This window comes from Nostoc sp. DSM 114161 (genome assembly GCF_052692665.1).
The window spans coordinates 7,854,151-7,911,821 of record NZ_CP195141.1; the positions used below are offsets into that span (position 1 = coordinate 7,854,151).

The 57,671-nt window shown below is 41.0% G+C and carries 52 protein-coding genes (2 of these 52 only partly in view); 25 read left to right on the forward strand and 27 right to left on the reverse strand.

All coding sequences use genetic code 11. The features are described from left to right. Window positions 1–142, forward strand: partial view of a cation:proton antiporter domain-containing protein gene (locus NSTC745_RS32910; RefSeq protein ID WP_445634780.1) — the 3' portion only. Its footprint begins 1,940 nt before the window's first position; 142 of the gene's 2,082 nt are visible here — the last part of the coding sequence; its start codon lies off the left edge, out of view; its stop codon occupies window positions 140–142. A 205-nt stretch (window positions 143–347) separates the two neighbouring features. After that, window positions 348–1,760 (forward strand): collagen-like protein, encoded by a 1,413-nt coding sequence (locus tag NSTC745_RS32915; protein ID WP_445634781.1) that lies wholly within the window; start codon window positions 348–350, stop codon window positions 1,758–1,760. 61 nt (window positions 1,761–1,821) lie between these two features. On the opposite strand, the gene NSTC745_RS32920 is transcribed toward NSTC745_RS32915, so the two are convergent. The 7 genes from NSTC745_RS32920 to NSTC745_RS32950 all read right to left on the reverse strand — a co-directional run bounded on the left by NSTC745_RS32920 (window position 1,822) and on the right by NSTC745_RS32950 (window position 5,906). Then, a complete protein-coding gene (locus tag NSTC745_RS32920) occupies window positions 1,822–2,958 on the reverse strand; it encodes a protein kinase domain-containing protein (RefSeq protein ID WP_445634782.1) in 1,137 nt (378 codons plus the stop codon). A gap of 65 nt (window positions 2,959–3,023) precedes the next feature. After that, entirely contained in the window at window positions 3,024–3,269 is a 246-nt protein-coding gene (locus tag NSTC745_RS32925; protein WP_445638737.1) for a PIN domain-containing protein, read from the reverse strand. Between the two features lie 154 nt (window positions 3,270–3,423). Further along, complete coding sequence (locus NSTC745_RS32930; protein ID WP_445634783.1) at window positions 3,424–3,678, reverse strand: hypothetical protein; 255 nt, start codon at window positions 3,676–3,678, stop codon at window positions 3,424–3,426. Window positions 3,679–3,794: 116 nt separating this feature from the next. Then, window positions 3,795–4,328 (reverse strand): DUF6334 family protein, encoded by a 534-nt coding sequence (locus NSTC745_RS32935; RefSeq protein WP_445634784.1) that lies wholly within the window; start codon window positions 4,326–4,328, stop codon window positions 3,795–3,797. After that, a complete protein-coding gene (locus NSTC745_RS32940; RefSeq protein WP_445634785.1) occupies window positions 4,315–4,587 on the reverse strand; it encodes a hypothetical protein in 273 nt (90 codons plus the stop codon). The genes NSTC745_RS32935 and NSTC745_RS32940 overlap by 14 nt, the downstream gene beginning before the upstream one ends. After that, entirely contained in the window at window positions 4,584–4,760 is a 177-nt protein-coding gene (locus tag NSTC745_RS32945) for a hypothetical protein (RefSeq protein ID WP_445634786.1), read from the reverse strand. Before NSTC745_RS32945 ends, NSTC745_RS32940 begins: the two co-directional genes overlap by 4 nt. Window positions 4,761–4,859: 99 nt before the next feature. Next, window positions 4,860–5,906: an aromatic ring-hydroxylating dioxygenase subunit alpha gene (locus NSTC745_RS32950; RefSeq protein WP_445634787.1), complete on the reverse strand. Its 1,047-nt coding sequence runs from the start codon at window positions 5,904–5,906 to the stop codon at window positions 4,860–4,862. Window positions 5,907–6,102: 196 nt separating this feature from the next. Between NSTC745_RS32950 and NSTC745_RS32955 the strand changes: the two genes are divergently transcribed. Further along, window positions 6,103–6,582, forward strand: a complete 480-nt coding sequence (locus NSTC745_RS32955) for a YbjN domain-containing protein (protein WP_445634788.1) — start codon at window positions 6,103–6,105, stop codon at window positions 6,580–6,582. A gap of 79 nt (window positions 6,583–6,661) precedes the next feature. On the opposite strand, the gene NSTC745_RS32960 is transcribed toward NSTC745_RS32955, so the two are convergent. From NSTC745_RS32960 to NSTC745_RS32985, 6 genes are all read right to left on the reverse strand, one after another. Next, complete coding sequence (locus tag NSTC745_RS32960; RefSeq protein WP_445634789.1) at window positions 6,662–7,063, reverse strand: response regulator; 402 nt, start codon at window positions 7,061–7,063, stop codon at window positions 6,662–6,664. A 55-nt stretch (window positions 7,064–7,118) separates the two neighbouring features. Continuing rightward, complete coding sequence (locus NSTC745_RS32965; protein WP_445634790.1) at window positions 7,119–8,228, reverse strand: response regulator; 1,110 nt, start codon at window positions 8,226–8,228, stop codon at window positions 7,119–7,121. 1,710 nt (window positions 8,229–9,938) lie between these two features. Continuing rightward, window positions 9,939–10,448 carry a hypothetical protein gene (locus tag NSTC745_RS32970; protein WP_445634791.1) on the reverse strand — a complete coding sequence of 170 codons (510 nt, stop codon included), beginning with the start codon at window positions 10,446–10,448 and terminating at the stop codon, window positions 9,939–9,941. 251 nt (window positions 10,449–10,699) lie between these two features. Next, window positions 10,700–13,285, reverse strand: coding sequence for a GAF domain-containing protein (locus tag NSTC745_RS32975; RefSeq protein WP_445634792.1), 2,586 nt, complete (start codon window positions 13,283–13,285; stop codon window positions 10,700–10,702). A gap of 247 nt (window positions 13,286–13,532) precedes the next feature. Continuing rightward, the gene (locus NSTC745_RS32980; RefSeq protein WP_445634793.1) at window positions 13,533–14,195 is read right to left on the reverse strand and encodes a phosphoribosyltransferase; all 663 of its coding nucleotides are present in this window, start codon (window positions 14,193–14,195) and stop codon (window positions 13,533–13,535) included. Window positions 14,196–14,228: 33 nt separating this feature from the next. Further along, on the reverse strand, window positions 14,229–14,636 hold the full coding sequence (locus NSTC745_RS32985; RefSeq protein ID WP_445634794.1) for a DUF2267 domain-containing protein: 408 nt from the start codon (window positions 14,634–14,636) through the stop codon (window positions 14,229–14,231). 669 nt (window positions 14,637–15,305) lie between these two features. On the opposite strand from NSTC745_RS32985, the gene NSTC745_RS32990 reads away from it, so the two are divergent. The 3 genes from NSTC745_RS32990 to NSTC745_RS33000 all read left to right on the forward strand — a co-directional run bounded on the left by NSTC745_RS32990 (window position 15,306) and on the right by NSTC745_RS33000 (window position 18,987). After that, the gene (locus NSTC745_RS32990) at window positions 15,306–15,809 is read left to right on the forward strand and encodes a hypothetical protein (RefSeq protein WP_445634795.1); all 504 of its coding nucleotides are present in this window, start codon (window positions 15,306–15,308) and stop codon (window positions 15,807–15,809) included. Between the two features lie 632 nt (window positions 15,810–16,441). Continuing rightward, window positions 16,442–17,572, forward strand: a complete 1,131-nt coding sequence (locus tag NSTC745_RS32995; protein WP_445634796.1) for a hypothetical protein — start codon at window positions 16,442–16,444, stop codon at window positions 17,570–17,572. 164 nt (window positions 17,573–17,736) lie between these two features. After that, a complete protein-coding gene (locus NSTC745_RS33000; RefSeq protein WP_445638738.1) occupies window positions 17,737–18,987 on the forward strand; it encodes a glycoside hydrolase family 10 protein in 1,251 nt (416 codons plus the stop codon). A 64-nt stretch (window positions 18,988–19,051) separates the two neighbouring features. On the opposite strand, the gene NSTC745_RS33005 is transcribed toward NSTC745_RS33000, so the two are convergent. Then, on the reverse strand, window positions 19,052–19,792 hold the full coding sequence (locus tag NSTC745_RS33005) for an SDR family oxidoreductase (RefSeq protein ID WP_445634797.1): 741 nt from the start codon (window positions 19,790–19,792) through the stop codon (window positions 19,052–19,054). 216 nt (window positions 19,793–20,008) lie between these two features. Further along, on the reverse strand, window positions 20,009–21,490 hold the full coding sequence (locus tag NSTC745_RS33010) for a site-2 protease family protein (RefSeq protein WP_445634798.1): 1,482 nt from the start codon (window positions 21,488–21,490) through the stop codon (window positions 20,009–20,011). A 460-nt stretch (window positions 21,491–21,950) separates the two neighbouring features. On the opposite strand from NSTC745_RS33010, the gene NSTC745_RS33015 reads away from it, so the two are divergent. After that, window positions 21,951–22,391, forward strand: a complete 441-nt coding sequence (locus tag NSTC745_RS33015; RefSeq protein WP_445634799.1) for a peptidase inhibitor family I36 protein — start codon at window positions 21,951–21,953, stop codon at window positions 22,389–22,391. 383 nt (window positions 22,392–22,774) lie between these two features. Here the strand turns inward: NSTC745_RS33015 and NSTC745_RS33020 are convergent, their stop codons facing one another. Continuing rightward, window positions 22,775–23,131: a hypothetical protein gene (locus tag NSTC745_RS33020; RefSeq protein ID WP_445634800.1), complete on the reverse strand. Its 357-nt coding sequence runs from the start codon at window positions 23,129–23,131 to the stop codon at window positions 22,775–22,777. 354 nt (window positions 23,132–23,485) lie between these two features. Here NSTC745_RS33020 and NSTC745_RS33025 point away from each other — a divergent pair, with 354 nt between their 5' ends. Beyond that, window positions 23,486–23,872: a DUF4280 domain-containing protein gene (locus NSTC745_RS33025; RefSeq protein ID WP_445634801.1), complete on the forward strand. Its 387-nt coding sequence runs from the start codon at window positions 23,486–23,488 to the stop codon at window positions 23,870–23,872. 8 nt (window positions 23,873–23,880) lie between these two features. Here the strand turns inward: NSTC745_RS33025 and NSTC745_RS33030 are convergent, their stop codons facing one another. Further along, the gene (locus tag NSTC745_RS33030; protein WP_445634802.1) at window positions 23,881–24,672 is read right to left on the reverse strand and encodes a lipoate--protein ligase family protein; all 792 of its coding nucleotides are present in this window, start codon (window positions 24,670–24,672) and stop codon (window positions 23,881–23,883) included. Window positions 24,673–24,757: 85 nt separating this feature from the next. Between NSTC745_RS33030 and gcvH the strand changes: the two genes are divergently transcribed. Next, a complete protein-coding gene (gene gcvH / locus NSTC745_RS33035; RefSeq protein WP_445634803.1) occupies window positions 24,758–25,342 on the forward strand; it encodes a glycine cleavage system protein GcvH in 585 nt (194 codons plus the stop codon). A gap of 113 nt (window positions 25,343–25,455) precedes the next feature. On the opposite strand, the gene coaBC is transcribed toward gcvH, so the two are convergent. The 4 genes from coaBC to NSTC745_RS33055 form a co-directional block, all read right to left on the reverse strand. After that, a complete protein-coding gene (coaBC, locus tag NSTC745_RS33040) occupies window positions 25,456–26,667 on the reverse strand; it encodes a bifunctional phosphopantothenoylcysteine decarboxylase/phosphopantothenate--cysteine ligase CoaBC (RefSeq protein WP_445634804.1) in 1,212 nt (403 codons plus the stop codon). 107 nt (window positions 26,668–26,774) lie between these two features. After that, complete coding sequence (gene isiD / locus NSTC745_RS33045) at window positions 26,775–26,987, reverse strand: protein IsiD (RefSeq protein WP_445634805.1); 213 nt, start codon at window positions 26,985–26,987, stop codon at window positions 26,775–26,777. A gap of 155 nt (window positions 26,988–27,142) precedes the next feature. After that, window positions 27,143–27,763, reverse strand: coding sequence for an alpha/beta hydrolase (locus tag NSTC745_RS33050; RefSeq protein WP_445638739.1), 621 nt, complete (start codon window positions 27,761–27,763; stop codon window positions 27,143–27,145). Window positions 27,764–27,856: 93 nt separating this feature from the next. Beyond that, complete coding sequence (locus tag NSTC745_RS33055; RefSeq protein WP_445634806.1) at window positions 27,857–28,609, reverse strand: SDR family oxidoreductase; 753 nt, start codon at window positions 28,607–28,609, stop codon at window positions 27,857–27,859. 540 nt (window positions 28,610–29,149) lie between these two features. On the opposite strand from NSTC745_RS33055, the gene NSTC745_RS33060 reads away from it, so the two are divergent. Further along, window positions 29,150–31,537, forward strand: coding sequence for an ankyrin repeat domain-containing protein (locus NSTC745_RS33060; RefSeq protein WP_445634807.1), 2,388 nt, complete (start codon window positions 29,150–29,152; stop codon window positions 31,535–31,537). 75 nt (window positions 31,538–31,612) lie between these two features. On the opposite strand, the gene NSTC745_RS33065 is transcribed toward NSTC745_RS33060, so the two are convergent. Both NSTC745_RS33065 and NSTC745_RS33070 read right to left on the reverse strand, forming a co-directional pair. Further along, window positions 31,613–32,755 (reverse strand): AAA family ATPase, encoded by a 1,143-nt coding sequence (locus tag NSTC745_RS33065; RefSeq protein WP_445634808.1) that lies wholly within the window; start codon window positions 32,753–32,755, stop codon window positions 31,613–31,615. Between the two features lie 69 nt (window positions 32,756–32,824). Next, on the reverse strand, window positions 32,825–33,610 hold the full coding sequence (locus NSTC745_RS33070) for an RNA ligase family protein (protein WP_445634809.1): 786 nt from the start codon (window positions 33,608–33,610) through the stop codon (window positions 32,825–32,827). A 284-nt stretch (window positions 33,611–33,894) separates the two neighbouring features. On the opposite strand from NSTC745_RS33070, the gene NSTC745_RS33075 reads away from it, so the two are divergent. After that, window positions 33,895–34,206, forward strand: a complete 312-nt coding sequence (locus tag NSTC745_RS33075; protein ID WP_445638740.1) for a transposase — start codon at window positions 33,895–33,897, stop codon at window positions 34,204–34,206. 110 nt (window positions 34,207–34,316) lie between these two features. Here NSTC745_RS33075 and NSTC745_RS33080 read toward each other — a convergent pair whose 3' ends face one another. After that, on the reverse strand, window positions 34,317–38,282 hold the full coding sequence (locus NSTC745_RS33080) for a helicase-related protein (protein ID WP_445634810.1): 3,966 nt from the start codon (window positions 38,280–38,282) through the stop codon (window positions 34,317–34,319). Then, window positions 38,282–41,473: a hypothetical protein gene (locus NSTC745_RS33085; RefSeq protein ID WP_445634811.1), complete on the reverse strand. Its 3,192-nt coding sequence runs from the start codon at window positions 41,471–41,473 to the stop codon at window positions 38,282–38,284. Before NSTC745_RS33085 ends, NSTC745_RS33080 begins: the two co-directional genes overlap by 1 nt. Before the next feature lie 247 nt (window positions 41,474–41,720). Here NSTC745_RS33085 and NSTC745_RS33090 point away from each other — a divergent pair, with 247 nt between their 5' ends. The 5 genes from NSTC745_RS33090 (at window position 41,721) to NSTC745_RS33110 (ending at window position 48,108) form a co-directional block, all read left to right on the forward strand. Then, a complete protein-coding gene (locus NSTC745_RS33090) occupies window positions 41,721–42,491 on the forward strand; it encodes a hypothetical protein (protein ID WP_445634812.1) in 771 nt (256 codons plus the stop codon). Window positions 42,492–42,750: 259 nt separating this feature from the next. Then, the gene (gene purH, locus NSTC745_RS33095) at window positions 42,751–44,271 is read left to right on the forward strand and encodes a bifunctional phosphoribosylaminoimidazolecarboxamide formyltransferase/IMP cyclohydrolase (protein ID WP_445634813.1); all 1,521 of its coding nucleotides are present in this window, start codon (window positions 42,751–42,753) and stop codon (window positions 44,269–44,271) included. A gap of 1,054 nt (window positions 44,272–45,325) precedes the next feature. Then, window positions 45,326–45,823, forward strand: a complete 498-nt coding sequence (locus NSTC745_RS33100; protein WP_445634814.1) for an LptA/OstA family protein — start codon at window positions 45,326–45,328, stop codon at window positions 45,821–45,823. Between the two features lie 27 nt (window positions 45,824–45,850). After that, complete coding sequence (gene lptB, locus NSTC745_RS33105) at window positions 45,851–46,579, forward strand: LPS export ABC transporter ATP-binding protein (protein ID WP_445634815.1); 729 nt, start codon at window positions 45,851–45,853, stop codon at window positions 46,577–46,579. Between the two features lie 413 nt (window positions 46,580–46,992). Then, window positions 46,993–48,108 carry an LptF/LptG family permease gene (locus NSTC745_RS33110; RefSeq protein WP_445638741.1) on the forward strand — a complete coding sequence of 372 codons (1,116 nt, stop codon included), beginning with the start codon at window positions 46,993–46,995 and terminating at the stop codon, window positions 48,106–48,108. Between the two features lie 148 nt (window positions 48,109–48,256). On the opposite strand, the gene NSTC745_RS33115 is transcribed toward NSTC745_RS33110, so the two are convergent. Further along, window positions 48,257–48,877: a CP12 domain-containing protein gene (locus NSTC745_RS33115; RefSeq protein ID WP_445634816.1), complete on the reverse strand. Its 621-nt coding sequence runs from the start codon at window positions 48,875–48,877 to the stop codon at window positions 48,257–48,259. Between the two features lie 273 nt (window positions 48,878–49,150). On the opposite strand from NSTC745_RS33115, the gene bchD reads away from it, so the two are divergent. Further along, window positions 49,151–51,178, forward strand: coding sequence for a magnesium chelatase ATPase subunit D (bchD, locus tag NSTC745_RS33120; protein ID WP_445634817.1), 2,028 nt, complete (start codon window positions 49,151–49,153; stop codon window positions 51,176–51,178). 146 nt (window positions 51,179–51,324) lie between these two features. On the opposite strand, the gene NSTC745_RS33125 is transcribed toward bchD, so the two are convergent. Next, complete coding sequence (locus NSTC745_RS33125; RefSeq protein WP_096537712.1) at window positions 51,325–52,110, reverse strand: RNA polymerase sigma factor SigF; 786 nt, start codon at window positions 52,108–52,110, stop codon at window positions 51,325–51,327. A gap of 592 nt (window positions 52,111–52,702) precedes the next feature. Here NSTC745_RS33125 and NSTC745_RS33130 point away from each other — a divergent pair. The 8 genes from NSTC745_RS33130 to NSTC745_RS33165 form a co-directional block, all read left to right on the forward strand. Next, window positions 52,703–53,431, forward strand: coding sequence for a Bax inhibitor-1/YccA family protein (locus NSTC745_RS33130; RefSeq protein ID WP_445634818.1), 729 nt, complete (start codon window positions 52,703–52,705; stop codon window positions 53,429–53,431). 238 nt (window positions 53,432–53,669) lie between these two features. Next, window positions 53,670–54,140 carry a PCRF domain-containing protein gene (locus tag NSTC745_RS33135; protein WP_445638742.1) on the forward strand — a complete coding sequence of 157 codons (471 nt, stop codon included), beginning with the start codon at window positions 53,670–53,672 and terminating at the stop codon, window positions 54,138–54,140. A 33-nt stretch (window positions 54,141–54,173) separates the two neighbouring features. Next, window positions 54,174–54,686, forward strand: a complete 513-nt coding sequence (locus tag NSTC745_RS33140) for a peptide chain release factor-like protein (RefSeq protein WP_445634819.1) — start codon at window positions 54,174–54,176, stop codon at window positions 54,684–54,686. Between the two features lie 137 nt (window positions 54,687–54,823). After that, window positions 54,824–55,946 (forward strand): peptide chain release factor 2 gene (gene prfB / locus NSTC745_RS33145; protein ID WP_445634820.1). Its coding sequence is split into 2 segments (ribosomal slippage): window positions 54,824–54,895 and window positions 54,897–55,946, totalling 1,122 coding nucleotides; the frame shifts between segments, so codons are not numbered across the junction. Window positions 55,947–56,120: 174 nt separating this feature from the next. Beyond that, window positions 56,121–56,273 carry a DUF3285 domain-containing protein gene (locus NSTC745_RS33150; RefSeq protein WP_096539501.1) on the forward strand — a complete coding sequence of 51 codons (153 nt, stop codon included), beginning with the start codon at window positions 56,121–56,123 and terminating at the stop codon, window positions 56,271–56,273. A gap of 38 nt (window positions 56,274–56,311) precedes the next feature. Beyond that, window positions 56,312–56,839, forward strand: a complete 528-nt coding sequence (gene ybeY / locus NSTC745_RS33155; RefSeq protein ID WP_445638743.1) for an rRNA maturation RNase YbeY — start codon at window positions 56,312–56,314, stop codon at window positions 56,837–56,839. Window positions 56,840–56,989: 150 nt separating this feature from the next. Continuing rightward, window positions 56,990–57,445, forward strand: coding sequence for a diacylglycerol kinase family protein (locus tag NSTC745_RS33160; RefSeq protein WP_445634821.1), 456 nt, complete (start codon window positions 56,990–56,992; stop codon window positions 57,443–57,445). A gap of 203 nt (window positions 57,446–57,648) precedes the next feature. Then, window positions 57,649–57,671, forward strand: partial view of an anthranilate synthase component II gene (locus NSTC745_RS33165; RefSeq protein WP_445638744.1) — the start only. Its footprint extends 577 nt past the window's final position; 23 of the gene's 600 nt are visible here — the first part of the coding sequence; its start codon is at window positions 57,649–57,651; its stop codon lies off the right edge, out of view.

Sequence of the window (57,671 nt, forward strand, 5' to 3'; positions counted from 1 at the left end):
CGAAGCTCAAGCATTTGATTTAGTGGTGTTACGTTCCGTCCGTTATCGCACAGCCGGTGGACTAGCCGTTAGCCAAGTTACAACCCAGATGATTCAAGAATTGAAGTGTTCAATTGTTTTGGTTGGGGAACCTAATTCCTAATAAATTTGGGCATGGGGCATGAGGCATGGGGCATTGGTTATTTCCCCAATTTTCTGGCGATCGCTTTTATTTTATTGTGAGAAATAATGGCGATCGCTTGACTTTTAAGAGGATGTTTTCAAAATATATTTGAAACTTCTCTGTCTGTAGAAAGATGACAAAAATAAGATACACTTAATTTTAGTGAGGTTTTAGGTGTAATCAGATGCACAAAGGTTTGAAAAGTAAGCTGCCACTTCTTTTTACATTTTGCTTATTTACTAACTTTTTACCTGCCTCTGATTCACTTTTATGTCCAGTTTTTGCCTCTGACAAATACTATAAACTAGCCAGAAATTATGGCACAGATGGACGCACGGGAAGTAGTGGGCGTTCTGGTAGAGATGGTTCTAGCGGTCAGAACCAGAGTATTTTTGTCAATGGTTCGCCTGTAAATCTTGACCTGTCTGGGACAGATGGGGAAGATGGGGAAGATGGAGAACCGGGTTATCGGCCTCACTGTAGAAACCAACCTGATAATGTCAGCTACGATATCAATGCACCAGATGGTGGTAGTGGCGGTAATGGTGGCAAAGGAGGGGATGGGGGTAATGGTGGTTCGATAACAGTTTATTACACAAATTTGGCAGACTTGCGAAACATTTTTGTCCGCGCAACTGGCGGCGAAGGGGGACGCGGCGGTAGAGGCGCAAGTGGTACGGACGGTTGTAAATGTCGCCGACGGAAATGGGAAGTGCAAACTTGTGAAGGAACTCCCGGTACTCCTAATTACAAGTGTACTAACAAGGTTTATCGATGCAGTGACGGTAGTGATGGCCGAGATGGTAGCGATGGTAGAGATGGTAGCGATGGAAGCTTAGGAACTTTGAGTATTGTCAACAGCAAAGAACCCTTGGCTGATGATAACCCGACTGTGAAATTAGCAATTTCCGAACTGACAAATAAACCATTTAAACTCTCGAAAAATAAATGGAATATTCGCCCAGGTGCAGTTTCTCTACTTGCGCCTGGTTCGGCGATCGCAGATAATTATCGAGAGTTTGAGGCGCGTTTAGAAGAAGCTTTTCAAATAGTTTGGCAAGAAAGACAACCCATCACTAGCTTTGCCAATGAAGTAGTAACAGTAAATTTAACTGATAGCAAACTAGTAGAAGTTAATTTTTCTGAGGATTTATGGGTTGATGGTAGTAGCAAAAGTGAAGCTAACTTGACAACTTTTACTGTTAACTATGCCATTCCCAAAAAAGATGTTACTCGGTTAGCTGTGGCAGAATTCGCCGATGCAGGACAAAACCTAAATTTAAAAATAGTTGATTTGGCAGCAAAATCTGATGCTATTAATACTCAGTTTCGCGTCAAATTTCGCGCTAAAGATACTTCCTACGGTTTTTCTGACTACAAAACTGAATACGAAGGAGATATTCCCGATGAATTTGTGACTCGTGATTACAACCGTTTTACTCTAGCTTTAGGTAAGCTGAAAATTCCTAACGACGCTTTACGTCCTGGTGTGAATGTTGAAATTGAAGTGATAGCAATTCGTTCTTTGGGAGAACGTTCTGCTAAACAAACTATTCGCTGGCAGGGTGTAGTTCGTAAGCCGAGAAGAGGGGTTTAGTAGTTTTTATTTTCACGCACGAGGCAAGAGAGGCGCGGAGAGTTTTTCAGAGTTTTTTTGATTAGGGGTTGTTATTGCCGAGATATTTAGCTTTTAGTTCTTCTAATTCTCGGTCTATTTGACTTTTATTAGAAGGCTGAGGTGTTGAATTTGGGGGTTGAACTTTATTTTGCTGTGGTTTACCGCCAACGAGAAATTGAGTTTTCATTTCCTCTAACTCTAGATCGATTTGGCTAGGAGATTGGGTGATTACAGGAGGTGTAGAATTAGGTGTAGGTTGAGGAATAGGTTTTACTGTGCCAGCTGGTGTAGCTGGTTGTGAGTGTTGATTTAAGTCTTTTAAAACATCATCTACTGTTTGATAACGCCGCATTGGGATACTTTCTAACATCTTGTTCAAAATGCGACTTAATGCATTGCTAACAGGAGTTTTTAAATATTTCTGCCAAATCCAAGTATCATTATTTGTATCATAGGAATCGAAAGGCGATCGCCTGGTTAATAAGTTAATACAAGTAGCACCCAAACTATAAATATCGCTGGCAAAAATAGCTCTACCTCGCATTTGTTCTGGAGCGACATATTCAGGACTACCAATACTAGTACCGGTTCTATTTAAAGCAGTACTAGTAGCAGATTTAGAAGCACCAAAATCTACTAAAACTAATTTGCGATCGCTGTTACGTAAAATAATATTTTCCGGCTTAATATCGCGGTGAATCACTTGTCTAGCGTGACAAAATTGCAATACTGGTAATAAATCATTGAGTAATTGCCAGATTTCTGCTTCACTAAAAGCACCTTTATGTGCTAATTCTTGAGCTAAATTTTGCCCATCAATAAATTCTTGTACGAGATATTGGCGGTCTTCCTGAGTAAAATATGCTAATAGTTCTGGAATTTGCGGATGTTTGCCCAATTCATCTAATTGTACGGCTTCTTGGTTGAATAACTCCACCGCTTTTTGCACAGTATTAGTGCCTTGGGCTTGGGGATAAAATTGCTTAATTACACAGCGCGGTTTTGATGGTTTATCTTCATCCACAGCTAAAAAAGTTCTGCCAAAACCACCTTGACCTATTGGTTTAATAGCACGGTATCGCTCTTTGAGAAGCAACTTAGCACCGCAAGTCAAGCAAAAATTGACATTACCAGAATTTTCAGGCTTCGGACAACGGGGATTAAGGCAATAACTCATGGAGGATGGCGCCCAGAATCGTTCTTACTTATCTTTATTTTCCACTGTCCTCAGAAAAAGGGCATTTATATTCGCCAATTATCCAGCTTCAAGTTGTAGCCTAATGCTTGAATCCGCTGATAATGGGATAAATTGCCGCTGACTAAAGTTAAGTTTTGTTGGATTGCAATGGCAGCAATAATAGCATCAGCAAGTCCTATCGGTTGTCCCGTGCGTTCCAAATCCGCATAAATGCGTCCCGCCAACTCCGCATCGCTGAGTTCTAGCGTTAATACTTCAGCAACAGCAATTTGGTCAAAAAACTGCTGAATCTTATCTTCTCATCCAAGCTTATGCCAGCCTTTGACAATCTCTAAAACTGTAATAGTACAGATAGTATACTTACCAAAAACGGCTAGATAATCAATAGCCCTAGATACAACACGCTGGTCTCTACGCTTGAGACTCTCGGAAAGAATATCTGTGTCAAGTAGTACTTTGTCCAAAGCGTTGATTTAAGGGGTGTGCAGCCCGATCCTTCATTACTTCTTCTAGCATCTCATCTACTGACTCAGGATCGTCAGCGAATAATCCCAATAAGGGGTACTTTGCCGGTTCTCTCATTGGCAGCTGTTCAATTGCGTATGCAATCAATTCCGACAAGTCACAATGGCGCGACTTTGCCAAAGCGCGTGCTTTCTCAAGGGTTTTTTCGTCAATTTGCAGTTCTATATTTTCCATGTCGCCTCCTGTGAAAGCATCTGTGCTAGGGCGATTCTAGCATTTTGGATGTGTGGTTAATCAGGGGGCGTTAGCGTTCGCGGAGCGTCTCGTAGAGAAGCTCGCCCCAGGCATCGCTACTCAACTATTTTTGATTGATTCGGAGAAGTTTCAGGAACCTGGTTTAAATTCATCGATGCATTTTTCATTTCCATTAACAACTCTTCAGAGGCTTCTATAATTGCTTTTGCGAATTTGTTTTCTTTCTTGTATACTTGCTCATGCATAAATACTTTAATAACTGAACCCTCAGCAAGAAACGTAATGGTGGGATGTAAAGTTTCAAAAGCAAAAATTACCTGATCTTGATAACCTTGAACATTTTCACACACCCAAACCGACATTAATTTTACACCCAGTGCTAGTGAAGGTAATAAATTATAAGACTTAGCAGAAACTTGATTATTCTCTTTGATAGCTTCTTTTATTATTACTTCTATTTCATCAGTATCAGTAATAGGTAAAAGAGTTACTACTGTAATTTTCTGTTCTGTATCTTCAAAATAAAGATTAACTTCATCTAGACAAAGTTCATCCCCTTCATATTCTACATCCCTAATTGTTGATAGACCTATTAGACGTTGCCCGATAGGAAATTCATTGATTGCCATATTTATCACGCTTTTTCCTTGCTTGCTTAAGAATTTTAATAGCAGTTTCGGCGTCTGTGTCTCCCGCAGCAGCTAAATTAGCTAACTCACCAACTTTAAGATTTCGATAATCACTACGTAACTGATTAACCTGTGCTTGTCCTCCGCCACGTTCACGAATAGCATTAGCAATAATCTCATCCTTCATATTAGCAAGATTGCCAAGTTTTTTTAATCCACCGGGAGTGAGTTCCACACCCTCCTGCTCATCATTTGTCATTTATATATATCTTCCTCCGGGTTGTTCCACTCCTGGAATCCTGTTTCAGCTAGTTGCATCATTGTCATAATTTCGAGCCTTTCTTCAATTTCTGACATCAATTTTATGAGTTCTTCAAGCCCTAGCTCAAAAATTAACGCTTTGATTTCTTCAATGCTGGGAGTCTCAGTCATGATGAATACTTATCTCTAGTAATTTAGACTATCATCTCAAGTCAGCAATACTTCCTTAAACTCTCTCTGCGTACTTTGCGCCTCTGCGGTTCAAAATCTTCACTTCTCAACTTGACTCTTCATCAACCTTTGCACGCTCACTAACGCCCGATTTAATTCATAATTTCGCCTTTGGGAATTGTGCAAATATGCTTGTTGTTCTTCTTCAATCATCTGCACATCTTGAATCACCAAACCATCAAGTAATTTCTGCGCTGCACCAAACAAACTATCTTTCACAAAGCGCCGAAACCACACGGGTAGTTTGTGCAATCGCCAAAAGGCATTTAATGAGGTGAAATGAATCAAATAAGCTTTAGTCTGCGTCTCATTCACCGGACACAATAAACAATAAATCTTAAAATCTTTCCCTAATGTAGAAACCCAGTGCGGATAAACATAACTCACATCCAATGGTTCGGGATGCAATTTTCGCAAAGCCGGAAAAAATAATTGCGATATTGACCAAATTTTATCTATTTTGTAATAACTTTGCGCTGTATAATGTGCATCTACACGCTTAGCATCTTCGTCAATATCTTCTAAATTCGCTTCAGCCCAAGCTTGTAAATCTTGATGCAAATGTCCGTGATACATATCCATCAAGTTTTCAATTAAATAAGAATAATGAGCTTTAGAATTAATAACTGAAACTGTGGCAATATAATTCAAATGTTCCCACTCTGGTAAACCCAGAGGTTCTACAGATGGTTCTAAATTTCCAGGAAATAGCCAGATAAAGCCGTCTTGTTCTTTTACTGGGTAACGGCGAATTATACAATTTGGTAGTTTTTGATTTGCTGCTAAATAAGGAACTGACGCACATTTACCTGCTGAATTGAAACGCCAACCGTGATATGCACATTCCAATTCATTACCGATAACTTGCCCGTGACTGAGTTTAACTTGGCGGTGGGGGCAACGGTCTTCTAAGGCGTGGACTTGCCCTTGAGTATCGCGGTAAAGTGCGACCGCCTGCTTCCAAAGTGTCACACCTAAAGGCTTATTTATAACTTCACTACTACGTGCAACTACATACCAGTGATTTGGGTTAATACCCAGCTGGCGAACATCACTATTTTGTATAGTTTCAAAAACAGAGGTCATAAGTTTGCACATCCTTTTCGGCGTTAGACTTGATTAATTAACTTGAAGTAATATTTTTAACTCTATTTATTTAGAAGCACCTGATTTGGTATGACTGATGACCAGACTATCACTTAAGGAAGCTCAAACTAACCGTGCCAACAAGCTATAAATTATGTGTAGATGAAACAGCAAGTATATTGAGAAAAAAATCTGTATGACAAACTACCAAGAAACCCTAACAAGTGACGAAGCCATCAATGAGTTAATCGCCGAGACAACGGGTCTCAACCATCTAGAAGTGATTGAAAATGTCATCGACAGCCTAGAACAAGATGACAGCGCAATGGTTAGCCAGACGCCAGAGGGTGGTCATCTGTGGAAATTTAAGTACGGGAGTGTGGAAGTATTTGTCCAACTCAGTGGAACAAGCGATGAAGACACCATAACGGTTTGGTCTGCGGTGTTAGATTTACCTGCTAAAGATGAACCTAAATTAATGCGGCATCTTTTGGAGTTAAACTGCTCTAGCACTTTTGAAGCACGTTTCGGTATTATTGAAAATCGGGTGGTTGTGATATCCACGCGCACCTTAGCAGAGTTGTCTCCAGGGGAAGTCTCTCGACTAATCACCATTGTGGCAACGATCGCCGATAACAACGACGAAGCTTTACAATCTGAATTTGGCGCAGCTTAAGGAATTTTAGATTTTGGATTTTGCGAAAAGTTTAGAGCGCCAGAAGTCGCCGCTCTAAACTTTTAAATTTGAAAATTATTTAATTAATTTTGAATTGGAGCGAAGCGACAGCCTCTACTGATTCGATCGCACTCACTAGCTGTTCAGGCGTATAAGGCTTTGTTATATAAGCATCAGCACCTTGCTTCTTCGCCCACAAGTGATGAATTGCCTGATTTTTACTACTACAAATCACAATAGGTATTTTCTGATTAGTTGGATTTGCTTTCAAGACGCGACATAATTCAAATCCACTCATCCCTGGCATTTCAACATCAGTAACAATGGCATCGGGTTTTTCTTCTAAAACTATTTCTAGAGCTTCTTTAGCGCTAGTTGCCTTAATAACGTTATAACCTTTATCTCTCAGATAATAACTAATTAATTCCAATTCTTGCCGAGATTCCACAACTAGAATAGTAGCCACCCAGTTAATACTCAAGCTTCAGTCTCCTGAAAAATATGTTAATCAAATTTAGTTATATCTAATAAAAAAATTAAACAATATGCTTAAATATCACTTTTAATAAATCTCCTTGGCTAAAAGGCTTGGTTAAATAACCTGATGCTCCAACTATTTTGGCTTTAGCTCTATCTATTAATCCTGATTTGGCTGACACCATAATCACAGGTGTATTTTTAAAATATGAGTGCTTTCGCAGCAAAGAGCAAAGTTCATATCCATCTAAATTAGGCATAGAAATATCCAAGAAAATTATGTCGGGTTTTGTGCGGATAATCTGCATTAAAGCTTTGAAAGAATCGCTAACTCCGACAACAGAAAAAGTTTGTTCATCTAAATAACTTTTAATAGTACTCAATACCGTAGGACTATCATCAATACAGAAGATTTTGTAGACTTTTTTCTCAGCCGGAGGTTGTATAACTTGCTGATTCGTATTATTAGTACTATTGAAAATGTTTGTTCCTGATTTATTGCCGTTGTACGGTCTGGGAAACTTTTGTGTAGTGTTGGTTTGAGACTGCGGCTGATTTTTTCGTAAAAATTGTGATGGTTGTACAGTAGAAACTGTTGATGTCTGGCTATTAGCTCCTACCCTTACGGAAAAATGCTCTCCCTTGCTTCTGGGCGATTGACATCGTTCAACTAGTAAACGAAGATTCAGATGACAAAATTTTGGCATATCATCCAAAAAGCTTTCAGGAATAAATTCATAACTTCCCTGTTCTAATCTCAAAAATGAATCCAAAACTTCTAGTGCTAATTGCTCTATCAAAATTGCGGCTTGAGAGGGACTGATATATTTTTGATTGACTAACCAGCAAATAGCTAGATAATCTGGATTTGGTATTGATTGATTTTCAATGCCAGTTTCAAATATCGCTCGCAGTTGTTCGTGAATTCCGCAAGGAAGAGTAGAAATTTGCTGACTTAAGCGTTGCAAATTTCTATAAAGCGGTTCAAACATTTTCTCTGAGTAGCAGGCATAAATCAATTTACCTTCGTCTACATATATTGACCAAGAACCTGAGGTACTAAATACTTGCAAACAACCAGTAACGGACTTACCCGTGATTTTTTTCAATAGAGATAAGGGTTGGAGTTTTTGAAAAAATCTGTATCTACTAATCGGAAGTGTCTTCATCGGGATGGCTCTGGAATAAAATTAATATTTGCAGGCGAAATCGGTGAATTTCCTTTTCGGAATTCACAGTGATATTAATTAGAAGCACTGTTCAGATAAATATAGCGGTGACATTTTAGTTAGTACAGAGATTCCACACCCCCCAACTCGTAATTCACCAATCTCTGCTAAGCTATATGCACGAATACAAATCAATCTATGTTAGTGCTATTGCCCAATAGCAAATCGACCCGACTGTTGTCAGGAAATAGTATGTCAAAAATCAGATTGACTTTCTGTATCTTTCGCTAATCTAGCCAATCTAACAGTAACTCAAGTGGGACGCATAGACCATTGGCTCTCGCCCATCAGTCGCAAAAATATCACTGTTACCCGTATTTTATAGTTTAAAATTACAAGTAATAATTGAGGAAAGAAAAACCTGAGAAACTTGCTGGAGGTAACTTTGATCGGAAGTTTATTCTTGAGGTGAACTTCATTTATCAAAAAGTATAGTTTAAAACTCAGCATTCAATCAATTCATATCTTACTTAGATTTGTGATTGTAGAACTTCTCTGTATGGGCGACAACAAGGGCCAGGTGCGACTAAAGATGAGTTAGCTGATAATTGACGCCATGATGGTGTGTAGTGAGCAGAGGCGACTGACTCAGCACAAGAAAATCTCTTCATAACTACTGCAAGCGGGTTTTAGTTTTGTGTGGGGATAAATAGTCACTCTGGACGATTTTGAGTGACACATTCAAGAACTGACAGCGAAATTGTGGAGGTGTGGTACATACCTGAAAAATAGCGATTTTTAGCTAGATAGTAGATCGCAAGTAATGTACTCACTAAAATTTAGGTTACTATAATTTTTCAAGAAAAATAACAGAAATATATAAACTTCATAAGAAATAAGTAAAGTAAATATAAAAATCAATTAATAGCATTGTCCAGACTATTGTTATAAATATTTATTTTTTGGAATGTCCTGAAATACTGAAAATTTATAGTAAAAGGGAATTTATATGTACAAATTTGCAATTAGTAATTGGTATTATTTAATTCAATTTATAAAATACCGAATAATTAAAAAATTAAGTTAAAAATATCACAAACCTTGAGTAGATTTCAAGAAACTCGAAAAAGACCAACTAAATATAAAATCTAAGTATTAAGCGTCATATCTGTAACGCTAATTATTAACAAATTATATTTTTATACACGCCTCTGAGAGAGAGTAAAAGGCTTTGTTAGCTTATTTTTTGATGTCAATGTATTTAGCTGAAATGTCTGCATAGCAAGACTTATCAGAAACTTTTTAGTTTAGCGATCGCAATTAGTGATTTGGGAACAATAAATTCAGGATTTACCAAAAAGCAGTATGAGCGTTTCATTCCCCAAACAGCTTTAAAACTCAAGGGTTATAGCAATTAAAAATTGGTTATTTTGTTACCAGAGTGCCGAGAAAATGAACTATTTTACTGAAATTTAAGTACTTAAATTTTCATTCCATCGTCACCCTTACTTACAATTTTCTCGCTAACTATCTTGACAAATCCTGTTTGAAGTTGCAACTCTGTTTTGGGTAAAGGCACTGAATTTATTATTGAAATTCCAGTTTCATTTTTAGCTAGGATTTTTACTCACCACTTTGCTAGATAGCAAAAAGACGCAAAGGGTTTCTTTGCGTCTTTAATATGGGATTTAATAATGGACATTCTCGGCGTTATATTTCACCATTTACCGAAACTTTATCGCGCCAGTACCAGCTTAAAAGTAAGCTACCTGCCATCACCTTAATTACTTCCAGTAGCCAATAACTACCGTGTAATAAATTCATTGTTGATGGAATAGCAGCAGCAGCTTCAAATAGGTTGAGTTGAATTCCGATCGCACACATTTGTGGAGTCAAAAAATATGTGTCAAGCACAGCTACACTCAGCAGCAGCACAGATATAACAATACTGCTTATACCCCTTTGAAATTGCGTTTTACTCAAAACCAGCGCTCCAGTTAGTACTACAGCAGCAGATAATAATTCCATACGATTAAAGTTCCAAAAAATCGCATAGCCCGCTGTAGTAAAACCACCTTGGTTCATCATCCCAGAGAGATAAAGGCTAGGCATAATTACCCAGTCCAAAACTAGACTTGCACTGAGCCAAAAGCCCAAAGTCAATATGATAGCGGTTTGCCAAATTGGCCGTTTGAATGCAACGTTAGAAATAGCAGTCATATAATAATTGCCTGTGTTGTATTCTTAGTTTCTAACTTCAACAGTTACTTTGACAACAAATATCAATTAACCTTTACATTGATTGCCAATGATAGAGGGCGATCGCTCTTAATTCCTACCTCAATCCCAAGTTATTTTAAAGATATTTAAGAAATATTAAAAAGTTTTAAAAAGTAATTTTATCTATTAGAAACCTTCAATTTTGGTGTTAAGAATCCGACAAGTAAGGGCGTACATCTGTACGCCCCTAGTTATTTTTCCTGAAACGTCCAGACTCCTTCATCCCAATCTGACTCTGTTGGGGGTGCTTGTAACCAGTGCTGACAACGCAACAGATGTAACATAGCAGCTTTGTCCTGGTTGTCCGCTGCTAAAACTAGGGCAAATTCAGCTCTAGCACGATTAAAATCGCGTTGGAGGTAATATTTGCGCCCTTTATGATAATGCTCGATGACTTGGAGTTTTTCGCTACTAATGGGATCGGAACGCAAACCTACCAACTCATATATAGATACTGGTTCATTTCTGCCTTTGACGCGAATATAGTCTAGTTCTCTAGCCCAAATATTTTCTTGGCATGGTTTAAAAGTATTATGGCTAATAATAATATCGCAACCATACTGTTTGCTAACACTTTCTAGTCGAGAGCCGAGATTCACGCCATCGCCAATGGCTGTAAATTCCATTCGCTTACTAGAGCCGATATTTCCACTAATTACTGTATCGGAATTAATACCAATGCCAATGTTGATTCTGGGCTTATTAAGTGTATGGCGACGCTGATTAAAGTCATGCAAGCGTTGGCGCATTTCTAATGATGTTTTGACTGCCATCCAAGCGTGTTCTTCTAAAGGTAAAGGAGAACCAAAAACAGCCATAATCGCATCGCCGATGTATTTATCGAGGGTGCCTTTATGTTTAAAAACTGCCTCGACCATTGATTCAAAATATTCATTGAGCATACTCACCACTTCTTCTGCTTCTAGGTTTTCCGTCAAAGTGGTGTAGCCGCGAATATCCGAAAATAAAATTGAAACTTCTTTGCGATCGCCTCCTAGTTTAGCATCATCCAACTTCAGCAATTCTTCTGCTAATTCCTGAGTCATGTAGCGGTACATGGTACTTTTGAGCCGCTTTTCATCGCTGATATCTTCCATCACCACCAGCGCTCCGCGGACTTGCTCGTGGTCGGCGGCATCAGCAATTGTATTAATCGATAAATTAATACTATGCTGTTCTGTACCGCTACTCAAAAGAGTGCGATCGGGATAATACTGCTGGCGGCGTTTCGGGTCAGTTCCATGTAAAGCATCCTGACACCACTTGCTAAAGTCGCTTTCTTTGATGGCGATGACATCATTAACTGATTTACCTTCTAAACGGTCTTCTGGTTCCAGCCCCAGCAAACGTTTAGCACTTTCATTGGCAGCAATAATTAACCCAGATTTGTCAGTAGAAACTACTCCATTAGAAAGGCTGCGAAGAATGTCTCGTTGCATTTGTTCTTGTTGTTTGACTGTGGCAAACAGCTGAGCATTCTGTAGGGCTACTCCCGCTTGAATATTAAAAGCTTCCATGAACTCTTCATCATTGCGGTCAAAACTAGCTTGGAAGCATTCGGGGGCCTTTGGCCAAGAAGCAGGATCGTAAGCTGGAAAATCCCCAGATTTCTTTTTATTGACTAACTGGGTAACACCGATTAATTCTTGGTCGGCGTTAAATACTGGCATACAAAGTAAACTACAGGTGCGATAGCCATTTTGTTGGTCGAGTTGTTTGGCTGTCTCAGAGTCGGGATCGTCGTATAAATCAAAGGCAATATTTAGCTTTTTTCCTGATGCGGCTACTATTCCAGCAAATCCTTTACCGATGGGGACGCGTAACTCCTTAGTCGAACCATCGTCTTGGGTAATTTTTGTCCACAATTCATGGCGATCGCGGTCTATTAACCACAGCGTACTGCGATCGGCATTCATTAATTCCTTAGCTTCATCCATTACCCGTTTGAGGGTATCTTCTAAATCGAGACTGCTTTGAGAAAGGGACTTGATTGCTTTCATCAACGCCGCCACGGCTCTTTGTTTTTGGGTAGCTACATAAAAAGAGCGCGATGATTCTAAAATCAGTCGAATCGAAGGAGCAAATTCTTGAAATAATTGTTCGTCAGCACAGATAAAACCGTTAGTATCAATGCGTTCTGCAAGTGGAGCATTGGGATTGCTACCAGGCTTTAATTTATTCAGTAATTGTACTACTGCAACTAATTGTTCTTGTTCGTTTAATAACGGTAAAGCTAGCATCGTATAAGTGCGATAGCCAGTTCTTTTTTCTTGTGCTTGGGCAAAATGCGATCGCGGATCGTCATAAAAATCAAAAGGAATATTGATAACTTGCTTAAAAGTAGCCACCTCACCACCGATACCTTTATTGGCTGGGATGCGAATTTCTAAAGAGCGATGACCGTCCCCCTCAGCCACAATTGACCACAGCTCTTGTTTTTCTTCATCCAATAAAAATATCGTTGTGCGGTCTGCCCCCAGTAATTCTCCGGTTTTTAAGGTAATCGAATGCAACATTTCTTGCAAGATCTTTTCAAAACCCTGAGAATCGAGCATCGATAGGGTTTGATGGACAATCTGTAATTTTTGCTCGACCTCCTTAACAACCTGTTTAAAAGTATCTTGAGTCAAGGGAGCAAGAAACGTAGAAAAAGTTCCTTGTCTTGTGGCAAGAGCACCCACAGGAGCAGAATTTGTTTGTAATTCGCCGTTTTCTTCGTTTTGAACCCCAATAATTATATCGGTGGTCTCCCCACAAGTTCCTTGATACACTGACATAATTAGTATTAGATATAACGGGATGAGATGTTAGATTTCACAATGCAATTAAATTTATGTAAGAGGTGCTAAAAGCAACATTTCATATTATCAATAGTTTAATCGCTTGTTCAGCCAGCGTCATCCTGTCATTTGGTATGGGGCATTGGGCATTGAGCATGGGAGCAGAGAGGCACAGGAGAGAATAATAACTTCAAACTCCCAACTCCTAACTCCTAACTCCTAACTCCCAACTCAACACTTCCTCTCACCCAGCAAACAATGGTTGACCATTATTTGCTGCTTTTGTGAGTAATTCTCGGACTTCTTCATCTGTAGTTTGGGGAAACTTTTCGTACCAAAGACCAACGCTGTAGAAAGGGCTGGGTGTGGAGACGCAAGCGATTTGGTCTACTTCAGGATTTAACTGTTGACAAGTTTCAGGTGCAGCTACGGGTACAGCAATTACAATCGCAGCCGGTTGTTGTTTTCGCACGGCTACAGCAGCAGCCCACATAGTTGCACCTGTGGCTAAACCATCATCTACCAAGATGACAGTGCGCCCGCGTAAGTCTTTTAATGGGCGATCGCCTCGATAAAGCTTTTCCCGGCGCTCTAACTCTCGTTCTTCTTGCACTGCTACCCTGGCAATTACTTCGTCGGAGATGTTTGCCACGTTGATAATATGTTTATTGAGTATCCGCACGCCGCCAGCAGCGATCGCTCCCATTGCTAATTCTTGTTCATCGGGTACGCCCAATTTACGTACCACCAAAACATCTAAGGGAGCATTTAAGGCTTTAGCAACCTCAAAGGCTACAGGTACGCCACCTCTTGGTAGCCCTAAAACTATGACATCTGAGCGATTAGCATAGATAGCTAACTCCTTAGCTAAAAGTTGACCTGCAAACCTCCTGTCTTTGAATAGCATGGTGTAACACTCCTAATGAATTTATAAAAATTTTTAAGTATTTATCCGCATTCGCCCTTCACTGCCCGCCTCAAACAATGGATGGAATTCCGATGGCAGTTGAGAGCGAATATCATCGATTTCACCTCTGCTAATCGCTTGACTCAATACCTCAATGACTACACGGGCATGACGAACGGCATCTGCAAGCTCTACACTTTCTTTTTGACTGATTCGCTCGAAAAATTCATCAATAGAGAAGGGATCGCCAGCACCTGCATATTCATGTCGCATATATTCTGCAATGCCTCTTGGCAATTGGGCTGCGGCATTTAAAGGCTCATCCCCAGCTAACCGTTGTGCTAGCGTTTCCAAAGTCGCGCGAGTTGCCAATTCTGCATCACCACGCGAACTGAGATGAGCGCGATTTTGCACCTGTCTAATAAACTCATCGCGTTCCATTTTCCCTCCAGATCGTGCATGAATTGTTATGCTCTGACGTTCTGAACCAATCTTAGAAACCTAAAAATGCCGTGTCCTCTGACTAACGGGGCGACATCTTTAATTTATAGTTCTATCAAATGGATGACTCACACGAGATTTGTAAAAAATCTTGGCAACTAATAAATCGGTTGTAGAGGCAGCTATGGGCCTTTAAGTGTGTATAGGTATGAGGTATTCGCTGAAATACTATCAACCAGATGGAGGAAGATTTTTCTATTTCAATAAGCTAGACATTAAAGGTACAGCTAGCTATGCCTCAAACATTGCGATAAATTTCTGCCACTTGCCAACGTTTATTATTCAACTTATGCTGAGTATATATTTTAACTAACTACAAAAGATAAATTACTTAATTAATACCATATGCGAAAATCTGTAGAGGAGAGAGTAGCCATTTGCTCTTTTTATTTAAATCATATGTTGATGTTGTCTTCACATTAATCTTGAATTATAAATTTGCGAAGATTTACAATATTATTCTTATTTGAAGCAACTATAAAATTATGTTAAAATTCATGCAATAAATGTCATCCAAATTATCCTTTAACACTTTTAAGTAAAAATCAATAGGGTAGAATAACTGAAATAACGATCCGCTATTTTTCATCTCAAAGCAGGATTTTATAAATGATCGGCTTAACTAATTCAGAAAACGCTACAGTTAGCAGCACAGCAAACACTAAGAGGCTCGCAAGAGCAATGATGGTTTCTGCTGGGGAGTTTTCCCTCATTTTAGCGTGTTGTAACAGTGTTGAAAGACAGCAGCAAGTCCTGAATTGGTTAACAGAATTTTCATCAGCCGACATCCCAGAAATCATACTTGCACCTGGCGCTGATACGTTGTACACGCCCATTGCCAATACAATTGGTGCTACTCAACCGGAAGCTTTGATGGTACGGGGTTTAGAATCTGTAGAGGCTATCAATCAACTAATCATCAGTACCAACATCATGCGAGATGAGTTTCGCAAACAGTTTAAGTTTCCCTTGGTGTTGTGGGTGAATGACGAAATTCTCTGCAAGCTAGTCTGGTTAGCGCCTGATTTCAAAGATTGGGCATCTACTACCATTAGATTTGATGTACCTAATAATCAGTTAGTCGAACCCGAACAACAAGCGATTAGCGCCTAACCTGTTTGAGAACATAGGAGTATAAATAGAGTATAAACGCTATTAATAGCCTCTGTGCGGAGTGAGGATTCTGCTCAAGAAATAGAAATTTTTCTTTAGATTCATAAGCCAGGCGATCGCATCGAAGTAACATCAATTGGTGTTTGACTTCAGGCAGGGTAAGGCGGCATCTGAATTGCAATTATTTTTCAAACTAGTATCATGCAGGAAAAAGTTTTTGCTGCAAAGCCTTGCATGTTACCAGATCGTAAAGTTGACCCAAGAAGCAGAAGGAGCAAGTCCTTTCAATAACTGCGACAAGCGTTGCAGAACATGGGGAAGATGCCTCGTTCTTGAAGGACGCTCTTAATCTTGACGAGTACAAGCTTTGTTTGAGTTTTCCCCCTTGCTCCCTGGTTACTGAGCGCAGTCGAAGTATGCTCCCCTGCCTCTTCTGACGTTCTTTGATTTAGGTCGAGTCTAGTTCAGGAACAAAGAATCATTACATTAGCGTCTGTCTTTATATCTGCTTCAAAAGACAATACTAAGTTAATTCCAACTAATGATGTTATGGGATTATATAGTTTTTTGTCCTGAGTTGCTCGATATTATTTATTAGTCTTATAACTATTGGCTAATAGCACTATATTAGTATGAAGATCGTGGTGAAAAATTATTTTAGCACAAATAAAGCACGAATTTTTACGGCTTTGGTTTTGACTGGTATTTTATCTGTTACCAGCGGTTTAACAGTCATCAAAGATGCCACAGCGGCTTCTGGAAATTTATCGCTAGAAACGAGCAGTGATGTCTCTAAAGACAATATTAAATCAAATCGCTTGCCGCGTCCAGTAGCTAACGCCGTGCTGCAAGATTTAGCTGGCAGAGAGGGAATTTCGATTAGAGAACTGAAAATTACTAACTATAATCAACAGACTTGGGGTAATGGTTGCTTAGAATTACCTCAACCGGATGAAGGCTGCACAGAAGCTTTAGTTTCTGGTTGGCGGGTTGTGGTATCTAACGGCAAACAAAATTGGGTTTATCATACTAATAACGATGGGCGATCGCTACGTTTAGCCTCGACAAATAATCCTTCAAATAAATTACCTGTATCTGTAAAAAATGCTGTTTTGCAGGTTGCATCTAGACGTTTACAACAACCAATTTCTCAGCTAACGATTGTTGAGTCTCAACAGCAAACTTGGAGAAATGGCTGTTTAGAATTAGCTGAGGTTGATGAATTCTGTACCCAAGCCTTGATACCAGGCTGGCGGGTAGTTGTTGGTGGACGGGAAAAAACCTTGGTTTATCACACTAATCAAACAGGTTCGATAGTTAGACTCAATCAAAAGCCTAACCAAAGTACATTAACACCTGTGACAATTCCAGCCAGCGAGTTACCGCCACCTTTGGATCGAGATGTAGTATTTCGACAAATTTCTAGTGGGGGATTTGCTGGTAGAACCTACGAGACTGTTTTACTCAAAAATGGGCAATTGATTCGCGTGCGAATTGGTGATGCTAATGATTCTGAACGTAGCGTTCGCCGTGTTTCTGTACAACAGGTGCGACAATTTTTGCGCTCGCTAGAACGCTATAAATTTACTCAATACCGCAATCTCAGTTACCCGGCACCCGGCGGTGCTGCTGATTATATCACCTACACTCTCACCAGCCAAAAAAATACAGTTCAGTACAACGATATTTCTCAAAATAATCTGCCAAGCAATTTACAAATAGTACTTAAAGCTTGGAATCAGATTACAGCTAGCGCCCAATAAAAGGTGGGGTGATAAGACGATGGGGAGATGGGGGAAAGAAGAATTACTTTCTTCCCATCTCCCCACCTCCCCACCTCCTCATCCCCCCATTCTCTTCCCCATGCCCAATGCCCAATATTGGCCATACAATCGAAACGATAATTTTATCGTACCTGTGGTAGATGATGAAAAGGTTTATAAAGTGGTGTGTTGGGTTTTGGAATATTCGCCAAGGCAGAAAGTCGGGGTTATTTCTCCTCATGGCTACCTTAAGTGTGGTAGCTACTGTGATGTTATCGTTGCCCTTAAACGCTCAAACTATTCCTCAGAAATTACCGGCGCATGAGTTAAGGGGAGTATGGTTAACAAATATTGATAGTGATGTGTTATTTGAGCGCGATCGCCTTAAGGGATCTTTACAACGGCTTGACGAACTCAATTTTAACACCGTATACCCAGCGGTTTGGAATTGGGGTTATACACTCTATCCTAGTAAAGTTGCAGCCAAAGTAATTGGGCGAGCGATCGATCCCACACCCGGACTGCAAGGGCGAGATATCCTCAAAGAAATTGTGGATGTGGGACACCAAAAAGGGTTAACAGTCATTCCCTGGTTTGAATTCGGCTTTATGGCGCCAGCGGATTCCCTACTGGCTAAGAATCGTTCCCAATGGCTCACTAGTCGCAGCGATGGGACGCGGATTGTCAAAGAAGGTACACATAATCGAGTTTGGCTAAATCCTTTTCGCCCAGAAGTGCAACAATTCATCCAAGATTTAATCGTTGAAATTGTTAGAAATTATAATATTGACGGCATTCAATTTGACGATCATTTTGGCTTACCTTCAGAATTAGGATACGATGCTTATACAGTGGCACTTTATAAAAAAGAACACCGCGGTCAAGCTCCGTCTAAAAATTTTAAAGATCCAGAATGGGTACGTTGGAGAGCTAATAAAATCACCGATTTTATGAAGCGGGTATTCACAACCATCAAAGCAACTAAAAAAGATTGCATTGTTTCTGTTGCTCCCAATCCTCAGCGTTTTTCTTACGAATATTTTTTAGCAGATTGGCAGAAGTGGGAACGGATGGGAATTGTTGAAGATTTGGTTTTGCAAATCTACCGCGATGATTTGAATGTTTTTGTTAGTGAGTTAGAGTACCCAGAAGTGAAAGCAGCAAAGAGTCATATTCCTGTGAGTGTTGGGATTTTGGCTGGATTAAAAAATAGATCTATATCCATGCAACAAATTCAGACACAAGTGCAAAAAGTACGCGATCGCAACTTTGCTGGAGTCTCTTTCTTTTTCTATGAAACTCTCTGGAACATGGGCAAAGAAAAGCCGTTAGATCGTCAAAATACTTTCCAGAAAATTTTTCCTACACCAGCGACTTACCCGAATTTACTTGTCGGTTGGAAACCGTCCACTTAATTTTCCTAACAACTTGTCGGCGAACGCATCGCTTAATTTTAGTGAAGGTTCGCCGACAATAACTTTAGGCGATTCCACCGTTTACACGAATGTTTTGCCCAGTAATCCATCTAGCTTCGTCGCTAGCGAGAAATGCTACTACATCGGCAATTTCTTGCACATCTCCCAGCTTGCCAAAAGCAGCCATTTGGGCTAAACGGTCTATCTGTTCTTGTGTTTTGCCTTCTCGAAATAGTTCTGTATCGGTGGGGCCGGGAGAAATAACATTGACTGCGATCGCCTTTGTACCCAATTCTTTAGCTAGTACCCGCGTAATTTGTTCGACAGCACCCTTGGTTGCTACATAGGCACTATAAGTTGGTAGCATCATCACTGTGGTTGATGAGGAAAAGTTGATAATCCGTCCCCCTTCTGCCATGTGTTGCGCGGCTTGTTGGCAAGCAAAATAAGTCCCTTTAACATTAATGGCATAAATCTTGTCAAAGTCTTCTTCTGTCACTTGACTAATTGGTTTATAGAAAGCGATTCCGGCATTGTTGACCAAAATATCGACTTTACCAAAGCGTTCGAGTGTTTGCTCAAATAACCGTTGAATGTCGGGTACTTTGCTAACATCAGCTTGGAGGGCGATCGCCTCTACTCCCAATTTTTCTATTTCTGCAACAACTTCCTGTGCTTTACCTGCATTACCAGCATAATTAACGACAATAGATGCGCCGTTACCAGCTAACTTCAGTGCGATCGCTCGTCCAATTCCCCGCGATGCACCTGTAATAATTGCAACTTTTCCTACTAAAGATGCCATAGATAAATCTGGTTGTATTTTGATTCGCCAAAGTGATTATCTGTTGTTAAAGTACTGTAGCAAGGTTAAATTTAGCGATCGCTGCTAGAAGGAACTATAGCGTTTATCGCAATTTATACCCATTTGAAAAATGAATGCGAATACACCATTTGCACAGGCACGATTCCTCGCGTCTTTACTCAAGAATGTGTCGTAATCGCATATGTTTTAGTTGATTTATCCTATGCCCAAGCGTCCAGCCAAGCCAGGAGTCAAAGGTAAAAGGGTGGTAATCATCAAGAATAAAGCCAAAAGACCTAAAGCGGCTCTGGCATCATCGGGTTCAGTGATTTCATTCAAACTGGGGCGTTCTAAATCTCGTTGCAAGAAGAAAATCACGAACGCCCAGTACATAGCCAGAACATTACCGAGAGACACTAGCACCAGTAAAATTAAAGTTGCTACAGTTGCTCGTCCTGCGGTTTTGCGTCCATAAATCGCCTGGACAATGCGCCCACCATCTAGTTGTCCTGCCGGCATTAAGTTCAAAGCGTTAATTACTAACCCCAACCAACCAATCACCACCAAGGGATGAACGCTTACCAAAGACGACTGCAAGGCGGAACCAAGGACAACTCGCGCCAAGCTTCCCACCAAAATCGATCCTTGGAAAAACTGATTTGGCAATTGAAATAAGCTACCAGGGTGGGAAAGCAGCAAGCCGGTAATCAGCATACCTAAAGAAACGATACCACCTGCGGCCGGCCCTGCCAAGGCGATATCAAATAATACTTTGCGGTTGGGTAATAAAGATTCAAAGCGGGTAATTGCACCAAAGGAACCAATTTGCACAGCAGGTAGAAAAAACGGCCAGCTAAGGCGGATTTGGTGACGGCGAGCAAGTAACCAATGACCGATTTCGTGAGCGACTAAAATCGCAAATATGCCCGCACCTATGGGCAAAGCTTCTGCGAACCTTGCAGGACTAGTAAAGAAATCAAAATTCAGCAGTAATCCCGCAGCTTCTAAATTTGTGGCTATGGTGGCTACCAAAAGAATACCTGCAAAAGCTTTTTGCGATAACTGCATCGGCCGGGGATCGTTGCGGCTGGGCAGTACAATTACAACTGGCCTGCCATCTGTATTTTCCACTAAAAATAAACGATAGCGATCGCCAAGCCGTTCTCGCAAACTTGCACTTAACCTATTGTGAATTTCTTCTGGTTCTCCCCGCAAATTGCCTTTAAAAATCGCCCCATCTTGGTACGGGATAGTTTCTGTGGCGAAAAATGTATCAATACCGAAAATACCTTTAATGGCATTCAAATCATCTTCTGGTATTGGTGGAATCTGAGGTTTGAGTTCTATTACTGTTGGTTGTGGGGAATTTTCTTCAGGTGAGGACTCAGTCGCAAGTCTTTCGGTTGCCCGCTGCTTGAGTATGGCATCTTGCCCAGCTTTGCGTAACTGGCTCCCCAAGTAGATGTACAATCCAGCAGAAGCCACGACTAAGAACAATATACCTGCTATGTTAATGTAAATTCCGGCGGCAAATAATCCAAAAAACAGTAGCCACGGAGTCATCAACACCACCGACTGTAACCAAGCCAAGATTCCTAGCTTGCCAAAAGGTCTGGCGCGATAAAAGCCCCAACCCAAAATGCCTAAAGCTACTAGCAGAATTGCCGCCAAAATAGAAGTTTCTGATAAAGTAGACATTTCCAAACCTTTGCTATTGAGACTAAGCCAGAACAAGTCCGGTATTGCAGACACACTTATTAATGTATAACGTCCCCCGCCTTCTGCCCAAATTATCCGGTTTGGCGTCAGCTAGGAAAAAGCGCAGGTATTGTACGTTGTTCTCACCATAAATAGTTACATTTAGCTGTTGATGGCTTAGTAGTTGCTCTAATCGTCCGAACCCTAAACAAAGGCAAGTAAATTATCTATTTTTTACGCCTCTGCTAACAAGCGTTCGTCAAAGACGTTGGCGCAGCGCTTGTTTTTCTGCTTTTTCTGCATTTATTATTCTTTTTGTCAATGCGTAAGTTCTAGTGGGTTAAGTGCGAAAGGTAAGAAAGGTGGGGAATTTAGTATAACAAGTTGACTAGGCTGTTAATAAGTTGTAGGTTAGCCCTTATTAAATACTTTATGCAAAATTACGCGTTTTTTAAAACCAATGAAAACAACATTACTATCAGGGTTAGCTGTAGCGATAACTGCTGCAATTGTTACAATTCCTAGCGGGATAAGACCCAATGTAGCTAACGCCCAATTCCAACTACCTATACTAGCTAATTGTCCACAAAACAGTGTTTGTGCTTGGAGCGAGAGAAACTTTGTTGGTAATCGTTTAGTTGTAAGCCCACTTAGGACTGAGACGAATGAGGTAGGTAATAAAATATGTATTTTTCCTGGTAACGCCCTTTCACCTGGTGGTTCTCTATTTTTTACCACAAAACTCAAACGCTCAATAAGAAATAACACTCCATGTGATATTAAATTATACATAGAAGACAACATCGGTGATGAATCAGCTATAACCACCATTTCTCCAAACACTCAACAGGATGACAGTGGAGAATTTCGCTCTATAAGCGGAGGTTTTCGCAGTAGATAAAGTTAGTTATCACGACGATAAATTTCGCTCCTCAACCCCATTCAAGTGGGGTTTTTTATTATCAGGACTTACGCAAGAACTGGGCGGTGCAGTAACCACTGCTAAGGTACACTTGGTGATGTTGTAAGTATCTCGGTTAGACTCACCGCGCAGTCCCTTCAGGCGCTTCTGTGATAGTTCTTCTATTGGTAAGTTGAGTGACGACTGCACACGTTAAAGAATCTGCTGTCCCCAAACTTCATTTAGGGCAGCAGGTGTAAACAGTACCCGTTCAGGTATCCACAACCTTGGCGATCTTGTTTGTGTATCTGATACTGAAACTTGATCTGTAATGGTATTCAGCAATATCGTTCTCCGTTATGAAAGTTTGCTGATTTCTGCAATTAATTTTCTAGGACTTGCTTAATTCGTCGTTCTAACAAATCAAGATCCAAACTGCCTTCATCACGGTTAATTCGGCGCACAGTGGAATTAACATTGGCTAAATTAACCAATAAATCTTGAAGAATTTCTTGCTGTTGACGGGCTTGGGTAACTTCGCGTGGTTCTTGGACCAAATCACGAATGATGGTATCTTCCGCACGAGAGGCGATAATTGGATCGGTTTGCCCTTGAACGTGAACAAAGGTTCGTCGCCCTGGGCCTCGCTCCTCTTCTATTGGTATAACTGCTGTTACTTGGTCAGAACGCACATATTTGCCAAATCCCAAATGCACTAGTTCTGATGAGAGTATTTTCATATATATTGAAGCGTTATTTTTATGTCTTACTTATATTGTAAAATCTAGAAAAGTGACTTGAAGCCATAGAGCATACGGGTTATACCCAATTCAAGGTAGTAGTTTCCTTTCGCAATTGCTACTTAATGTCTTGATTTCAGCCACACTATTTTTACCAGCTTTGGGGCTTGTTCTGGGGTTTCGGCAAGCTGAATAAACTGATTATCTAGGATTATTTACATCATTAAGTGTTTACACTTAATGATGTAAATAAAAATGTTAACTTTTTATTCTTCAGTTTATGCAACACAACCTAATGAATGCTACGCTACATTATCCAAGTAACTGTATCTTGATTTGTGGAGGGGATGAATTATGGCTCTGCAAGTATGTTCCGGCGCAACCCTCAAGTGTAGTTTTGGGCTGACACCAAGCACGTTTGTAGTTCTACCCGTCAATCGGGTGTTGACTGCTACGCCAGATGCGAACATTTTGGATAATAAGCCAATGGTAAATATCATGCCTTTTGGTATGTGTTCGTCTTTAGCAAATCCAGCAGTTGCATCTGCCACAGCAGCTGCTTCGGGGGTGTTGACGCCTATGCCTTGTGTGCCTGTAATCCCCGCGCCTTGGGCACCCGGTTCGCCTACCGTTCTGATTGCTAACAGCCCAGCACTGAATAACACATCTAAATTGATGTGTGCGTGGGCTGGTGTGATTGAGGTAGTTTATCCTGGTCAATCAACAGTATTTATTCCCTAAAACAGTTTTTAGATTTTACTTTTTAACTGCGATCGCACTTCATAAAGCGATCGCAATTTAAGAATTTCCTCCCATTCTTGTTCTGTGAATGGTTGGGTAACTAATTCTATCCCAAAATACTGTTTTGCCGTTTCTGTCAAAGTATCCACAATCTTCACAATCCAGCCATCTTGTTCTTTTGTGTTACAAAATGAGCTATTCCAGGGGGCTGATTGTTCAAAGATTTCTTCAAATAAACCTTTGTCTGTGGACAAAATCATCGAGCCGTGTTGCAGAATTGTATTTCTTCCCTTGCGTTGGGCGCTACCAATGAATTTACTTCCATCGGTGGTAACCAAGTCTGCGGCTGTTGCTGTGTTGAAGCAACTGGGATTATGAATATAACCCCGTCCCGCAGAACCATAATCTAACTCAATACCCAACTTTTGCCAGCCTTGGATTAAAAAGTTACAGATGTTTTCATAAACACCCCAGCTTTTTGCACTACTAGCTGAGGTAATCAAAGCGTAGGTTAAGTCTCCTTGATGGAGAACAGCTCTACCTCCCGTTGGCCGACGAACTAGATCGAGTTCCTGTCCTTGGTAGATCAGATTATGCCACTGGGCAGGCCATTGTTTTTGCAGATGCCCCAAGGAAAGGGCGTAGGGACACCAAGTATAAAAACGCAAGGTAGGCGGATACTTTCCCTCTTCGCATTGTTTGAACAACCAAGCATCGATCGCCATTTGTATCCCTCCTGATGTTTGAAGGATTGGGATGAAACGCCAAGTGGATAATGACTCGGTTGCTACTTGTCTCATGGATTTCGGACTCTGGAAAGATATTGACATTTTAATATCAGTATTTAATACTACTTTTGTTTGTAATTATAGGAAGAATTTATCCGTGAATTTCATCAAAACGATATGCCAGTACGCAATTCGTTCCGCGATTACTCTGGTACTGGCTGCGACTTTGTTTGTCACCAACTTATTTTGGCCAGCAGCGAGTCAAGCCATCGCTCAAGCGCTACCTGTACAGACTAACCAGCCACAAACCAATCAGTCTTGGCTAACTGGTATTCTCCAACTGGCGTTGTTGAGCGTTCCTAGCGAACTGAAATATACCAAGGAACACGAATGGGTTCTGGTTGAAGGCAACATTGCTAAAATAGGCATTACTGACTATGCTCAGCGGCAACTTGGTGAAACTGTATTCGTGGAATTGCCAAATGTTGGCCAGGTTTTCGACCAAGGAGATGAATTAGGTAGCATCGAATCGGTTAAAGCAGTAGGACAATTCTATACTCCCGTAAAAGGAGAGGTTGTAGAGGTCAACGAAGCAGTTGCTGACGATCCCGAACTACTCAATGAAGACCCCTATGGCGAAGGTTGGTTGGTAAAAATCAAGTTTAGCAATTCTTCTGAGCTTAATGGCTTACTTTCTAGCCAGCAATACAGTGATTACATAAAAGAGTCCTCAGAAGCTTAGGCTAACTCCCTCGTTAAAAGCACAACTGTTTCATTTTCTGGTGTTGCAGAGAAATTTTTTTGGTAGAGACGTTGCATTGCAACGTCTCTACATCTGTTGGCAAAATAGAAAATCTAAAATTCGTTGGTGACAAAATCAAATAATTGATGCGCCATTTCTAATTTAGAACAAGGTGCAATTTCTAATTGATTTCCTTGTATATCTAAAAATATCGCTTGATTATTATCGCTGCCAAAACCACTATCTGGTTTGTCGATAGGATTAGCAACGATCGCATCTAATTTCTTATTATGTAATTTTTCTAATGCAGGATTGACAATATCTCCAGTTTGTGCTGCAAAGCCAACTAATATTTGATGCGACTGTTTGAGTTGTGCTAATCGGGCGACTATATCGGGTACGGGTTCCAAGGGTAAAGCTTGGGGGAGCGATCGCTTGGGCAATTTTTCTGTACTATAATCTCTGGGCTTGACATCTGCCACCGCTGCTGACATGACAATGATATCAGCGTTGGCTAGATACTCTACCATAGCGTGGTGCATTTGCTCTGCACTCGTCACAGGAATTGCTTGCACTCCCAATGGTACTTCCCAATTAGCTGGAGTATGCACCAGAGTGACTCTTGCGCCTCGGTGGAGTGCCGCTTGGGCTAGGGCTAATCCCATTTTACCTGTGGAAGGATTGCCAATAAACCTTACTGGGTCGAGATATTCTCGCGTTCCCCCAGCACTAACTAACACTCGTTTACCTACTAAATCTCGTTTGCCTTGGGTGTGCAAGAGCGATTGGATGTAAACTAGGATTTCTGAAGGTTCTGCCATCCTGCCAGCACCGACGCGATCGCAAGCTAATAAACCCGATACTGTACTCATACCATGATATCGGCTATCGATCGACAGCTGTTGCCAATTGCGCTGCACCGATAGTTGTTCCCACATATCCGTATTCATCGCTGGTGCTAACAATACAGGACAAGTAGAAGCCAGCACGGTATTTGTGAGTAAATTATCAGCCATACCGTAGGCTAATTTTGCTAATGTGTTAGCCGTCAACGGAGCAATTACCATCACATCTGCCCATTCACCCAACTCAATATGCAACGGACGAGAGTGAATTGGTTGCCAAAAATCATCATCTGTGTATGCTTGATGGCGGGATAGGGTGGCGACAGTCAAAGGTGTAATAAATTTTTGCGCCGAACGGGTGAGGATGACTCGCACTTCCACACCGGTTTTAAACAACGTCGAAATCAACTCACAGACTTTATAGGCGGCGATACCGCCACCTATAGCAACTAAAACTCTGTTTAATTTTGGATTAGTCATGGTAAAAAGTTAGGAGTAAGTAGTAACTTCAGAGCAAGTAGTTACCAATATTAATATCCAACTCCTAACTCCTAACTCTTGTACAGACGCGATTAATCGCGTCTCAACTAAGCTTCGTCGTAGGGTTCCAAGTCTAACAGATAAATGTAGGGTTCCACTAACTCTGGACGCTGAAATGCGATCGCTCGTAGTAGATGCCAATCATTTAAACCCTCAAAAGCATTGCTGTAGTTATCCAGTTCCAAACGTGTAGCTAGCTGTTCTACCTCTGCCGCAGTCATGGCAGCAATTTCTTTCCTGGAAATGCTTAGAGTTGTCATAATGCTTGCCCCTCCCTTATGCAGCATCCGCCTTCAGCATGGGTGAAGTTGCGTTATTTTGCAGCCTCCCAATATATCTTACTCATTAGAAGCTATTGATTTCGTGAATTTTTTCCGCATTTATACCAGAATTTATAAAAAATTCGTAATCTTAACTAAGCAATTGTATTCACAATAAAATTGCGTAGTACCTTTAACGTTTGTGCATCGATTTCATGCCCCGTCCCAAATTCGTGATATTCTACCGCTACTCCTAAAGACTCTAGGGTTTCTCGTGCCTTCAATGCTGCTTGTAGTGGTACAGCTTCATCATATCTCCCGTGGCTAATTAAAGTCGGTGAAATTTCACCTTTAGTTGCTGTAACAGCATTAGGATGTAAATACCCACTCATCACAACTAAACCTGCTAGGGGCAATTTCGATCCTACATCTAAAGTCATTGCTCCACCTTGAGAAAATCCACTCAAAATAGTCCGCGACAAAGGCACGCCAGTAGTGCTTTCTAAAGATTGCAACAAATCTATTAACAGTTGTCGGCTTTCTGGCAACCCTTCATACATATTTTCTACTCTCAAGTCATACCATGCCCTCCCTATAGGGGAATAGGGATAAGGAAAAGGTGCATTGGGTAATACAAACTGATAATCGGGTAAATCGAGCAAAGGCAACAAAGATGCTACATCTTCAGCATTAGCACCCCAACCATGCAAAGTGACAATTAAACCTGCGGGCGGTTGAGAATTGGCTGTAGGAACGTTGATAAATTGTAAAGACAGAGGTCTGCTCCTAAAAATATGACTCTTTTAGTAGATCCTATCTCTTCAAGTAGACTTGCGTATCAGTAAGCGGATGCCACTTCGGCAGAGTTTTTACCAAGGAACTGGTTGACCGAGATGAAAAAAGCCACCACTCGGCCCATCATCAGGGAGTATTGCTAACTCAACGCCAGTTTTCGCTCCTTCGGTGACATCTATCATTGCACCTTCACCGCCTAATTCAGTTTTTACCCAACCTGGATGAGCGCTATTAATCTTCACAGGAGTATTGTGTAACTCATGGGCTAGATGGATAGTAAAGGCGTTGACTGCTGCTTTAGAAGCATTGTAAGCAAATGGTTTAGAGTCATAAATCGGTGAATCAGGAGTAGCATGAAGTGTTAATGAGCCTTCAATACTAGAGATATTGACAATTCGACCGCTAGGGCTTTTTAAAATTAAGGGTAGCAGTACTTGAGTCAGTTCAACTAAGCCAAAAAAGTTGGTATTAAATGTCTGGCGAATAATGTCTATAGAAACAGAACTGGCATTACTAATTAACCAGTCGCCATCCAAAAATACACCTGCATTATTAATTAAAATATCGAGCTTACCAAAGGAATCGCTAATCTGTTGAAAAGCAGACTGAATTTGATTACTGTTAGTGATATCAAGAGCGATCGCTTCTGCTGATACTCCCTCATCATGCAACTTACTCGCTGCGGTTTTTGCCGCTTCTAAATTTCGCGCTGCTATCAAAATCGTCAATCCATATTTCCCCAGTTGACGGCTCATTTCCCATCCAATACCTTTGTTTGCACCAGTAATCAAGGCGACTTTATTCTTGAGTTCGCTATTTCCTACCATTAGGCACTCCTTAGAATTAAGAATCTGCGATCCATTTAAAAACATTATCTTTAAGCTTTGTTTAAATGCTCTCACAAATTTTTAGGTAAGAAAACCTAGAAAAAAGACTAGGTTTCCTTCCCGGAAAATCATCTAGCTAGAGAATAAAAACTTACTTTTTTAAGAAGTTTTCTTGCTTAGTAGTATCAGTTAATGGTAAAGATTGAAAATACCAAATTATAAATACAAAAACCAACTCTTCTTCTCTCCCACTCTCTGCGCCTCTGCGCCTCTGCGTGATATTTCCACCCAGGTACTTCAGCAATTTTTGTTACCCACTACCAAGAAGAAGCATTAGCTATTTCAGGTATAGTAGGTGTCATACGCCAAGGACACTTAGAACAAAGATGTAGTGTTACCTGTAGATACAAGGGTCGAGTTATCTATCGCCAGCATCGCCTAAAGGTTTTTCCGCAATAAACTTTAGATATTAACAGACGGTAGTTGGAGTTAGATGGGCAAAATAACTAGATAACTCCAATTATTTAGGTATAAAATATTATGGACGAGCAGCTAATTGCCGCTATTGAGTCCCGCGATCCTCAGCGCGTAAAAGAATTACTTGCTACAGGCGCAAATCCAAATACCATAAAAGGAGATGAAACAGCCTATGAACTGGCACGCTACGGCCCAGATGAAATTAAATGTGCGTTAATTGAAGCGGGTGCCGACGATCCCTCACTCAGACACTCATTAGTTTGGGCAGTGATGACAAATCGAGTGGAAACCGTCAGAGTTTTGCTTGCCAAGGGTGCAGATGTGAATGTGTCTACATACTCTGGAAGTCCGTTAGAAGAAGCAGCCAGAGTAGGAAATGCGGAAATAATTGATTTGTTAATTGCTGCGGGTGCTGATGTTGATAATGGCAGTATGCTTTCAACTCCTTTACTAAAAGCGATTAAAAATGGTAACTTCGATATCGCTCTCAAACTCATTGCCGCAGGTGCTAACCCAACCCAAACAACAAAGTATAACGGTGTACCACCCATCGCAATGTCAGCAGCACAAGGTTCGGCAGCAGTAATTAGGGCGCTGATAGCTGCTGGGGCAGATGTAAATGTTTTGACATCAAGTATTACAATAAACCGTGCAACAATTTACAAGCAAGCTGGATCTGTATTCAAACCAGCATTCGATACTCTAGAAACGATTGGTAAAGCCTTTAACAAACTCGACGCAGTTGAAACCTCAGATGCACCATTATCTGAAGTAGGCGAAACAATTGAGTCTATTGATATTGCGGCAAATCGGGCAAAGCTTACCAATTCCAACATTCCGGAACCAGAAATTGCAGTCGATACCTTCCCAGTAATTCTCGCAGCACGTTGCGCTCATGCAGAAGCATTAGCAGTTTTGTTAGAAGCAAGTGCAGACCCTTACCGTAAAGATGGCGAAGGACTATCAGCCTATGATTGGGCAGTGCGAAACGAGCATTATCAGGTTCTAGAAGTTCTGCGTCAGTTTGGTGTAGATGCACCAAGGGTAAGTCCAGAGGAACATCTGCTGAACACTGCGGAACAGGGAGATGTTGCAGCGGTGCGTGAGTCGTTGGCTAGAGGTGCTAACGTCAATGCACGCGACCAAAGGAGAAAAACGAGGAATCGCACGCCGTTAATATTAGCAGCATCAACTGGAAATTTAGAGATTGTAAATTTGCTGCTTGATGCCGATGCTGATATTAATGCCAGTGATATTGTTGATGCCAATCAACGACAACCTCGTGGGATTATTTCAGACGATTATGAGTCATTAATTGCAATGGGATTTTCCTTGAGCATAACTTCTTTAATGTTGGCAGCAAGTAAAGGCTATAAAAATATCGTGCAAGTTTTAGTGGCGCATCAAGCAAATCTTCAAGCAAGAGATTGTTTTGGAAGAGATGCGCTGTGTCTTGCTTGCATAAATGGAAATCTAGAGGTTGTGCAAATATTAATCCAGGCAGGAGTAAACATTAATCAGCAAGATATAGCGGGAGATACGCCGCTTTTGATGGCTTTGAGAAATACCCATATAGAACTGGCAAAATTTCTCATCGAGTCAGGAGCAGATGTCAATGCTAAAAATAATGAACATCACACTCCTTTAATGGAAGCAGTACAAAAACAAGAACATTTAGAGCTAATTCAAATGCTGATTGAATCGGGTGCTGATGTCAATGCTGTTTCCAAAGATGGCGATACAGCTATGACTTTAGCTGATTTATTTGACCATCATCAGGTTATAGAACTGCTGGCTCAATATGGTGTCGAAAAACGACGATGGGATGAACAAGATGAAAATAATGAAGAAAACGACAGTAATGATAATGAACGTTGGGGAGCAGAACTACCCCGTCCAAACTTTTCCCAAGCTGCCCAAAATCCTGAATATCAAAAAGCAGTTGCAGATTTAGGTGAAATTTGTGGCAGTCAGCCAGTACCCATGTATGATGATATCCCTGGCTGGTTTCAAGTTCATGTAAACAGCAAACGCCGAAGTCACATAAAAACAGAAGATTTACAACAACAATTTTTACAACGGGGTTGCTTTGTCTACGAGCCAGACAAATATCACGATGCAGAAGGGCCCAAACAACTTTATGTTTTGCCGACTACAGATAAATATGATGCCATTGCCTTACATCAAACAAATGGTTGTAATTGCGGTATTGGCCCTGGTTATGTTGTCCAATGGCTGCGAGAACTTGAAGCAGTACAGCCTTTTATTTTGACCTTGGTTGCCCATGATACCCTTGAAGGTCACTTCCTCACTCCTATTCAAGACCCTGAAGAACTTGCCGATCGCATGTATGATTTTTGTCCTGATATTGTAGACCAAGGCTGTGGTTCTGTGGAACGTTTAGCCGAAAGTCTTGGCTTAAGTGACAACTTGTTTTTTTGGTGGGATTAATTGTATTTAATACAGTTTGTGATTTGGGAATCTCGCTCTAGGACGGGCGAGACGCCCATCCTACAAGAAAAAAGGTCAAAATTCCTCGACGATCCAATCTACTGTATGTGCTTCGGTAATATCGGGGACTTCTAGGCGAGTTTTCAAGCGGTAAAGTACTTTTTCTGGAAGCTTGGCGGTGCGATCGCCATTTCTTCTCAGCAGTTCTTTCCAAGGTGCTTCCAAATACACAATCCGAATACTGGCTTGATAACTGGCAAACAAGCGAACTAGCATCCCCCGCACTTGACGGCTAATGTTGGTCGCATTCCAAACAAAGGATTGTCCATCTCGCATATATTGTTTGGCCATTTCTTTGGCTGCATTTACAACTGCGCCCTGATCGTCTTCAGGGTCGATCCCCATTGAATTTCGCAGTTTATCTAAAGAAATTACCTGCCAGTCAGGAAGATTTTCTTTAATCCAAGTATCTTTTCCCGAACCGGGTAATCCTGACATCATCACCACCTGAAAGCGCGTATCGTCATAAGCTGCATAGTCTGGGTTTCCATCTTCTTTCTGAAAATAAACAAACCGACTGTGTGCTGATGGAAATACTCGCGGCTGCTCAAAGCAGTGATTTTCCTGGCAAAATTCCCGAAAGAATTCGATTCGTTCGAATAAATTTGCTTGGTCGTTGCAGTAGCGACCCTTAACGTCTGCTTCTGCCAGCAAACTTAGCAAATCACAACGAATAACTTGGCTGGCTTTGATAACAGCCCGTTCGGGGTTGGGTTTGTCCCAAAACCACAAGGGTAAGCTGCCGTATTTCACCAAAGCCACAATCGCTTCTCGTTGGCGGAAGGGTACATGCAAATCCCAGAGAATTTCCCGTGCCATTTTTGCACCTTGGAGTACATGACCTTTGGAACTAATACAACCATCTGCTTCTATTTGTGTAGCAGCAGGTTTGGCAACATCGTGCAGCAAAGCCGCAGCAAACAACACAGAACGTTCTTGAGCTGGTAACGCCCGCCATTGAGGTAATGCCACTAATGCCTCGCATACTAATTTTGTATGAATGAGAACATTGCCTTCAGCATGGTAACGTGGATCTTGGGGGCAATCAGCAAGCGATCGCAACCAATCAAATTCTGCTTCCAATGCCGACCAATCTATCGACGAGTCGCTTTCGCTGGGGCAATAAGGAAATGACCAAGATTGCACCAAAGTACTCATATCTCTAACCTCAAATTTATTAAGTTAGTTGTATTTTTAATAACTTATAACCGTCATTCACAAGCAAGGTCATCCGAACAAATTAGCCCCAACACACAGCTGATTTGGTATTATCGGACGGTTGAGCCAATGCCCATCTGATTGCAGAATGGTCGTTAAAAAGCTGGAACGCACATATTTATAGCGATGAGTAACGATGTTTCCTAGCTCAACTTTGATGTATAAACCTTCTATCAAACAACTTTGGTCAGTTTGTTTGAGAGAACGCTCAACATCAAGCCCCAGTTCTTGACAAATTTGCTCAAAACGTTGCAAGTGTCCCGGAGTTTGATAGTGCGACTCACCCAGCAACTCAATCAGCTGCTTGTAAGATTGCAGTTCACCAGCAAACAATACGGGTACTGAAACCAGGGGTAAGCCAGCAAGTAATTGCTGACGGTTCTTGGTACTCAGAAATACTTGGTTGTCCAAATCTAAGACATCGTACTCCAGAAAGTAGTGGGGCAAGGCATCGTAAAACACTGTATGTTTCGCATACAGCCATTCCCCAAAGAGGATAAAACGACTTCCCAAAACTTCCCAAAACGCTGCTGCGTGAGTGTGCGCCCACTGTTTAAACAAGTTAAAGTGCTTTTCCCGCGCCCCACCAGTTAAATAGTGTCCCCGACTTTGCAGACGAATTTGCCCATCATTTGTAAAGCTAATGGCTGCATTTGCACCATCAACTTTTTCTTCAACTACTACATATTGATTTTTGATAGCACTAAAAGGAATGCTATTAAGATCTTCATCCCCAGCTTGCAACCGCGACCCTTCAATGTGATGGGTACGTGGATATTTATAAATTTGTTCCATGATTCTTCTCGGTGACTGCAATCAAATAATTTCGTAGCGGAGTGTCACGAATAAGTAAGTTTCCTAGAGGTTGTTATCTAAGAATGGTTATTATTCGCCATTGACTAAATTTGATTGAGACCAGGGACTACATATACTTGTACCAAAGTATTATTTCTATAATACATAGACTCCACAATTCGAGGTAGCGTTTCCGGAAACAAGCAATATTTTATATTTGGCGATCGCTGTGAGAGCTAATTTGTAAACTCAAGTAAAACGCTTGCCTTATAAAGATTTCAGGAATTCGAGTTAATACAGCCAAATCACTCAACGTCCTCCAAGTTGATAACGGCTTATTTCATAAAGCTAAACGTTTACAAATTCCAGAGAACATCGTTCTTTTGTTCCAGCCTGCCCATTCTCCGGAACTGAATCCCATAGAGCGCGTTTGGGAATATCTCAAGCAATACTTGAAATGGGAGCTATTTGATAACCTTGAGCATCTGCGAACTCAAGTTGCTCAACTTCTGGCTGAACTGACTCCTGAAATTGCTGCTTCTTTGACTAGTTATGATTTCATCCTTAATGCCCTATCTGTCGCAAACATTTTTTGAATTGGTATTAGATCTAGCAACGATTTGAGTACCCTTAAGATTTTCTTTACGAATCAGTTCTGAAACCAAAATATGAATTTTGCGTAGCTATAGCCCATCCTGGGCATAAACTATTTGTTATCTACTTCATCTTCAAGCAGGATGGTGTTTAGAAGATTCAATTCATTAGAGGCCATAAAATAGCGATCGCTAAAAACTGTTTCCAATTGTGTAAAAATCCGTCTGCCTGCCACAGCTACCCAAGGAAATGTTCGATAGTGAGGTACTACAGGAATGATTAAGCCTTGAGGAGTTAGAGAACGTCCTAGCGAACTTCTCCAGGCTTGTGGATCTTGTAATACTTGTTGGCGGGTATCATCTTCTGATTGTTCATTCCAGAAATGGGGATAGTCTAGAGGTAAGCCAATAACTATGTTTTTGGTTTTCAAGGCTTGACGCGTGGAAGATTCAATCACAAATCCTTCTTGTTCCCGACTCAACAGTTTATATAATTCGTTAGCAGGACGTTTGAGTTTTGAGGGAAATTTGAATTTCTTGCTTTCAGCAATTTCTTTTAGAGAACCTAGAAGACGACTACTATTTTGTTTAATATCAGCTTTCCATGCTTCAAAGCTAAATATTTCTTCAGTTTGGCGATCGCTCCAATCTTCTATCCAGAAAGGGCCTATACAAGTTAGACTATCAGGTATCTCTAGGGCATCATTATCTAAAGATGGTAATAAAGAACTCTGAATCCTAGACACAGCTTTAACTAAAGCTTGTAAGTTTTGATAATTTGCATAAGACTTGGCATTTCTTTCTGATGATTGACCTCTCAAATCAAAATGTTTAAAGATGCTTGTAGATAACTGTTCCGCCCTTTTAACAATTGCTTTTGCTTCTTGAGGATGACTATCGCTGATAAAAAATTTAGCTTCACGCAAGAAATCTAATAAATCATCAGACATCAAACGCAACAATTCTTCATCCCCAACAGAACCAACGGGGACAAATGCAATTCGGTTTCTATTAAGTCCTGCATCACCTTTAATGCGGGTATGAATTGTAGAGCGCAACATTACTAGCAAAGTCAATAAATCGCTGGACTGACGCAACCATAGTCTTTTAGGGTCGATGTCCTCTCTTTCAATGATGAAATCATTGATTAGCATTACTAAGCGTCTAGCTTTGTTATCTCCAGAAACTTCCATTCCGGTTTCTGAATCTATATACATTCCTCGACCCCGATAAATTAATTGCGCGACTTCCATTAAAGCGGCTTCAATATTAAATCGAGGAATTGCAGCTATAATGCAATCTGTTTTAGGGAAAGAAACACCTCTTGCGCCTGAAGAAGTCATCAGAAAAACTCTAACTTCATCTCGTCGTGGCGGCTTGACTAATTTCAATCGCTGATCGGGTGATACACTTTGATCCAAAACTTCCACTTCTCCCCTTTTTAGGAGAGCTTCTTTACCAGTAGTCAATTTTTCCTGTAACTGACGTAGAAAAGCTTTATCCTGTGCGAAGAATATTAACTGCTCTGCTCCCTTGTGTAAGCCATCCTTGATTTCTAAGTAGGCATTTATTAGCGTCTCTTCTTCTGATTTTTCTCGAATTGCTTGTCTAATGGTCTGCTCTGTACCGTCACTATTTTGACCTGGTTTAATGGGAGACAGCCGAATACTGTAATCGATGCTGAGTTTACTGGCGGGGTAACTATTTGTCATGATGTGCAGTTTTGGGTATTTCAAGCCAGTTCTTCTATCACTCCCTGTCACCCGAAAAGGTGCTTCACCCCGACTTTGACTAATTAAAACTTTATCAGGAGCGCGATCGCCCGAATTCAAAAAGCTATCTAACACAACTTCATTGCTGAGTGAGGCATCAGCCAGAATCAGCACAATTTTAAACGGAGATGGAGTTGTATCAAACGGTTGAATAAATTGCTGTTCCAACCATTCTGCTAACTTACGGACAAAGGGCGCACCTGCACCATCGCCAGCAAGTTCATCTACCATGACAACTATAGTAGGAATTCTGTTTGCAAATTCTGAACGTTCCTTTTTTGCAGTCTTCTTACTGATATCTTTGTGTACAAACAAATTGGTGAAGGCATTAACTGTGGTTGATTGATCGTTGAGTGTCCGATAACCTTGAATAGCAGCAGTCATAACCAGTTGATTCAATTGGGGGTTGGCTTTGAGCAATGTTTGGGCTGACTTTGCTATCGTACCCAATACACCAGGACTGTAAAGAGATTCTATGCTGTAATCTCTTTCGTTGAGACGGCATTTAATTTTATTCGAGCCAACTATATGGCAATCAATATCAAGTTCTTGCTCTGGGGTTAGGAAGAAGATATTACTAAGAGGACGTGTGAGGTTTTGAATACCATCAACAACAACAGCACTATCGATATTGTGAGGTGGAAAATTGTTTTGCTGAACCTGTTTTCTATACCATTCGGGAGCTGCATCAATCAAATTTTTATTACTAGTGATGGTTAATATCCCTGTGGGTTGTTCGTTTTCTCTAGCAAGTTTGTCGGTGACATCTCGATTAATGACAACTCGTGGACTGAGATACAAAAACAAGAAACCTCGCTCCTGCTGCTTTTGTTGCTTAAGAAATTTCATCACAGCAGTAGTTTTACCAATACCCGGATTTCCTTCCAATGCTAGGACGTTAATTTTACCGACTTGAGCAGCAGTGATACCAGCAAAAACAGCTGCCTCATGTACTTCTCGTAGACGAATTGTTTCCTGATTGGGATTGATTTCATTGACAAAATTAGCTATTTGTGTAAATGGGCTGCTTCCAAAAAACTGATGTAATGCTTCGTGGTCTTCAATAGATGCGATCGCCTCAACCTTGCTAATTTCACCCATTGGGTTGTAAAATTCGCTCACATTCTCCTGAAAGAGAAAGTGAGAGTATTGGCCTAGAGTTGGGTTTTCAGCTAGAGACTTTGCTTGTGCTTTCAAGTCAGACGGTAGCCCTTTCAAGAGCCGCTTGAACACCAGCTGGATTTCTGCATCTAGATCGAGTGGCACATCATCATTTGAATGTTTAGCCTGGCGATATGCTTGTCCCAATGATTTCATTAACTTTGCTCTAGTATCTAGTTCTGGTTCCACACCCCAGAAATGAGCAGCAAGACTTTCAATACCATTGGATGTGACAGCGATCGCTCTAGCATGACAACTTCCTTCTAATAGCTGATGCTTGCGTAATACATCAATCAGACGAGCTGTATAAGATGATGCCTGACAGAGCTTAAATAATGGTTTATCTTGACCGCTAAATGCTGAAAGAAAGTTTTCTAACCTTTTAGAGAGTGAAAATTCTTCACCCTCAACCTCTGCACAAACTCTAGAGAACACCCCTCGTGATTCCATATAACGCGCATAGCGACTCATTTCTTCTCTATGAGGTGTTTCATTTTGAAAATCTGCAAATTTGATGGGTGCGTTATAAGAAAATTCCAAGCAGATAATTAAGTTCTCAATTTTTTTGCGTTTTAAATCTTTTGGCTGAGAGAAATCAGTTTTAAAGTCTTTAGAGGGTATGACTTGCTCTTCTTGTGTGTTTCTGTGGGGGATATATTCATTAGACAACCATAAAATAAAATCGGCTCTGGCTGGTTGTCCTCGGTTAACTAAATTCTCATCTGGTTTCCCTGGTATATTGAAAGTTTCTTGAAATGCTTTTGCTGTCGCTTCTTTTTCTTCATCTCGTAGCATTTGCTGTCCTGAAAATGTCAACGGACACCAAATTGCTTTTAGTTTAGGTTGTCTAATTTGACTATGATTGAGACACTCACGCATTGCTGTCCAACCTAAACCATAGCCGAGTACCAGCAGATGACGCAGCATTGTCTCTACCCATTCTTTAGTATTAGCATCTGTCAGTTTGAATGCTTTTACCAATTCTTGGGAGATATCTTTATTTTTGTGAGATTGCCAAAGCTGGAAAACCTTATTCTCTTTCAAGAGTAAGTTTCGGTGAATTAACTGTTGCAAAACACCGCGTTTGACAGCGATTTCAAATACCTGCCCCCAAATAGAGGCTTTTTCTAGAAAAGATAATTCCATTACTTTCTGTGCAGAACTTGAGAAACGTAGGTGAGGACAGCGCGATAATTAAGTAATACCTGTCCCTTACGACGGGTATGAAGAACTTTGACTTCCCCAGCCTCTTCAACTGTATTAGGCGATATCCAACTAAATGGATCTAGTACTGGGCTAAGTTGACTTTTGTACACACCTCGTTCAGCTTCAATAAAATGCAAGCCCCGGAGTACAGTTAGTAAGCAGGGATGAATAGGAGAGTCTAAATCAGGATCGATTAAATGCTGACGAGCGCGTTGAATCGAGTTAAGACTGCGAACTTTGGTATCCGAAACCAGAAAATAAATGCAGAAACCAGATTGTATGCGTTCTTCTGCTTGAATAGCATAAAGTGTAGCAAAGGTATAAACCGGAATAAAATCACGAAAATCTTCTGAAGTTGCAACAGAATTCCAGAAACTTGTATGGTCTTCAGCTTGCAAAATTTCAAATGCTGCTTCATTGTACCCGCGATCGCGCAAGCGTGTAGCTGGAAATACATCCCGCACCATTGGGTAAATGTTGATATTAGGAAATGTTTGAAAGACTTCTTCTAAAAATTCTGTAGGTATTAAAGAAGAATTATAATCTGCGGCTCGATTAATGCGGCGATCGCCATAAGCATGAGCTAATAAAATAATGTGCTGGCATCCTTGGGTTTTGAGGTGACGAATTTCTTCTTGAACTAGGCGTTGCGTTTTCAGCTGTTCTGGAGAGTCAAGCACATCAGACTGCATCCGTTCTCTTTTGAGTTCATAACCGATGAAGGGTTCACTAACGCCTGTAGCAATATAACTTTGAGTGAGAAAAAGATAAGCTTTTTCACTATCATTGAGAGAATTTACTTCGTTACAGGGACGGCTTGCATAAGAAATTAAACCAATCTTGGGGACTGAATCAGAATTTGGGCAACTGATACAAAGTGGAAACGCACTTAATAGTGCTTTAAAAGTACCAGATTTAATAAATTTTGTCGTATCATTTTTTTTAGCCAGATTTTCTAGGATAAGTCCCTGCATTCTGATAGGAGTATCTTCGCCTAATATAGCTTCCAAGGTTTGGGCTGCGGCATAAACATAAGCATCACCATTCTTGTCTTTATCTTCACCTAGTTGTTTTCCCGTTTCTTGCAGCCGCAGCATTAAGGTTGTAAAGTCAACAGATTTTTCCTTCTGACCACGTTTTTGCAATCGTGTAATAATTTGCCACAAGCAGCAGTAAACCAGTACGGCAAACGCCGTAACTGCGGCTGCATGATACTGTTTATTTTCCTCAGCACTTTTTGTATCCGGTCGCCGCTTCAACATCTCAACATCGTATTCTACATTAATTGCAGCTGAGAGTAGCCATTCTTTTGCTTTTGGGGCATTCTCAGACAATTTGTAAGTCCATACATTGCTTTCTTTCTTAAAAGAACAAGGAACCCAACAAACTTGTAGGAGTTTCTGTGGCAATAAACGCTTTGCCTGTATTTGACTAAGTGTGTTTTTAGTTATTAAGTCATATTCCGAAAGCTCGGCAGTAACCTCAACTGAGAATAGAAGTCCTGATGTTGCTGGTTGCTCACAAATTTCAATATGTTTAAACCATTCAACCTGTTCGCTGGAATTTTCTTGTGGCTCTACAAGCAACTTTTTCACACCTGGTGTTGCTCCTTCTAGCCGATCCCAATTAATAATGCTGTTTTTAACACAGATAAATTGTTGTGAGGAGTGATTCTTAACTTGGGATATAACTTTTTGGCTCTTGTCTCGCAATACTTTCGTTAGTGCTTTGGCAATTAACTTCATTGACTCAGAGCGTTCTTGTAATTCGTCTAAAGTCTGGCGAATAGCGTCTTCACCCCGCGATTTAAAATTTGCTCGAAGTTGATTCACCACATCGATTAGTGATTCTTTAGTTAGCGAGGCTTCACCTTGTTTAGGAACAACGACTGCCAAAAAAATGAGTTGAGCTAAACGACGACGAAGTTCCCAAGGTTTTTGTAAGGAATCTTCATCATCACTCAATAAATATTCTTTGATTTTCTCAATTCGTACTTCAAAAGCAGGTTTACCTGATTCTGGGTTGTCTCCATTGACTCGAAAACGATAACATACTTCACGCTCAACTTGATTATCAGTCTTTTTCTCAAAAATTTGAGTTTTCCACTCAGGCCAAACAGCTAGACAATAATAAAAGGTTGCTTTACTAAGTTCATCAGCCAAGTCGAATTCAGCTGCACTACCAAAATGAGCCGTTAAATCAAACGTATAATCCTCTTCTTGAGCAAATGTTACTAAAATGAGTATTCGATTGACATATTCTGTTAACAGTTGGTAATCTAGTTCGTCAATTGATTGGGCATTTTCTGCGATCGCCTCCATAATCCGAAAGCTAATTGTTAATCGGACTCGTGACAATGCTTCATCATCTATAAAGTTTAAAAAACGCTGAATTTGGCTATCTTCTCTATCTTTTTCTGCCTTCAAAGTAGCGATCGACGAATCAACATCATCTTCATCGTTGTCACGTTCGTCTTTCAAATATTGTGCGGCAGCACTACACATTTGCTCAAAATAATCAGTATTTTTAACACGTTCGCGTGCAGAAATAACTGTCGCCACAGACTTGTTATCTTTAGTATCTCCAGCTTTAAATGCTATAGGTACGATGTTGGCTGTATTAGGCATATTCTGAAAAAGCGTACCTACCTTTTGAGCAAGCTGTTTAAGTTGCTGTTCAGCGTTATCTAACAGCAATGTCGATAATAAGTTGTCGGAAGGCACAGCATTATTTAGAGCCTCGTCAATAGCAGCTATTAATCTGTCTATTGCACCTGGTAACTTTGTAGCATTGCCATCACTCAAACAGCCACCAACACGCGACCTATTACCATTTGCAGGCATCGATAAGTTTTGAATAAATCCAGCACCTTGAGCAGGGTTAAAAGCCTCTTGAAACTTAGGCTGTGTAAATAACCTACGCAGAACGGCTGAAGTACGTATTCTCAGGCGTTTATTTTGTTCGTCATTAAATTCAAACAACTGCATCCCTTGAGGACTTAGCTGGTTTGAATTTGCCTGATTACTACTAGGAGAAATAGCGTGAGCAAGTAACTCTATGACTGTAGCGAGGTCAATAGAAGGCTTAAGTGAACGCGGTTCAACGTGAGCGCCAGTACCTTGTGAAGGCATATTTTTTTCCTCAATAATTCAGTCTTACGACTGCTTCATCTGCTTGAACTTTACAGCCTCAGCAAATGGACTACATATTTTTACTATCTTAAATGTGTCTAATCTGTCAAGATACATATATTTTACGTTTATAATATTTATTTAAATAAATATTAAATTAATACTATTTCAATCAAAATTTGTGTATTTGTAATACACAAGAAAAAATTAATAAATATAAATGTAAATTCTCATTTTTGTTGAAAAAATGAATAAGAAAAATTTTGAAGCATTCACTAACTTATCAGCATTGAAAAAAAATGCTATTCAAGTCTGTGGTCAAGAATTTATTGATAGCTTGACTAAAAAAGGTCTATATGCAAAAGATAGTCAATTTTGGACAGAGGTTAATAAAGAACTAAATATTCCTGATGATGCTTATGAAAGCAAACAGGCTAGAGAAAAAGCAGAACGTGAACGACAGTTGTTAGAGAAAAAAGCAAAAGAGCAAGCAGAAGAAGAAAGATTGCTGGCAAATAAAAAAGAAATACGCATTGAAAATAGAAAAGGATGGAAAATTGTTGTTTTTGAACTTTCAGAATCAGATACTTTTGGCAAAAAATTTATCGCACAGTCTACTAAAAAACCAAATTTAGAAAAAATAACTGGGTTTTCTAATACCAAAGGAGATGCTTACAGCCAAGCTTGTAGTTTTGTAGACCAATTTGAAATACAACAAGAAAATTTAAGGATTTTTCAAGAGCATTACGCAGTCATGAAACCTTTATACCTAATGATTATATACCTTTCAAGTGGAGATAATCATAATAAGTACCTTAACAATAACAATAATCGTGACAAGTCTAAAGAAAATTTTACTGGAGTTAGCTTTTGGAATGGATTTGAATTTAAGATAATTGATACACTAGTGGCAGAGGGATTGTTAGAAATATCAGAAAGAAAAACAACTCTGACAATGAATAAAAAAGGTATGAAATTAGCAAGAGATATTCTAAAAAAATTAATCTTGATGGAGTAGACAGGCTCCTAAAGCAGCGAGAATATCATGAAGAATATATTAATTAGATAAGTGAATTAGATATTATGGATGAGGAAGAAGAAGAGGAAGAATAGAGGTCGCTCTGGCACAATGCCTGCCATCCGTAGCAGTCTTAATTGAGAAAGGTAATGACCAGATGTTTATTAACGCTATTTATTCCTCATGGTCTTGAACTGAGCCAAGGCTTATGCAAAACTTGAGATCCTTCGCTCCCAGCATACTTTTAAGGAATCGATCGATGGCGCGTCTAGCACTGCTGAGTGTATCTAATAAAACTGGTTTAATTGACCTAGCCCGTAGCTTGGTTGAAGAATTCGACTTTGATTTAATCAGCAGTGGGGGAACAGCCCAAGCACTCAAAGATGCGGGACTCCCAGTTACCAAGGTTGCTGATTATACAGGTTCGCCAGAAATTTTAGGCGGTCGAGTTAAAACGCTACATCCCCGAATTCACGGCGGAATCTTAGCACGGCGGGATGTTGCTCAAGATATTACAGATTTAGAAAATAACCAAATTCGCCCGATTGATTTAGTAGTGGTGAATCTTTATCCTTTTGAGGAAACTATTGCTAAACCACGGGTGACATTAGCTGAAGCTGTCGAACAGATAGATATCGGCGGCCCGGCAATGTTGCGGGCATCATCGAAAAACTTTGCTCATTTAACTGTATTATGCGACCCGGCACAATATAACGAGTATTTAGAGGAATTGCGACAAAATAACGGCGAAGCGTCTTTAGAGTTTCGCCAAAAGGCGGCTTTAAAAGGATTTTTGCATACTGCGAGTTATGACCAAGCGATCGCATCCTACCTCGCACAAACACAACAATACACTCTTAGCGGCACGCAATTACAATCTCTGCGTTACGGCGAAAACCCCCACCAACCCGCCGCTTGGTATCAAACTGGTACTACGCCAACGGGATGGGCAGCCGCTAGGAAACTCCAAGGTAAAGAACTGAGTTACAATAACTTGGTCGATTTGGAAGCTGCACGCCGAATTATTGCGGAATTCACTGATTCGCCAGCAGCAACGATTATTAAACATACAAATCCTTGTGGTACGGCGCTGGGAAGTACTATTTCAGAAGCATATCAAAAAGCTTTCAATGCTGATTCTACATCTGCCTTTGGTGGCATTGTGGCACTCAACCGTCCTATAGATGCGGCTACAGCCAGCGAGTTAACTAAAACATTTTTAGAATGTGTGGTTGCACCAGGTTGCGAAGCGGACGCCCAAGAAATTTTAGGTAAGAAATCTAACGTGCGGGTTTTGATTTTACCAGATTTGAGCGGCGGCCCTAAAGAAACAGTAAAAGCGATCGCGGGTGGTTTTCTCGTCCAAACTAGCGATGACATCATTGCAGACACTAGTCAATGGCAAGTCGTCACCGAACGTCAACCCACTGCCGACGAGTTGGCGGAATTACTGTTTGCGTGGAAGGTTTGCAAACATGTGAAATCTAATGCGATCGTTGTGACAAGCGATCGCACTACACTAGGAGTAGGTGCCGGTCAAATGAACCGCGTCGGCTCAGTGAAAATTGCCCTAGAACAAGCCGGAGAAAAAGCCAAAGCCGCAACTCTCGCCAGTGATGGATTCTTCCCCTTCGATGATTCAGTCAAAACAGCCGCAGCAGCAGGAATTACGGCCATTGTCCAACCAGGCGGAAGTTTGCGCGATAAAGATTCCATCAAAGCTGCTAACGACTTGGGTTTAGTAATGGTCTTAACTGGTGTACGTCACTTTTTACACTAACTTTTTGGCTCTAATCTAGTGCAGTTTTAAAAGTGTCACTCAAAATACTTGCTCTTTGATAGAAGCAGTGATATCTTTTATTTGTGTGTGAGGAGCAAGTTAAGAATAAAAAGCGTTTGGGGTGGAAACACGGCAACACTCCCAGACGCTTTTTAATTTGTGTATAAAAAATTTCATTGGTCATAAAACTTTAAAAAATTGTTATTCAATATACTTGCCTTTTTATAGAAGTAGTGGTAGTATTCTCTTGTGTGTGAGGAGCAAGTTAAGAATAAAAAGCGTTTGGGGTGGAAACACGGCAACACTCCCAGACGCTTTTTAATTTATGTATAAGAATTTGATTGTGGTGCAGTTTTCAAAGTGTCACTTACTACACTCGCATTTTGGTTGCACAGTGATATCTTCTAGTTGTGTGTGAGGAGCAAGTTAAGAATAAAAAGCGTCTGGGGTGGAAACACGGCAACACTCCCGGACGCTTTTTAATTTGTATAAAACCTAAATGGTGTGCCTTACTTTCCTTCAAATCTGCTGTTTGTTGGCTTTTGTGTAAAATCGCGGTACAGATAGAACATGACAAAAGTAACGCTAATAACAGCAAAAGATTTAATTTTTTAATAGCCGATTTTGAAATCGATGTTTGAGTATGAATCTTGGCATTCTAAGTTTTTAGCTTAAAATTCCGAGTTTTGAACTTGTTTGGTTCCCATTGATATGGTGTCAAGGTAAAGGGCAGAGGGTTTCCTAATTTTGCACAGGTGTACGGTGTGGCGAAAAAACCTAAGACCGTTATATTAAGCTGTAGTGGATTTTAGAGCAGTTCTTAGCTACCTTAGGACATAAACTGATGTGAAACCCGACACAAATAGCCTTAAAAGTCTGTTCCCTGTTACCTATTGCCTGCTATATATAAAATTTTCTGAAACCTTGAGGTTGGGGGTAGCGTCACTATTTCAGCCATTAGTTATCGCGATCGCTCCAGATTGTACGTTTCATTTCTGGATAGAGTACTTGAGATAATTAAAACACAAGCCCAAACTCTCAACCCCAAATCGCAATGATGCCCTGCTATAAATTGCCCATATCTCAGATACGTCGTATTGGATTAGCCTTATTGATGCCAGCTTTTCTCTTAGGAAATTTTGCTGTCCCGAACCAACTGCAAACCGCTACTGCACAAACATCAGGAGAAAATCGCCCTCTGACTATCCGTGCTGATGTGCAAGAATATGACGCCAAAACTCAAGTAATCACGGCTCGTGGCAATGTGCAAATGTTCTATCCTTCTCGGCAGCTTCAGGCAACGGCCGCCCAAGCACAGTACTTTAGTAAAGAACGCCGCATTGACTTTAGCGGCAACGTCTATATTTTGCAACAGGGAGGTAACAGTATCCGGGCAGAGAAGGTAACCTATTTAATTGATGAAGGGCGATTTGTCGCCTTACCCCAAGCCAACCGTCAGGTAGAGTCCATCTACATGGTGGAGGAATCAAATAATAATGGCCAAACTGCCACACCTGCGCCACAAACACCTCAATTTAAGCGTTCTAATTAGCATCTACTACTAAGAAAGGCTGCAACAATGAAAATTGTTTTAGAGAATATTCACAAATCTTACAACAAGCGAGTAATTGTCAATCGCGTCAACCTTTCTGTCGCTCAAGGCGAAGTCGTTGGTTTATTAGGCCCCAATGGGGCTGGTAAAACGACGACTTTTTACATTGCTACAGGTTTAGAAAAACCCAATCAAGGAAAAGTCTGGCTAGGTAATCTCGACATTACAGGAATGCCAATGCATAAAAGGGCACGATTGGGTATTGGCTATCTAGCACAAGAACCAAGTGTTTTTCGCCAGCTCTCGGTACAAGATAATATTCTATTAGTGCTAGAGCAAACTAATGTGCCACGATGGGAGTGGTCAAAGCGATTAACAACTTTACTGCGGGAGTTCCGGTTGGAAAAATTAGCTAATAGCAAGGGAATTCAACTTTCTGGTGGCGAACGACGCCGCACGGAATTAGCAAGGTCTTTGGCTGCTGGACGAGAAGGGCCAAAGTTTTTATTTTTGGACGAACCATTTGCGGGAGTCGATCCTATAGCAGTCTCAGAAATTCAGCAAATTGTAGCTCAATTGCGCGATCGCGGTATGGGTATTTTAATTACAGATCATAATGTCCGCGAAACCCTCGCCATCACCGATCGCGGTTATATCATGCGTGAGGGACAAATTCTTGCTTTTGGGACTTCTGACGAACTCTACAACAACCCCCTCGTGCGCCAATATTACTTAGGCGATAGCTTTCAGGTGTAAATTCAGAATTCAGAATTCAGAATTCACCAATTCAAGAGTGAAAATCTTTCTATTTAGCTTTCAGATTAAGATGCCGTACTTCATTTAATTACAAACTACTGTATTTAGTTAATAATTTAAAAGAATAGTTCATCTTTTATTTTTCAGCATGAATTTATTCGTTAATTTCTAGCTATGGAGAATTTATTTGTAAGACCAAAAACAGTATACACCAGCTAAATATAGTACAGGATATAGACAGACATTTTCAAACCAGATTATGAAACCCTTTTTACTCCTGAATTCTGACTCCTGACTCCTACTGTATACTTTGCTTTACCAGGGTTGCCAATATTTAACTTTTGAAGTTGCTTATGATATCAAAGAAACTCACGTCGTTCTACAGCCTACATTCGCTGCTGCCTTTTACGATTATGGATCGTTATCTTGCCAGCGAATTGTTGCCACCGTTTTTCTTTGGTGTCGGAGCTTTCTCTTCAATCGGCGTTACCATTGATGCTGTATTCGATCTAGTTAGAAAAGTCGTCGAATCTGGATTACCTGTAGGCATTGCCATTCAAGTTTTTTTATTAAAGTTTCCCAACTTTATCGTTTTAGCCTTCCCCATGTCCACACTGCTGGCTACTTTGATGACCTACAGTCGTCTTTCCAGCGAGAGCGAACTAATAGCCTTGCGTGGTTGTGGGGTGAGTGTCTATCGTATGGTGCTAACTGGTGTGATGTTAAGCCTTCTGGTCACAGGGATGACATTTGTGTTTAACGAACAAATCGCACCAGCAGCAAATTACCAAGCGGCTATGACTCTAGATCGAGCGCTCAAATCAGACAAGCCTACTTTTAAACAGCAAAATATTTTTTATCCTGAATACCAGGATGTTGTCCAGGCAGATGGTTCTAGGATGAGGATGTTGACACGCTTGTTTTACGCCGACCAATTTGATGGTAAGCGTATGTCAGGTTTGACAATTATAGATCGTTCAACCAAAGGTCTCAATCAAATTGTGGTATCAGAATCGGCCCAGTGGAATGCTTCTCAAAATGTCTGGGATTTTTATAACGGCACAATCTATTTTGTTGCTGCCGATCGCTCTTATCGCAACATTGTCAGATTTGAACAACAACAACTGCAACTACCCCGCACGCCATTAAATTTGGCAGAAAAAAGCCGGGACTACGATGAAATGAATATTGCCGAAGGGTTCGATCAATTAGAAGTCGAACGCCTCGGTGGCGATCGCCAAAAAATTCGCAAACTCGAAGTTAGGATTCAACAAAAAATCTCCTTGCCCTTTGTGTGCGTAGTTTTTGGCTTAGTCGGCGCCGCAATGGGAAGCATACCCCAGCGCACCGGCAGAGGCACCAGTTTTGGAATTAGCGTTATAGTTATTTTTTCCTACTACTTACTTTTCTTTATAAGTGGTGCGATCGCACAAGCAGGCGTCCTCTCTCCCTTTATGGGCGCTTGGTTACCCAACTTCGTTTTTTTAGGAATAGGTATGTTTTTATTGATGCGAGTCGCTAAACGATAAATTGAGGAAGATGGTGAGATGGGGAAGTGTGGGGAGTGTGGGGAGAGAGGGGGGAAGATTTCTTCCCTATCCTCCCACACCTCCCACCCCTCCCACACTTCCTGCTTGCCCCATGCCCCATGCCCAATCCCCCATACTCTCGCCTCAATCACGGATGATAATTTCGACATTCTGGCGCATTTGGATTTTCCTTACAATATTTCTCAAAACTAACTTTAGCTGACACCATACCCTCAGCTTTTTGATGAGCCGCTTCTGCTTGGAGTTCTTCTACCTCATCCCAAGCAGCTGCACACGCCTTAGAATAAGCACCTTGTTCGGTACAAATAGCACGAGCCTGTTCGATAGCTTTTTGAATTCTCTCCTCCAAAAGTAGCACTTTTGGGGCTTCCACAAAATCGCTTTTCGTCAAAATGTCGGTAATTGAGATAATCCCCAACAGCTTACCTTGAATCACAGGCGCTCTATGAATACCAGTATTAGCAAATAACCTTGCTACATATTCCACGCCCAAATCGGGGTTTACCACAATGCAAGGCTTACTCATAATTTCGTAAACCCGCACTTCCTTGGGATCTTTACCGTAGGCTATTACCTTATAGACAACATCTGTTTCTGTGACAATACCGTATGCATCATTGTCATAGCGACGATCCACAACCAGCGCCCGCAATCTTTTTTCTTTCATCAGCCCCACCGCTTGGGCAACAGTCGCCGAACCGCGAATGGTAACTACGTTTTTGGTCATGATATCTTCAGCTTTCATCATTGCTGTAGTCTCCTGGAAAATAGTACAGTGCGGCAAAGTGCCCTCAGAAGCGTATCGAAGCATTGCAGCGCACAGTTTGTTAACTAGTAAAGTGAAAAGCTTGAATTTTTGCCCAGCTACAACAATAAACTTAGAGCAATTGTCAATTCCTGATGTTATCGAATGTGACCAATGCCTAAAAAGTCAGCATCAATTGAGATATTCCCATAAGATTTATTTTAAATGTACGAGAAATTGATATGCTAAAGGCCGAGACTAGCAATTATTCAAATCATGCCTGCGCCCACTATAAACCCTACTATCACTGCCTTTCCTTTAACAGCCGTAGTCGGTCAAGAAGCGATTAAGTTAGCCTTGCTGTTAGCAGCCGTAGATCCGGGATTGGGAGGAGTGGCGATCGCAGGTCGTCGCGGTACGGCAAAATCTGTAATGGCTCGTGCTATCCACGCACTAGTACCACCCATTGAAGTAGTTAAAGGTTCCATCAGCAATTGCGACCCCAATCGCCCAGAAGAATGGGACGATCTGCTTTTGCTAGAGTATGCAGATAAAGATATTCAACATGTTCCCACTGAAATCATCCCCGCACCCTTTGTCCAAATTCCTTTGGGCGTAACAGAAGACCGACTTCTCGGTTCTGTGGATGTAGAACAATCCGTAAAGCAAGGCGATACAATTTTTCAGCCCGGTTTACTTGCCAGTGCAAATCGCGGCGTCTTGTATGTCGATGAAATCAATTTATTAGATGACCAAATATCAAATCAGCTACTGACAGTATTATCCGAGGGACGCAACCAAATTGAGCGCGAGGGAATTAGTTTTCAGCATCCTTGCAAACCGCTGTTTATTGCTACTTACAACCCAGAAGAGGGAGCATTAAGGGAACATTTACTAGATAGAATTGCGATCGCTCTTTCTGCTGACGGTGTACTGGGCTTAGATCAAAGAGTAGCAGCAGTAGAGCAAGCGATCGCCTACTCCCAATCTCCCAAAGACTTTCTTTTGCAGTATAGCGAAGACTTAGACGCCCTGAAAACCCAAATTATTCTGGCGCGGGAATGGCTCAAGGATGTCTGCATTACCCACGAACAAATCGCCTACCTAGTGAATGAAGCAATTCGCGGTGGAGTTCAGGGACATCGCGCCGAATTATTTGCTGTGCGAGTTGCCAAGGCAGCCGCAGCTTTGGAGGGACGCACAACAGTAAATGCCGAAGATTTGCGCCGTGCTGTGGAGTTGGTAATTGTACCACGTGCAACAGTGGTGCAGACACCGCCACCAGAACAAGCGCCACCACCACCACCACCGCCACCGCCACCTGAAAATCAAGAAGAACCAGACGAGTCAGAACAGGAAGAACAAGAAGAACAGGAAGAAGAACAACAGCAAGAACCCCCCAGTATCCCTGAAGAATTCATCTTCGATCCAGAAGGGGTAATTTTGGATGATAGCGTGCTTTATTTTACCCAAATGGCCAAGCGACAGGGTAAATCTGGTAGCCGCAGCGTCATCTTTTCCGATGACCGGGGACGCTACATTAAGCCAATGCTGCCCAAAGGCAAAGTGCGACGCATTGCCGTAGATGCCACCCTCAGATCGGCTGCTCCGTATCAAAAAGCACGCAAAGAACGACACCCAGACAGAAAAGTAATTGTCGAACAGGGTGACATTCGCTCGAAACGGTTGGTACGTAAAGCCGGGGCGTTAGTAGTGTTTGTAGTAGATGCTTCTGGCTCAATGGCCTTAAATCGGATGCAGTCGGCGAAAGGCGCAGTGATGCAACTTTTGACAGAAGCTTATCAAAACCGCGACCAAATAGCCTTGATTCCCTTCCGAGGAGAACAAGCGGAAGTATTATTACCGCCAACACGTTCCATTGCCTTGGCGCGTAACCGCTTAGAAAGATTACCCTGTGGTGGGGGTTCACCCTTAGCGCATGGTTTAACCCAAGCTGTGCGCGTCGGCTTAAATGCCCAGATGAGTGGAGATATTGGGCAAGTAGTACTTGTAGCAATCACCGACGGGCGGGGTAATATTCCCTTAGCGCGTTCTTTAGGCGAACAGTTAGAACCAGGAGAAAAGCCAGATATCAAAGGGGAATTGATAGAAATTGCTGCGAGAATTCGTGGTTTGGGGATGCAACTCTTAGTGATTGATACGGAGAGTAAGTTTGTTTCCACTGGGTTTGCTAAGGAATTAGCGCAAACAGCAGCAGGTAAGTATTATCATTTACCCAAAGCGACAGATAAAGCTATTGCTGCCATGACTAAAGGTGCGATCGCTGATTTAAAATCTCGATAATTAGTCATTAGTCATTTGTCAGTTGCTTTTCTACTAATACCAATCTAAAAAATGAATGGGACAGATGGATTCACGAAGCTCTTTAAGAGAAATAAATTATCAATCCAAAATCCAAAATGGTATAACTACTGACTATTGACTAATAACTACGACCCAGTGGGCATAACTTGTGGTTGTAAATAGCAAATTAAATCTTGAATTCCCTTTTGCAGATACCGGGTTACTGTCATCGGACTAGTGCCGATATTCTTAGCAGCATCCTTGCGAGAAAGTTCCTTCAAAAATACCATTTCAACTGCCATCCTGGGCTTTTCTTCTAACATATTGATTGCCCCTTGGAGTTGTTGCCGTTCTTCGTCTAGTTGTTGTTGGGCAGTAGAACGAGGGCAAGGAAGTGCTTCACCCAAGGTGATTTGGCAATCAACATAGTTAACTGCGGTCGCATCTAAACTTAAAGGCAAACGGTTTTGGGCAGCTAACTTGGTTTCTTGCCACTCTTGCAGAGATACCCGGAGTTCTTTAGCAATTTCAGCATCCTTGGGGGCACGACCCAAAGACATGGCCAATTCTTTGCGAACCTTTTGTCCTTCGTTGTAGAGTTCTTGCCAACGACGAGGAATCTTTAATAGAGTACTGCGATCGCGTAGAAAATGCAGCATTTCACCGCGAATATATGGTACAGCAAAAGAACTAAAAGCATATCCTTGACTGGGGTCAAAACGTTCAATTGCTCTAATTAAACCAAAATAACCAATTTGTTCTAAATCTTCATAAGGTTCATTACATTGATGGCTAAATTTATGAGCCATCTTCCGCACTAAGCCAGTATGTAATTGTACAAGTTTATTACGAAGTTTAATAGATGGATTCTGGTGGTACAAGTGCAATAATTCTATACCATCAGTTCGTAGAGAGGACTCACTTGCTGCCATATAAATTCCTTTGTTGTAACTCCTATTTCTGACAAAATGGAGTTGCGTATATCTTATTCAAGGCTGTAATTATTTTCGTTAGCCAAGGCTGAATAAGCCATCGTCGTTTCACTGAACTTATCAGGGGCCACACTCCACAATTCAGTAGATGTACGCATGATTTTGCGGCTCTATCTCTGGCTGCTGATTTTTATTTGCCAGGTAACAATTGAATCGTCAGTAATCCTTAGCTTTTGTTAAAAAACTAGCTATTTATGCTGAAAGATGCATCAGTTAACCAATATTCATCTGTCATACTGAGTTCAATGCGGATCGGTACTAGATTAATCCTGAGAGAAACTGGGCAATCTAATTTTTTTAGTTAGGTATGGATGGATCTTGTCAATCAATATACGAATTAATTTGTCTGGTATTTGTGCAGTGATTCCAGCTTTTGGCAAGACACTTGACGCTGATATAACCTTCAAAATTGCACAACTGTGCCAGAAATGCCTAAGCGTAATAGTTGGCACAAAGCCAATTTACCTTGGCTGTTAGCCGTAAATATTGGTAACAATGGAGTAAATAGGACATTTGACTGAAAAAACTCACTATGAGCAATACCAGCAACTTTCGTCAAGCTTTTCGTGAAGCTAAAACTCAAGCCCTTATCGGCCCAAATGTAATTGCCAAAGCCCTTCCTTACGTCGGTGGTGGTCTTGTACTAACCGCATTGGGGACATACGGCGGTTTGGGAGTTATCCGTAGTAACCCCCAACTGTTTTTTCCCACTTTCATCGGTGCAGTCATTGTAGAGTTAATTCTGTTCTTTGTTGCCCAAAATGTTGCCGAAAAAGGTAACAAGGGGCTTGCATTGCCCTTGTTGGCAACCTACAGCCTCTTATCTGGGTATACCCTCAGTGGCTTGGTGTTTGTCGCTTTGGGACAAAAAGGTGTTGGCATTCAAGGCATTGGTTTGGCTGCACTCAGTTGTGGCATCACATTTATTGCCGCCCGTCAAATAGGTTCAAATTTATCCGAACAAGACGGTATGGCTTTAACGAAAACCATCAATATTGGCGTTATCGCCTTGGTGGTTGTATGCTTTGCCCAATTCGGACTTGCTATGTTTGGTGTTTACACGCCAAATTGGTTAGAAATCGCTATTTCCGGTTTAGGAGTGTTCCTTTTTGTTGGGGCATCTGTTGTCGATTTCTACATCTTGCCGCGTGCTTATAGCGATGACCAGTATCTGCCTGTAGCTTTGTCGATGTACCTTACTTACATCAATTTGTTTGTCTTTATCCTGCGGTTGCTAATTGCCATAAATGGCCGCGATTAATTGCCTGTAGGTACTAGTGCAGAAGTAAACTTTTATAAAGTAAAAACTGTGGTTGCTGAAAATTTAACCACAGTTTTTTTTGATCTGTTTGCCAGTAAAATATATAGAGAAGTTCAGATTCAAGTGAGCAAAAGTATGCTCGAACTCTTAAATATAAAAAGTGAAGTAGAAAGGTTGTCGAATATCTTGGGCAAAACAGAGGACTGTCTTTGACCTGCGATATTTAACTGCAAGAAGAATTTACAACCTAAATCAGCTAATCGCTACAGTATTTTGGGAAAATCCAACTACTGCTGATCAGACATATAAAAAAATCGAATACCTTGCATGTAGAAGGCAGGAACAATATCAGCGATCGCTCTCTATCTTACAAGATATCGAGGCTGCCATAGAACTTTTGAAATCATCAGTTGACGAACAATTACTGCAAGAGATTCAAATTAACTTAACTCAACTCCAGCAAGAAATCGAAACACCAGAAATAAGGCAGTTATTGTCTAATCCTTACAATTCATACGGAGCATTAGTAACTATTACTACTAAAGTTGGTGACATAGAAACCCAAAATTGGGCATCTATGTTGTTCCGAATGTACTATTTGTGGGGATTAAGTCACTTACATCAGGTATGTTCGCTAGATATTAATGATACGGATAAAGGGAGCATTAGTTATGCCCTAGAAATTACAGGGCGTTATGCTTATGGCTGACTAAAATCGGAACAAGGAACTCATACAAAAATCGTGCGGATTTCTCCTGTTCATGGCAATGGTAGGAGATATACTTACCAAGCCACTGTAGAAGTCAGCCCAATTCTGGATAAATCTGTGGACTTTGAAATTCCTGAAAAAGATTTGGAAGTTACTGTGCCACGCTCCCAAGGCAGTGTCAACCGCCCACAAACATGGGTGCGGGTGTTTCACATTCCTAGCGGAATTAGTGTATTTTGCGACCAAGAGCGGCGTCAGATAGAAAACAAAGAGAAAGCCTTGGCTATTCTCAAGAGTAAACTGTTGGCGATGTCTACGACGTGCTACGCCTACGCTCTAGCTCAAGGTGTCCCGCTTAACAAAATTCAACCCCGACAAATAGAATCTTTATCCAAAAAGCTCATCCGCGAATATACTTTACATCCTTACCAAAAAGTAAAGGATCTGCGTACCAAATTTGAAACAACTGCTGTGACAGATGTTTTAGACGGTGAGATCGATTTGTTTCTCAAAACTTCCATACAACAGCAAAGAAGCTCTGGTTAGTTTCAAGTAATTTTTGTCACTTATATTCAGCCGTGCCAAGAGAATTTGCCCAACTACAGCTAAAATCAATAAAGATGAGTAAAATAAAGAGCAATTTCCCAATCCAAAGCGCTCTATTCGTAGATTCAGCAAGCACTATGGAAGTTTTAGAACTAAAACGCGAAATCGAAACGTTGTCTAACCGCCTGGGTAAAACCCAGGACTATCTTTGACGTACCTGCACTGACAGCTAAAATTCAAGACCTAGAACAAATATCTGCTCAGCCAGAATTTTGGAATGACCAAACCCAAGCCCAACAAACGCTACAAGAACTCAACGACCTGAAAGCCCACCTTGAGCAATACGAAAAGTGGCACGCCAATCTGGAAGATACTAAGGCAGTTGTTGAGTTGTTGGAGTTAGAAACCGACGAAGCACTGTTGCAAGAAGCGGAATCTACCATCACTAAACTTAATCGCGACCTCGACCAGTGGGAGTTACAACAGTTACTTTCCGGCCCATACGATGCTGAGGGTGCTGTACTGACAATTACTGCTGGTGCTGGTGGCACAGATGCCCAAGACTGGGCATTTATGTTGATGCGGATGTACACCCGTTGGGGCGAAGCTCACGGTTACAAGGTAACTTTAGCTGAAGAGTCGGAGGGTGATGAAGCCGGAATTAAATCGGCAACCTTAGAAATTACTGGTCGCTATGCTTATGGTTACTTGCGTTCAGAAATGGGTACACATCGCTTAGTGCGAATTTCCCCCTTCAATGCCAACGGCAAGCGGCAAACTAGTTTTGCAGGGGTGGAAGTCATGCCCCAAATCGATAATTCTGTGCAGTTGGATATTCCAGAGAAGGATTTGGAAATCACTACAACTCGTTCTGGTGGTAAAGGCGGGCAAAACGTCAACAAAGTAGAAACTGCGGTGCGAATTGTTCACCTTCCGACCGGAATTGCCGTGCGTTGTACAGAAGAACGATCGCAGCTGCAAAATAAAGAAAAAGCCCTCGCCCGACTCAAGGCGAAGCTACTCGTCATTGCCCAAGAACAACGCGCCCAAGAAATTGCCCAAATTCGTGGCGATATGGTGGAAGCCTCCTGGGGTAACCAAATCCGTAACTATGTGTTTCATCCTTACCAAATGGTGAAAGATTTACGCACAAATACGGAAACAACAGGGATTACAGATGTGATGAATGGCGAACTTGATACATTCATCCAAGCTTATCTGCGCCAAGAAAATAAACTAGTAGAAAATACTCCTGCATAAATGATTGAGTATTAGTTACAGGTACTAAGTAATTATTTTTACCGTTACTTAGTACCTATTGCTTTTTTAGTATTTTGAGATTGGAGCGATGGGCTACGCCCCGCCTTTGGCGATCGCAATCCCATAGCAAACCCAACTGTTACAGTTATAGAAGAATCGGCGATCGAACTAACTATGAGTAATCCTTCATCAGAACCTCAACCCAGCTACGTAAAACTCGCCATGCGAAATATGGTGCGTAAGGGTGGAACTTCCCTGAAACATTTTGCGTTAACAACTATAGGACTTTTAGCCGTCCTTATTGGTCTTGCCTATCTAACTCACTAACAAAAAACCGCGAACTCAGACTAGGAGACTGTGTGGCTCTGGGAGTTGAATTGTATGTAGAAGATTATTTTTACGAGTTGTCCCTGACAAACTCGGTAAATCTTGGCGAAACCTATGCCCGAATTACTCCTGAAACTTGGGAGAACTGGTTTAATAACTGGTTAGAAATACTTCAGGCTGATATTCCACCAGCACCAGGTTATGAAATTGGGCTGCGTTTGACGGATGACTCGCAAATTCAAGAACTCAATGCCCAATATCGTCAACAAAATAAGCCCACAGATGTTTTAGCTTTTGCTGCTTTAGAGGTAGATTTTCCTCACAGCGAAGAAATGCTTGCTTCTGTACCACTATATTTAGGCGATATTATTGTGTCTGTGGATACCGCACAACGTCAAGCCCAACAGCAGAGACATAGTTTAATAACCGAGATGGCCTGGTTAACTGCTCACGGTTTATTGCATCTGTTGGGATGGGATCATCCTGACGAAGAAAGTTTGGAACGAATGTTAGAACAGCAAGTAAAATTGCTGAAGGCAATAGGTATTGCTATTGACAAAGAATAGCATAATTAGTCACGCCTTAGTGTTAATTTTGGGTAATACTTTTATAATACCTCTATGGAAAATTGCTGAAATATAGACTCAAAGTTAATTACGCTATAAATATCGGCCAAAATTCCCACTGTAGTAACTGTGTTTTTTATATTTAAGTCTATGTCCCAAAAAATTTCTTCACCACCAACGTCTACCTCGTTACAAAAAATTGTGACCAACGAACGGGAATTTTCGTGGAAGGTTGCTTCTAATTTATTTATTAGTTTTAAGTATGCCTGGGCTGGAATTACGTATAGTTTTCAAACTCAACGTAATTTTCGGATTCACACCAGTGTTTGTGCAATGGCGATCGCTTTAAGCGTATATTTACATCTGCGACCAGTAGAAATAGCAGTTATTGGTATCACTAGTGGTTTAGTTTTGGCATTAGAGTTACTCAATACAGCGATCGAGTCCGTTGTAGACTTAACAGTTAAGCAGACTTACCACGAACTGGCAAAAGTCGCCAAAGATTGTGCTGCTGGTGCAGTTCTAGTTTCAGCTTTGGTAGCTGTGCTGGTAGCTGCTACATTGTTGCTTCCTCCTCTGGTAGCGTTAATTATATCGAGTTTGTAAATGTGATTTGCGTGGGCTAGCAAACAGCGCAGCCATCGCCAAGTGATTCTTAAGAATTCAAAATTCCAAATTAAATGATGGGATTATGGCAAGCATCTTAGTAACTAGCTAGATGGTTTGTTAGCTAACTGCTCGTCTGTCTACATCTCTGAGCTATGACAGTTTTATATCTGTCACTTGCAACCTATAATTTTTACCTAGTTATGTTAATAGTCATCGATAATTA

What these genes read in the sequence shown, in the direction of transcription:
- NSTC745_RS32915 (WP_445634781.1), top strand. Translation starts at nt 348, where the DNA reads ATGCACAAAGGTTTGAAAAGTAAGCTGCCACTTCTTTTTACATTTTGC.
- NSTC745_RS32920 (WP_445634782.1), bottom strand. Translation starts at nt 2,958, where the DNA reads ATGAGTTATTGCCTTAATCCCCGTTGTCCGAAGCCTGAAAATTCTGGT.
- NSTC745_RS32930 (WP_445634783.1), bottom strand. Translation starts at nt 3,678, where the DNA reads ATGGAAAATATAGAACTGCAAATTGACGAAAAAACCCTTGAGAAAGCA.
- NSTC745_RS32935 (WP_445634784.1), bottom strand. Translation starts at nt 4,328, where the DNA reads ATGGCAATCAATGAATTTCCTATCGGGCAACGTCTAATAGGTCTATCA.
- NSTC745_RS32940 (WP_445634785.1), bottom strand. Translation starts at nt 4,587, where the DNA reads ATGACAAATGATGAGCAGGAGGGTGTGGAACTCACTCCCGGTGGATTA.
- NSTC745_RS32945 (WP_445634786.1), bottom strand. Translation starts at nt 4,760, where the DNA reads ATGACTGAGACTCCCAGCATTGAAGAAATCAAAGCGTTAATTTTTGAG.
- NSTC745_RS32950 (WP_445634787.1), bottom strand. Translation starts at nt 5,906, where the DNA reads ATGACCTCTGTTTTTGAAACTATACAAAATAGTGATGTTCGCCAGCTG.
- NSTC745_RS32955 (WP_445634788.1), top strand. Translation starts at nt 6,103, where the DNA reads ATGACAAACTACCAAGAAACCCTAACAAGTGACGAAGCCATCAATGAG.
- NSTC745_RS32965 (WP_445634790.1), bottom strand. Translation starts at nt 8,228, where the DNA reads ATGAAGACACTTCCGATTAGTAGATACAGATTTTTTCAAAAACTCCAA.
- NSTC745_RS32970 (WP_445634791.1), bottom strand. Translation starts at nt 10,448, where the DNA reads ATGACTGCTATTTCTAACGTTGCATTCAAACGGCCAATTTGGCAAACC.
- NSTC745_RS32975 (WP_445634792.1), bottom strand. Translation starts at nt 13,285, where the DNA reads ATGTCAGTGTATCAAGGAACTTGTGGGGAGACCACCGATATAATTATT.
- NSTC745_RS32980 (WP_445634793.1), bottom strand. Translation starts at nt 14,195, where the DNA reads ATGCTATTCAAAGACAGGAGGTTTGCAGGTCAACTTTTAGCTAAGGAG.
- NSTC745_RS32985 (WP_445634794.1), bottom strand. Translation starts at nt 14,636, where the DNA reads ATGGAACGCGATGAGTTTATTAGACAGGTGCAAAATCGCGCTCATCTC.
- NSTC745_RS32990 (WP_445634795.1), top strand. Translation starts at nt 15,306, where the DNA reads ATGATCGGCTTAACTAATTCAGAAAACGCTACAGTTAGCAGCACAGCA.
- NSTC745_RS32995 (WP_445634796.1), top strand. Translation starts at nt 16,442, where the DNA reads ATGAAGATCGTGGTGAAAAATTATTTTAGCACAAATAAAGCACGAATT.
- NSTC745_RS33000 (WP_445638738.1), top strand. Translation starts at nt 17,737, where the DNA reads ATGAAAAGGTTTATAAAGTGGTGTGTTGGGTTTTGGAATATTCGCCAA.
- NSTC745_RS33005 (WP_445634797.1), bottom strand. Translation starts at nt 19,792, where the DNA reads ATGGCATCTTTAGTAGGAAAAGTTGCAATTATTACAGGTGCATCGCGG.
- NSTC745_RS33010 (WP_445634798.1), bottom strand. Translation starts at nt 21,490, where the DNA reads ATGTCTACTTTATCAGAAACTTCTATTTTGGCGGCAATTCTGCTAGTA.
- NSTC745_RS33015 (WP_445634799.1), top strand. Translation starts at nt 21,951, where the DNA reads ATGAAAACAACATTACTATCAGGGTTAGCTGTAGCGATAACTGCTGCA.
- NSTC745_RS33020 (WP_445634800.1), bottom strand. Translation starts at nt 23,131, where the DNA reads ATGAAAATACTCTCATCAGAACTAGTGCATTTGGGATTTGGCAAATAT.
- NSTC745_RS33025 (WP_445634801.1), top strand. Translation starts at nt 23,486, where the DNA reads ATGGCTCTGCAAGTATGTTCCGGCGCAACCCTCAAGTGTAGTTTTGGG.
- NSTC745_RS33030 (WP_445634802.1), bottom strand. Translation starts at nt 24,672, where the DNA reads ATGAGACAAGTAGCAACCGAGTCATTATCCACTTGGCGTTTCATCCCA.
- coaBC (WP_445634804.1), bottom strand. Translation starts at nt 26,667, where the DNA reads ATGACTAATCCAAAATTAAACAGAGTTTTAGTTGCTATAGGTGGCGGT.
- isiD (WP_445634805.1), bottom strand. Translation starts at nt 26,987, where the DNA reads ATGACAACTCTAAGCATTTCCAGGAAAGAAATTGCTGCCATGACTGCG.
- NSTC745_RS33055 (WP_445634806.1), bottom strand. Translation starts at nt 28,609, where the DNA reads ATGGTAGGAAATAGCGAACTCAAGAATAAAGTCGCCTTGATTACTGGT.
- NSTC745_RS33060 (WP_445634807.1), top strand. Translation starts at nt 29,150, where the DNA reads ATGGACGAGCAGCTAATTGCCGCTATTGAGTCCCGCGATCCTCAGCGC.
- NSTC745_RS33065 (WP_445634808.1), bottom strand. Translation starts at nt 32,755, where the DNA reads ATGAGTACTTTGGTGCAATCTTGGTCATTTCCTTATTGCCCCAGCGAA.
- NSTC745_RS33070 (WP_445634809.1), bottom strand. Translation starts at nt 33,610, where the DNA reads ATGGAACAAATTTATAAATATCCACGTACCCATCACATTGAAGGGTCG.
- NSTC745_RS33080 (WP_445634810.1), bottom strand. Translation starts at nt 38,282, where the DNA reads ATGGAATTATCTTTTCTAGAAAAAGCCTCTATTTGGGGGCAGGTATTT.
- NSTC745_RS33085 (WP_445634811.1), bottom strand. Translation starts at nt 41,473, where the DNA reads ATGCCTTCACAAGGTACTGGCGCTCACGTTGAACCGCGTTCACTTAAG.
- NSTC745_RS33090 (WP_445634812.1), top strand. Translation starts at nt 41,721, where the DNA reads ATGAATAAGAAAAATTTTGAAGCATTCACTAACTTATCAGCATTGAAA.
- purH (WP_445634813.1), top strand. Translation starts at nt 42,751, where the DNA reads ATGGCGCGTCTAGCACTGCTGAGTGTATCTAATAAAACTGGTTTAATT.
- NSTC745_RS33100 (WP_445634814.1), top strand. Translation starts at nt 45,326, where the DNA reads ATGATGCCCTGCTATAAATTGCCCATATCTCAGATACGTCGTATTGGA.
- lptB (WP_445634815.1), top strand. Translation starts at nt 45,851, where the DNA reads ATGAAAATTGTTTTAGAGAATATTCACAAATCTTACAACAAGCGAGTA.
- NSTC745_RS33110 (WP_445638741.1), top strand. Translation starts at nt 46,993, where the DNA reads ATGGATCGTTATCTTGCCAGCGAATTGTTGCCACCGTTTTTCTTTGGT.
- NSTC745_RS33115 (WP_445634816.1), bottom strand. Translation starts at nt 48,877, where the DNA reads ATGATGAAAGCTGAAGATATCATGACCAAAAACGTAGTTACCATTCGC.
- bchD (WP_445634817.1), top strand. Translation starts at nt 49,151, where the DNA reads ATGCCTGCGCCCACTATAAACCCTACTATCACTGCCTTTCCTTTAACA.
- NSTC745_RS33125 (WP_096537712.1), bottom strand. Translation starts at nt 52,110, where the DNA reads ATGGCAGCAAGTGAGTCCTCTCTACGAACTGATGGTATAGAATTATTG.
- NSTC745_RS33130 (WP_445634818.1), top strand. Translation starts at nt 52,703, where the DNA reads ATGAGCAATACCAGCAACTTTCGTCAAGCTTTTCGTGAAGCTAAAACT.
- NSTC745_RS33150 (WP_096539501.1), top strand. Translation starts at nt 56,121, where the DNA reads ATGAGTAATCCTTCATCAGAACCTCAACCCAGCTACGTAAAACTCGCC.
- NSTC745_RS33160 (WP_445634821.1), top strand. Translation starts at nt 56,990, where the DNA reads ATGTCCCAAAAAATTTCTTCACCACCAACGTCTACCTCGTTACAAAAA.